Origin of the sequence: Massilia haematophila (assembly GCF_042647645.1) — a bacterium.
Classification (GTDB): Bacteria; Pseudomonadota; Gammaproteobacteria; order Burkholderiales; family Burkholderiaceae_D; genus Telluria; species Telluria haematophila.
In genome coordinates, this window is record NZ_JBHRVV010000001.1 from 1,578,591 (window position 1) to 1,635,315 (window position 56,725).

A 56,725-nucleotide genomic window follows, 5' to 3' on the forward strand; every position below is an offset into this window, starting at 1 on the left:
GCCCGGTGCGCTCGACCCCGATCGTGCTGCTGCCGCGGCGCCGGACCGCGCTCTGGCATGCGCTGCCCCAGGATGCCGGTGCGCCGGAAGTGTCGCCACGCGCGGCCGTGGTGCTGGATGTGCTGCGCCGCCACGGCGCCCTGTTCTTCGACGAACTGGTGCACGAGGTGCGCATGTTGCCGGTGGAACTGGAGAACGCGCTGGGCGAACTGGTGAGCCTGGGCCTGGTCAATGCCGACAGCTTCGCCGGCATGCGCGCGATGCTGCAGCCGGTGGCGAAACGCGCCAGCATGGACCGCAAGCGCCGCCGCGGCGCCGGCCCGAGCATGGAGGAAGCCGGGCGCTGGGCGCTGGTGCGGCGCGCAGGTGCGAACGATGCGGACGCCCCGCCGGCGCAGGACGCGAACCCGCCGCGCCGGCGCCGGCTGCCCGCGGAGACGCTCGAATACGTCGCCCTGACCCTGCTGCGCCGCTACGGCGTGATGTTCTGGCGCCTGCTCGAGCGCGAGGCGCCCTGGCTGCCGTCCTGGCGCGAGCTGCTGCCGGTCTACCACCGGCTCGAAGCGCGCGGCGAGATCCGCGGCGGGCGCTTCGTTGCCGGCTTCTCGGGTGAGCAGTTCGCGCTGCCGGAGGCGATTCCCCTGCTGCGCGAAGTGCGGCGCCGCCCGCACGACGGGGCGCTGGTCTGCCTGTCCGGGATCGATCCGCTGAACCTCTGCGGCACCCTGCTGCCTGGCGACAAGGTGCCGGCGCTGGGCGGCAACCGCATCCTGTTCCGCGACGGCCTGCCGGTCGCCCACATCGTCGCCGGCAAGATCGGCTACCCAGCACCGCCCGGCGCCGAGCGCGAGCTGTTCCACGCCCACCTGGTCGGGCGCGGCAGGTTCTGATTTGGACGTGCCACGGCGCGGATGGTATCGTTTGCGTCCCACTCCACAACGAAAGATCGGCATGCAAGCGACGAGCTATGACACGAACAACCCCTTCGCCCGCATCCTGCGCGGCGAACTGCCTTCGATCCGGGTCTACGAGGACGAAGCCACCATCGCGATCATGGACATCATGCCCCAGGCCGATGGCCACGTCCTGGTGATCCCGAAGGAAGCCGCCGCCGAGATCTTCGCGCTGTCCGAGGAAAGCGCCGCCTGCATCCGCACCACGAAACGGGTCGCCGCCGCGGTGAAGGCCGCAATGGAGGCGCCGGGCGTCATGATCGCCCAGTTCAACGGCAGCGCCGCGGGCCAGACCGTGCCCCACGTGCACTTCCACATCGTCCCGCGCCATGCGGACATTCCTCTCAAGCCGCACGCCGGCGTCCCCGCGGACACCGGCCGGCTGCGCGAACTCGCCGAGCGCATCGTCGCCGCCTTGCCGGCCGGCGACGCGTAAGAACGTAACGCAGGCGAGCGTTGCGGTCCTGCGACGCTCGCGCCATGCGGGTCTAGAAAATCCCGCGCCACGGCCCGCGCCCAAACGGACGCGAGGACAGCGCGTGGCATACTGGGCCGGCCGTCGAACAGGACGGCGCCGCCCGGAACCGCACGCATTCCGGCCCGGCAAGATGCGAACCCGGCGTGCCCGATGTGGTCGAACCTCCTTTGTCGAGCGTCGTTGCCATGGACCCACATGAAGCGGTACGCATCGCAGCACCTCCAGGCGAAGCCCGCCCGCGGCCGACGCTCGGCCTGCGCGCGGCGGTCGCCCTGATCGTCGGCGTCGTCATCGGCGCCGGCATCTTCAAGGCCCCCGCGATCGTCGCCTCCATGAGCGGCAACGCCACCGCGATGTTCGCGCTGTGGGCGCTCGGTGGCCTGGTCTCGCTGGTCGGCGCCCTCTGTTATGCCGAGCTCACCACCGCGTATCCGCATGCCGGCGGCGACTACCACTTCCTGCAGCGCGCCTACGGCCGCACCGTGGCCTTCCTGTTCGGCTGGGCGCGCTTTTCCGTCATCACCACCGGCTCGATCGCCCTGCTCGGCTTCGTGTTCGGCGACTACCTGCAGCAGGCCCTGCCGTTCCCGGGCCTGGCGCGCGGCACCGGCGCCACCCTGTATGCCTGCGCCGTCATCGCCGTGCTCACCCTGCTCAACCTGCGCGGCATCCGCACCGGCGCCGCGACCCAGGGCTGGCTCACGCTGCTCGAGGTCGGCGGCCTGCTGCTGATTGCGGGCGCCGCCGCCTTCCTGGCCGATCCGGCGCCCGCAGCGCCAGCGTCCGCGATAGCGACCCCGACCGGCACCGGCGGCGAGGCAGCCGCGCACAGCGCAAACTACGGCATGGCGATGGTCTTCGTCCTGCTCACCTACGGCGGCTGGAACGAGGCTGCCTACATCAGCGCCGAGGTGCGCGACGGGCGCCGCTGCATGGTCAAGGCCCTGACCCTGTCGATCCTCATCATCACCGGGCTCTACCTGCTCGTCACCTGGGCCTGCTGGCACGTGCTTGGGCTGGACGGCATGGCCGCGTCCGAGGCGCTCGCCGCGGACGTGATGCGCGCCACCGTCGGCCCGGCCGGCGAAACCGTGATCGCGCTGCTGGTCGCCGTCTCCGCCCTGACCTCGATCAACGCCACCATGATCGTCGGCGCCCGCACCGGCTACGCCATGGGCTGCGACTGGCCGCGCCTGTGTCGCCTCGGGCGCTGGGACGGCGAGCGCGATTCGCCGGCCGCCGCCATGCTGGTGCAGGGCATCGCAGCGCTGGTGCTGGTCGGCGTCGGCAGCGCCGTCGGCAGCGGCTTCAAGGCCATGGTCGAATTCACCGCGCCCGTGTTCTGGCTGTTCTTCCTGCTTGCCGGCGCCTCGCTGTTCGTACTGCGCCGGCGCGAGCCCAGCCTGCCGCGTCCGTTCAAGGTGCCCCTGTATCCCTTGCTGCCGCTGCTGTTTTGCGCCAGCTGCGCCTGGATGCTCTGGTCCAGCCTGTCCTACGTGTTCAGCCAGTCGCTCGGCGGACTGAACGCGGCCTGGATCGGCGTGGCCGTGCTCGGCTTCGGCCTGCTGCTGTTGCCGCTGCTGCGCGGCCGCCAGGAACCGGACGCCACCCCGTCACCCTGAACCCGTCTCGACCACGCCCTGACCACCTAAGGAGAATCCCGATGAATTCCCCCACCAGCCGGCGCCAGGTTCTGCTCCTGGGCGCCACCGCGACCGGACTTGGCCTCTTGCCCGCACCTTCCCTGCTGGCCCAGCCGGTTGCCGACAAGCCGACGCTCGACGTGCCCTATGTGCCGACGCCCCAGGCCGTCGTCGACCGGATGCTGGCGCTGGCCAAGGTCGGCAAGAACGACGTCCTGTTCGACCTGGGCTGCGGCGACGGCCGCATCGTCGTCACCGCCGCCAGCCAGTTCGGCGCCCGCGGCACCGGCATCGACATCGATCCCGAGCGCATCGCCGAGGCCAAGGAGAATGCACGCAAGGCCGGGGTCGAGAAGCAGGTGGAGTTCAGGCAGGCCAACCTGTTCGAGACCGACCTCTCGAAGGCCTCCGTGGTCTCGCTCTACCTGCTGCCGACCATCAACGTCAAGCTGCGCCCCCGACTGTGGCAGCAGTTGAAGGTGGGTTCGCGCGTGGTTTCGCACGCCTTTGACATGGGCAACGAGTGGCCTGCGGACAAGACCGCCACCGTCGACGGGCGCACGATCTATTTCTGGACCATTACCGAGGCCCAGAAACGGCAAGCCAAGGCTTAAGCCCGCTCCGGGCGGCCTTGCGCCGCCCTCTGCCGACTCGCCGGCCGCGAGACGGAAGGTGTTTGCACGCATGGCGATCCCGTGTACACTGTAATGAGAATCATTCGCATCGACGGCAATTCGTCCCTACCTGGGCGTGCCGCCGCTCGCTGCATCACGTACACCGGCAACCGTTCACGCAAAGGAAGCGTATGTGCGACAAACATTCTTCGCCCGGCCCGGCCGGGCTGGCCATCCCCGGTAGACAAGGCTCGCGCCGCCGCAGGCTGTGGGAACTGCCCCGCAACTGCCATTGCCCGCTAGTCGGAGTCGGCCTGCCGCTGGCCCTGCTGCGGCGCCTGGCCGAGAAAGCCGCAGGCGGCGCGCTGCTGCACGACGACTACGAGGTGCACGTCGGCGCGGTGAACGACTGCGGCCACCGCAACCGCCTGGCCGAGGCCATCCAGAAGGAGCTCGACCGCCGCTATGCCGCGGTCGTGTTCCGCTTCCGCAGCGCCAGGAGCACCGCCGAGGTGGCGGCGCTGTGGGATGCGGCGGTCGCGGCCGGCGACGTCGCCGGCGCCTTCTGGGCCGGATTGAGCCACCCGGCCTGCATGCCGGCGCTGGAAGAAAAGATGTGCCGCGACATCCACATGGTCCAGCACCAGGCCGGCGCCTGCGCCCGCGCCGACATCGGCAAGTACAAGGCCGCGCTGGCCGACAAGGCCCGCCTGGAAGCGGAACTGGCGCGCGCGCAGGCGCGCTGCAACGCCTTGATGCAGGAAAAGGAGCGCGAAGCGGACCGTCACGCGCGCGAACTGATGGGCGCGCGCGCCGCCGCCATCGGCAAGGACACCGAGATCGCCAGGCTGCACGGCGACCTCGCCCGGCTGCGCGCCGAGATTCCCGAACTGGACAGCCGCAAGCGCCTGGCGAACCGGCTGGCGCGGATGGAACTGCGCGAACAGGCGCTGCGGACCCGGATCGCCGCACTGAAGGCGGCACGCCAGGATGCAGCGCCGCAAGCCGCCGAGGTTCCCGCGCCGTCCACCGCTCCCCTGGCGATTCACGCCACCCAGGCCGCTCCACCTGCGGCGGCCGCGGCTGCCACGGCTGCGCCGGTAATCCCGATCCACCTGGTCAACCGCAGCGTGCTGTGCGTCGGCGGACGCAGCGGCAACCTGCCGTTCTACCGCCGCATGATCGAAGGCGTCGGCGCCCAGTTCGCCCACCATGACGGCGGGCTGGAAGACGGCAGCCGCCAGCTCGAGGCCAGCCTGGCCGCGGCCGACCTGGTGATCTGCCAGACCGGCTGCATCAGCCACGGCGCCTATTGGCGCGTGAAGGAATACTGCAAGCGCACCGGCAAGCGCTGCGTGTTCGTCGACAACCCGAGCATGTCGAGCCTGGCGCGCGGACTGCGCGGGATCGGCGCGGACGCTGGGCCCGACGCCGCGCCGGAAGAAAGCGCTGCCGGCAGCGCAGCCTGCAAGACCTGATATTGACAAGCGGACCGGCCTGCGGCGGGCACGGTTTGGCACGCCGCAAAGGAAGGCGCCGTTCATCCGGAACAGGGTTGGAAGCACGCCGCCGGTGGCGTAGAGTGCTGCCACCTTTACACGACGAGGACGCCATGCACGCAACGAACTGGGGAAGTTTTTCTGCACTTGGGGCAATGGCCCTGAAGAACATGGACCGCTCGCGCCAGGCGCGCGGCCAGATGTACGAGCGCGCCGGCTACGGCCCGCAAGAAACCGCCTCCACCATCCTGCACACCGAGCCCGGCATGCAGTTGCGCCGCTACGGCGCCGCCGGCGCAGGCCCGACCGTGCTGCTGGTGCCGGCGCCCATCAAGCGCTCCTACATCTGGGACCTGGCGCCCGAGATCAGCGTCGTGCAGCGCTGGCTCGAACGCGGCTACCGGGTCTACCTGGCCGAATGGGTGCCGCTGGACGACGCCGCGCTCGACTTCGGCCTGGCCGACTACGGCGACCGCCTGCTGCGCCAGGCGCGCCAGGCGATTGCGGCCGACTGCGGCGAAGACGGGGTCGTCATCGCCGGCCACTCGCTGGGCGGCATCCTGGCCGCCATCCACAGCTGCATGCACCCGGACGCCGTGCGTGCCACAGTGCTGCTCGAGGCCCCGCTGCATTTCGAGCCGAGCACCTGCTGCTTCTCGCCGCTGATCAAGTCCACGCCCGATGCGCGCAAGATCGCCGACACCTTCGGCCAGGTGCCGGGCGTGTTCCTGAACATGATGAGCGCGATGGCCGAGCCCCATGCCTTCCAGTGGGAGCGCATGCTCGACCGCTGCATGTCGATGGGCCAGCCGCAGGCGCTGGCCACCCACATGCGGGTCGAGCGCTGGACCCACGACGAGTTCCCGCTGCCGGACCGCCTGTTCGTGGACCTGGTCGAATCGCTCTACCGCAACGACGAATTCATGCAGGGTGAGCTGGTCATCGGCGACCGCAGCATCGGCCCGGCCGACCTGCGCAGCCCCTTGGTGAGCGTCGCCGACCCGCGCAGCAAGGTGATTCCGCCGCAGGCCGTGCTTCCCTTCCACGACGCGGCATCGAGCCCGGCCAAGCTGCTGCTCGAATACGGCGGCGACATCGGCGTCAACCTGCAGCACGTTGGGGTGCTGGTCGGCCGCAGCGCGCACGCGCGCATCTGGCCGGCGATCTTCGACTGGCTGGAGGCACGGCGCGCGGCGAACGGAGTGGCTCGCGCCGACTGAGCGGTGACGCGGGCGGCCGAGCCCGCAGGATCCGGTAAGGAAGACGTGCCGCGCATGGCGGCACGCTTCGCGCAAGCGGCGAGGCCGCGGCCGCTATTCGTCGCGCGGTCTCACATAAGCGAGCATCTTCGCTGCCGCGGGTTCTCCGAGCTCGTAGTAGACGTCGAATAGATCGGCGGAGAGGAACTGGTTGAATGTGGAGTCGTGAGGAAAGCTCGCCGATACGTCTTTGGCCCAGTTCGTCGCCAGGGTCGGAACCCGGCTGTGCCTGACATAATAGAGCTTACCCTTTAGTCCATCGCGATAAAGGATGTCGAACTCCGATACGCACGCCGCTTCCCGCGCCAATGCGATGTCGATGCCGAAATCCTGGCGCGCACGCGTGCGCAACACACGGAGCGATTCGCCGGTATCGTCAGGATCATAGGAGACGTCGAAGCTGTAGATGGTTGTTGCACGCGACTTGAGCAGGAAGTAGATACCCGTATTCTCGAAATGGCCGCCGTCGGATGCTTTCATGTATAGCGCATCCAGGTCCGACAGGCCGTCGTCGAACGCCAGCATCAGGTCGACCAGCCGCAACGGTCCCTTATTGCTCGACAAGCGACCATTCCGGTCCGATCGCAGCCAGATGCCAGTGTTCACCCCGAACGTCGTCAGGAGGTAGCGGCGGAGCCGTGAAGCGGTAATGCCGACGTCGATCGCAGCGCCCGACAGCGCCATCGCGCCGCGACAGGTCGTCAATTCCTCGCCGTCGACCTTGTCCCAGGTGTATAGCCGCGCATTGGGCAGTTCCACGCCCACAGGCGAGATCGACGCGTGGCGGTAAGTGCCTTTCGACAGGATGGAGATATTCGCGACGCAGATCGGAAACCACGGCGCGTGCGTGTGGGCGTCGGCGAACCGGCTGCTCGCGCTGCGCTTCCCTGGAATCAGCGCATCGAGGTAGCGCTGATACGGCTTGAGCATCGACCATGCATTGCTGCGTGTGAGTATCCAAAAAATCAGGACGGAAATCGCGGCGAAGATCCCGATTATGTACACGCCCGAGCCAGGCTCGACGTGCGGCGCGATGACCGCGCCGTGAAACTCGAGGAAAGCCATGGTCGAGATCAGCAGCACGCAGCTTGCGACCAGCACCGCTCGCCCGTTGCCGAGCAATGCCGCCAAGGCGCCGCGAACCGAATACAGCACCCAGCGCTTGCGCGGATTGTTCTGCTGCGCCAGCAAGGCCAAGACGATGGCGCCGACGGCGTACATGAAATACCAGTGTTGTACCTGGAAAAATCGCGCAGCCAGCATGACGTTCACGGCAAAGAGCGATTGCACAAGAACGTCGTTGTAATGGTAGAAGGCTGACTTTGCCCACTTCGTTTTCGCGACCGCACGGAACAGGAGTGACAGCCCGACCAGGCCGATCTCGACAATGAGCATGCCGACCAATGGCACATTCGAGAAATCCTTCGTCATTGCGCTGATCAGCGCACTGCCCAACATCACGATCGACATGAACACCAGCACGCCCCAGACAAGGCCGATTCCCGAGCGCACCAGCGCAGTACTTTTCAGGCTATTGAACCGCGCAAGATTGTGGGTGATCATGCGATACAGGTTATGCCCCTTCAGGGCGCGTTCCGGTTTGCGCCGCCCGCTGTTCGCCATCAGCGACAAGGGGACGTAACCGCCGCCCGATACCGTGGATACGATATCGACCTGCCGCAGTTTTTCTTCCTTCTGGAGGCCGGCAAGAACGCCCGCGCAAAACGACGCCGAACGCACGCCGCCGCCCGACAAGGCCAACCCGACCAGTCCGTGGCCCTGTGCCGCCCCGGCGTTCGCGGGGTCACGCAGCGCAGCGCGGCGCTTGTGTACCAGATCCAGCAAAGGCGGCTGTTTAGCGGTTTCCGCCACGGGCGCCGGTGCATCGGCATCGTTCAGGGGTAAGAGGTCGATGGTGGACATGCCGGTCTGTTCTCGTGGGTGATAACGCCTGATTCTAGTGATTCCATTCCTTTTTGGAAGAGGCCGGCACCATTTCATGATGCACGCATAAAACAACAGCCGGTTGTGCCGGTGGTGCTTGTACCAACGCGATTTCGCCGGCGTGCACGCCGTCGATTTAGAAACGAAAAATACGCAGCTGCAACGGCTCGCTGTAAAATCGCGTTTTTGCCCGGTGCCCGCGCATGACTACCCAACCCAAGCTGCCCGCCTCCGCCTCCGCCTCCGCCTCCACCTCGGCCTCCGCCACCCCTTCCTCCCAAGCGCCGACCGAACTCGTCCTCGGTCTCGAAGACCGCCCCGGCCCCCTGGTCGGGATGCTCGCCGCGCTCCAGCACCTGCTTGCGATCATCGTCCCGATCGTCACGCCCGGCCTCCTGATCTGCCAGGCCCTCGGCGTCTCGGCGCGCGACACCAACCTGATCGTCTCGATGTCGTTGGTGATCTCGGGCATCGCCACCTTCGTCCAGTGCCGCCGCTTCGGCCCGCTCGGCGCGGGCCTGCTGATCGTGCAGGGCACCAGCTTCAACTTCGTCGGCCCGCTGATCGCCGGCGGCTCGCTGATGGTCAAGCAGGGCACGCCGGTGGAAGCGGTGATGGCCGCGATCTTCGGCGTGGTGGTGGCCGGCTCCTTTGTCGAGATGGGCGTGTCGCGCATCCTGCCTTTCGTAAAGCGCATGATCACGCCCCTGGTCACCGGCATCGTGGTGCTGATGATCGGCCTCACCCTGATCAAGGTCGGCCTGATCAGCATGGGCGGCGGCTTCGGCGCCATGGCCAACGGCAGCTTCGCCAACGGCGAGAATTTGCTGCTGTCGGGCCTGGTCCTGGCCATCATCGTGATCCTGAACCGCACCCGCGTGGTCTGGCTGCGCAGCAGCGCCATCGTGATCGCGCTGGCGGTCGGCTATGCGCTGGCCGGCTGGCTGGGCCGCCTGGACTTCACCGGCATGCGCGAGGCCCCGGCCTTCCAGGTGCCGGTGCCGCTGCACTTCGGCCTCGATTTCTCGTGGTCGCTGTTCATCCCGATGATCGTGATCTACCTGGTCACCTCGCTGGAAGCGATCGGCGACGTCACCGCGACCAGCAAGATCTCGCGCGAGCCGGTCGAAGGCCCAGTCTGGATGAAGCGGATCAAGGGTGGCGTGCTGCTGAACGGCGCCAATTCGCTGCTGGCCGGTGTGTTCAACACCTTCCCCAGCTCGATCTTCGCCCAGAACAACGGCGTGATCCAGCTGACCGGCATCGCCAGCCGCCACATCGGCGTCTGGATCGCCCTGTTCCTGGTCGTGCTCGGCCTGTTCCCGAGCGTGGCCGGCGTGATCCAGGCCGTGCCCGAGCCGGTGCTGGGCGGCGCCGCCATGGTGATGTTCGGCGCGGTCGCCGCGGCCGGCATCAACATCCTCGCCAGCGTCCAACTCGACCGCCGCGCCCTGCTCATCATCGCCGTCTCGCTGGCCCTGGGCCTGGGCGTGTCGCAGGTGCCCGAATTCCTGGTGCACATGCCGGCGGCGGTGCGCAACGTGCTGGAATCGGGTGTCGCGACCGGCGGCATCTGCGCCGTGCTGCTGAACTGGTTCCTGCCCGACAGCACCGAGCCGGCCGCGCACTGAAGCCTCTTGCGCACCGCCAGTGGCCTGCATGCTTCCTGGCCAGTGGCGGTGCCGTCCCGTACCGTTCCCCCGAGACGTTTTAGCCGAACGCGACTGCACGCCGCCTGCGTGCAGGATCGGTGTTGCCGGAGCCGATGCCGATAACGGACCGGTCGCCCCCGTACCCCTGCAAGCGTTGCTGGAGGTTTGTTGGTGTTGCCGTAGTTCGCGGCTGTCGAGTTTTTGGTTTTGTCGAAATCCGGAGTTGGTTAGTTACGTTTTACGACAAGCTGGGTCGCTTGCGCTTAGCTTCGATCCACTGGCCTGGCCTTTCCGTGCCCGCTACACGCTGCATCCAACGCTAGCGCATCGGTCGCTCGACGCGACGAACCGGATCGTTGTACCGCCGGTTGCGCGGACCGATGACGTTGTCGCCGCTCTGCCAGGCATGGCGCCAAGCAAGCATGCGTACTATCCCTTATTTCAGTAACGAAAGGTTCATTGATAAAATATGCCTGGGCGGACCGATGGCGGACCGCCAGACCTTTAACCCCAACCACAAGGCAAACAACATGAAGAACATCCTGCTCCCTGCCCTGCTGCTCTCGCTGGTGGCCGGCTGCGCGTCGACCAACCCGGCAGGCGTCGATGACCCCGTACGCGACCGCGTCCTGGCCGAGCTCGAGCAAGCCAAGGCCGACGGCAGCTATCCGATCACCGAGGCGCACTACGCGAACCTGCCGGCGCCGCGCAACGTTCCCGCCGCAGCCCGTGTGGCCGGAGCCGGGCCCGCCGCGGGGAACGGCGCGAACGATGCGGCCGCGGCCCCTTGATACTGAGCGGCTACAATCCTTCTCTTTGTTTGCACGACAAGGAGCAACGATGAGCGACTTTGGACTGACCGACCAGCGGCTGCGCCGCGTCGAAGCACGCTTGCCGGGCTTTCCCGTGGATGCCATGCGGATCGTACGCATGACCAACCACTTGAATAAGACCTTCCGTGACCGGACCAATGCGCTGGTCAGGAAATACGACCTGACCGACTCGAGCTATACCGTGCTGGCGATCCTCTATGGCTGCGTCGACGAGAGCGCGAGCGCCTCGGAGCTGAGCGAAGCCTGCCAGGAAAAGCCAGCCAACCTGACGCGGGTCTGCGACGAACTGGTGGCGCGCGGCCTGGTTGAGCGCTCTCCGAAACCGGGCGACCGCCGTTCCGTGATGATCAAATTGAGCGAACGCGGCCGCGTCCTGGCCGAGCAGGCCATCCCCGAAGTCTCCGCCATGGTCATCGAGACCTGCAACGACTTCGATCCGGGCGAGCTGCGCCGGCTGTGCGAGCTGTACGCCCGCCTGCTGGACAACCTGGGCGGCCCCACCTGAGGCTCCCCCAATCCGCCCGCCACCGCCACTGTCGCGGCGCAGCCAGGCGGCGTCCTGCGTCCTCGGCATTACCGCACGCATCAGGCGGGCCTGCCCGCCCATGCCGGGGCTGCCGGAATCGCGCATCGTGCTGGCCGTGAGGTCGGACAGGCTCTTGGTCCTTTGGTCCAATTGAACGGAACACCCGTTCCCGATCATCATGGCGCTTTCAAACGCGGCTTCACCCGGAGGTACCACATGATGCCTGCTCATCGTTTTCATCGGCCATCGCGGATCCTGGCGGCATGTGCTGTGCTCGCCTTGTCCGGGTGTGCCAACGAAGTATTGAACAACCAGATGGCCAACAGCCAGGAAGCGATCGACCAGGCCCGGATCGCCGGCGCCGGCGACGTCGCCCCCGCCGACCTGTCCGCCGCGGTCGACAAGCTCGACCGCGCAAGGAGCTCGGCCGGCCACCGGCGCGGCAAGGACTCGATGCGCCTGGCCGAGGAGGCGCAGGTCGACGCCAACCTGGCGCGCGCCAAGACCGACTCGGCCCAGGCCAGGATCGCGGCTGCTGAAATTACCAAGAGCAACCAGGTCCTGTATGACGAACTGAACCGCATGCGGCAGAACCAGTCGAGGTGAAAGATGAAGCACATAATCCGATCCAGCAGCGGCGCGCTGCTTGTCGCCATGATCGCGGCGGGCTGCGCGAGCAGGCCGCCGGCATCCGAGGTCGCGGCCGCGGAGACCGCCATCGGGAATGCGACCCAGGTGGTCGAGCGGGCGGGAGCCGATCCCCACGTCACCCAGTACGCCGGCACGGAACTGGACCGCGCCAACGGCTCGCTGGACGAGGCCAGGACCGCCTGGAACAAGCATCATGACCTGAAGGCCACCACGCACCTGGCCTACGTCGCCCAACAGCGCGCGGCAACCGCGGAACACCTCGCGAATGCGCGCGCCGCCGAGGACAACGTCAAGCTGGCGGCGGTCGAGCGCGACAAGGCGGTGGCAATGGCGGCCGCCGAGCGGCGCGTCAGGCCGACCAGGGAGCTGATGCAACAGGCCCTCACATCCTTCCGCACCGGCTCCGCCAGGCTGCCGAGCAAGGCCAACGAGGCGATCAACGAACTGGCCGTCAACCTGCGCAACCATCCGGAGCAGATGGTCGTGATCGAGGGCCATACCGACAACGTCGGCAATCCCGTCTACAACCAGAAGCTGGCCATGCAAAGGGCCGAGGCGGTGCGCTCCGCCCTGATCCGGCGCGGCGTCGACAGCAGCCGCATCACCCTGCGCTCGCTCGGGGAAGACACTCCGATCGCCAGCAACGACACCCGCACCGGCCGCAGCGAAAACCGGCGCGCCCAGGTCATCGTCGGCGACATGGAGGGGACCGCGATGGGGTCGTCGCAGGGCGGCGCCACCGCTTCCGGTGCAGGACGGCCGGAACCGGGCAAGCATTGATGCGTGGATCGGTACCGGTACGCTCACCCCGCGCTGCGCGGGGTGAGCGTACCGCCCTGCCCCTGTCCCTGCCCCTGCCCCTGTCCCTGCTCCCTGCCCTGCTCCCTGCCCTGCTCCATGCCGCCTGCCGCCCGGGCATCCCGTGCGGTATGATCGAGGCGTCGCGCGCTCGTCCGCCCCACTCCTCCACGATCCATGCCACCAACCGAGCAAGCCCCCGTCCAGGTCACCGATCGCTTCGTCCATATTCCCCAGGGCCGCCTGTTCGTGCGCAGCTGGCAGCTTGCCGGTAGCGCCGCCGCCGCGCCCATCGTCCTGTTCCACGATTCCCTCGGTTGCGTGGAACTGTGGCGCGACTTCCCGGCCGCCCTCGCCGCCGCCACCGGCCGCCGCGTGATCGCCTACGACCGCCTCGGCTTCGGCCGTTCCGACCCGCGCCGCGGCAGCCTGACCCCAGGATTCGTCGCCGACGAAGCCGAGGCCGCGCTGCCGGCGCTGCAACGGGAACTGGACTTCGGCCGCTTCGCCGCTTTCGGCCACAGCGTCGGCGGCGGCATGGCCGTGCACTGCGCGGCGCGCCATCCGGAGCAGTGCCTCGCCCTGGTCACCGAGTCGGCCCAGGCCTTTGTCGAAGAGCGCACCCTGGCCGGGATCCGGGAAGCGAAGAGCGGCTTCGAGGATCCGGCCCGCTTCGAGCGCCTGGTGCGCTATCACGGAGACAAGGCGCGCTGGGTGCTCACAGCCTGGACCGAGACCTGGCTCTCCCCGGCGTTTCGCGACTGGTCGCTGGCGGACGTGCTGCCGCAAGTGGCTTGTCCGGTGCTCGCCCTGCATGGCGAGCACGACGAATTCGGCACGGCGCGCCATCCCGCCACCATCGCCCGCCTCGCCGGCGCCGGTGCCCGCGTCGAGATCATCGGCGGCGCCTTCCACGTTCCCCATCGCGAACAACCGGCGCGCATCCTGCGCCTGGCAAGCGAGTTCCTCGCCGCGCACCCGGCCTGAATGCCGCCGGCCGGCGCGTCCGGCGCGAACGCCGCGCACACCCGCTGTGCGCGGGTCGACACATCGTCGTGCGGTTTCGCACAGCAGAACGATTTTCCCGTCTTTTCCCCGCTTTTTAGCTGCTATTTACCTCGCATGTGGATGCAAGGAGACAAAACAACGCGGCGCCCTCCAGCCCTGCCAATTACCCATTAATAATTGTTGACAGTGTTGTCACATGAAAATAGAGTTTCACTATAGACGGCTGAGTTCCACCAAGAGAAACAGTGCCGCTATGCAGCTCTAGTGCGTTCGGCCTCGCCGGGGCCGAGCATCATAAAAATGAGGAGACAGCATCTGTGAAGAAGCACATCATCGCCATGGCCGCGCTCTGCGCCTGCATGTCCGCCGCGTCGGCGCAAACCAGCGTCACCATCTACGGCATCGTCGATGCCGGCATCACCCACGTGAACAATGACGGCCCGAACGGCGGCCGCACCACGGTCGAAGCCGGCCAGATGCAGGTGTCGCGCTGGGGCTTCAAGGGCGTGGAAGACCTGGGCGGCGGCCTGAAGGCCCGCTTCGGCCTGGAAGGCACCCTGCTCAACGACACCGGCGGCGCCGGCGTCCCCACCGGCAACCCCTCGACCACCAGCCTGTTCGACCGCGAAGCCACCGTCGGCCTGACCGGCAACTTCGGCTCGCTCGACTTCGGCCGCCAGAACATCCTGGGCGTGCTGTCGGTCGGCATGGCCGACCCGATGGGCCTGGCCTTCGCCGCCACCAGCCCGAACGTGCTGTTCGCCGCGATGAACCACGCCGGCGTCTACGGCGCCTACGGCGCCAACGGCAGCGGCACCGCGCTGCGCCAGAACAACTCGATCCGCTACGTCTCGCCGTCCTTCAGCGGTTTCGGTTTCGCGCTGATGCGCGCCTTCGGCGAGCAGGCGGGCGATTCGCAGCGCAACTCCTACGTGGGCGCCTCGGCCTTCTACAATGCCGGTCCGCTGAACCTGTACGGCGCCTATGCCCGCATGAAGAACAACCCGACGAACCTCGCGGTCAGTCCCGACCTCCTGCACTCGCATGCGATCGGCGTCAAGTACACCATGTCGCGCGCCGTGCTGAAGTCGACCTATTCGGAGAACAAGCTCGACAGCACCGGCCGCAAGATCAGCGTCTTCGGCGCCGGCGTCGACTTCCCGGTGGCACCGGCCATCACCCTGACCGGCGCCTTCTACAACACCCGCCGCTCGGGCGACGTGAAGGACGACTCGCAGCAGTACATCTTCATCACCCGCTACGCGCTGAGCAAGCGCAGCACCGCCTACTTCTCGTACGGCCACGCTGCGACCGACCGCATCGTGTCGGCCACCGACATCAACCTGGCGCAGGGCTTCGTCTCCGTCGGCAGCGATTCGGCGAACCGCCTGACCGTGGGCGTCATGCACATGTTCTGATCGCTCCTCATGGACGAGAAAAAGCCGGCTGGGTTTGCGCCCAGCCGGCTTTTTTCATTGTTACCGCATGATGCGCGGGGCGGGGTCATCCAGCCATCGCCTCCCGCTTCCCCTGCAGGTCGCGCCATTGCACCTTGCCCGTCGCGGACTTCGGCAAGGCCTCGCGAAACTCCACGATGCGCGGGCTCTTGTAGGCGGCCATGTTCTCGTGCGCCCAGGCGATGATGTCCTCTTCGCTGACGCTGCCGGCGAAGCCGTCCTTCAGCGCCACCACCGCCTTCACCGTCTCGCCGCGGCGCTCGTCCTGCGCCGCCACCACGCACACCTCGCGGATCGCCGGGTGCCGGTACATCAGCGACTCGACCTCGGCCGGCCAGACCTTGTAGCCGGAGGCGTTGATCATGCGCTTCAGGCGGTCGACCATGAAGAAGTAGCCGTCCTCGTCGACCCGTCCCAGGTCGCCGGTGCGCAAGAAGCGCTTGCCGTCGATCTCGACGAAGGTCTCGTTCGTCGCCTGCGGATTGTTCCAGTAGCCCTGCATCACCTGCGGCCCGTGCACGACGATCTCGCCGACCTCGCCCACCGCCAGTTCGCGCATGGTGTCGGGGTCGACCACGCGTGCGTCGACGTCGCAGATCGGAATACCGAGGCACTGCTTCTTGGGCCGCTCGCCGGGGTTGATGTGGGTCGGCGCCATGGTTTCGGACATGCCGTAGCCCTCGACGTACTTCACTCCCATCAGGTCCTGCATGCGCTGCGCGATCGCGTCCGGCATCGCGGCGCCGCCGCCGCTCATGCGCCGGATGCTCGACAAATCGTATTCTGCCACGCGCGGGCTAGACAGCATGTCGACCACCATGGTCGAGATCAGCTGGGTCGAATTCACCTGATAGCGCCGGATGCACTCGGCCGCCGTGTCGCGGTCCCAGCGCGACAGGATGACCACGGTGCCGCCGATGAAGATCGAGCCGTTCATGCCGCCCTGCATGCCGGTCACGTGGAAGAATGGCAGCACGCACAGGGCGATCGAATCCTGCTGGGCGCCGAACCACTGCACGCCGGCCACCGTGTTGTACATCACGCTGCGGTGGGTATGCATGCAACCCTTCGGATTGCCGGTGGTGCCCGAGGTGTAGGGCATGCAGCACAGGTCGTCCGGGCCGGCCGTCAGCGGACCCGGGCGGCAGCCGCGCGCCAGCATGTCGCTCCACAGCACCATGCCCTCGCCCTCGATCGCGCGGCGCGGGGCGGCGACGAAGTCCGGCACCTTGAGGTCGGTGTCGCGCTCGATGTAGTCGGAATAGGCGGCAACCACGACGTGGCGCAGGCCGCCTTCGCCCACCAGCGGCCGCACCTGCTCGACCAGGTCCTGGGGCGCGAAGATGGTGGAGGCGCCGGTATCGCTGACGTAATGGCGCAGTTCCTCGGTCAGGTTCATCGGGTTGACCGGCACCACCACCGCGTTGGCGCGCAGGATGGCGTAGTAGGCGAGGATGAACTGCGGGCTGTTCTGCATGTAGAGCAGCACCCGGTCGCCCTGCCCCACGCCGCACTCGGCCTGCAGGAAGCCGGCGATGGCGTCGACCTCGTCCTTGAACTCGCTGTAGCTGATCGGCGTGTCGTAGTAGATGGCGAAGGTCTTGTCCGGGTAGCGGGTCGTCGACACCTCGAGGTTGTAGTACAAATTCGTCTGCGGCACGCTCAGGTGCCGCGGCAGGCCCGTGGGCCAGAATGGGAAGTGGCGCTCCGACATCTTGTCTCCTGTGGTGTGGAGGCGGCTTCGCGCCGCTCTTCTGCTCTTGTGTTCAGCGCTAAGGTCAGCCTTGACTGCAGCGGTAACTTCAGCGGTAACTTCAGCGACTAGTTCAGCGATATTGCGCCAGCTCCAGCTTGGCGATGGCGTTGCGGTGCACTTCGTCCGGGCCGTCGGCCAGGCGCAGCGAACGGGCGCTGGCATAGGCCTGGGCCAGGCCGAAGTCCTGGCTGACGCCGGCGCCGCCGTGGGCCTGGATCGCCCAGTCGATCACCTTGCAGGCCATGTTCGGCGCGATCACCTTGATCATCGCGATCTCGCGCGCCGCCACCTTGTTGCCCACCGTGTCCATCATATGGGCGGCATTCAGGACCATCAGGCGCGCCTGGTCGATCAGGATGCGCGACTCGGCGATGCGCTCGCGCCAGACGCCCTGGTCGGCAACCTTGCGCCCGAAGGCGACGCGCTCGAGGGTGCGTCGGCACATCGCCTCCAGCGCCATCTCGGCGCGCCCGATCAGGCGCATGCAATGGTGGATGCGGCCCGGCCCCAGGCGGCCCTGGGCGATCTCGAAGCCGCGGCCTTCGCCGAGCAGGATGTGGTCGAGCGGAACGCGCACGTTCTCGAACAGGACCTCGGCGTGGCCGTGCGGCGCATCGTCGTAGCCGAAGACGTGCATGTCGCGCACGATGGTCACGCCCGGGGTATCGATCGGCACCACGATCATCGATTGCTGGCGGTGGCGCTCCGGGTTATCCGGGTCGGTCTTGCCCATGAAGATCATCACCTTGCAGCGCGGGTCGGCCGCACCCGAGGTGAACCACTTGCGCCCGTTGATCACGTACTCGTCGCCGTCGCGCACGATGCTGGCCGTGATGTTGGTCGCATCCGACGACGCCACGTCCGGCTCGGTCATGGCAAAGGCCGAGCGGATCTCGCCGGCCAGCAGCGGTTCCAGCCAGGTCGCCTGGATCGCCGGCGACGCGTAGCGCACCAGGGTTTCCATGTTGCCGGTATCGGGCGCCGAGCAGTTGAAGACTTCGGAGGCGATCGGCACCCGGCCCATCAGTTCGCACAGCGGGGCGTATTCGAGGTTGGACAGGCCGGCGCCGTGCCCGGACTCGGGCAGGAACAGGTTCCACAGGCCGGCTTCCTTGGCCTTGGCCTTCAGGCGCTCCATGGTCTGCGGCACGATAAAGGCATTGCCGGCCCGGCGGGCGGCGTCGACTTCTTCCTTGTAGGCGGCCTCCTGGGGGACGATCTCGGTGTCGATGAAATGCTTGACGCGCCGCTGCAGCTCGCGGGCGCGCTCGGAAAACTGGAAAGCCATATGTCTCCTGTTTTTATGGGATTGTACCGCACAGTAAAACCAAGTTTTACTCCGAGCGAGTGTAGCAGTCGAGAAAATGGAAGTAAACGCCCGGTCCGCTGGGCGAAACGGACGCAGTCGCGCGCTACCTCACAGGGTTGACACATGCAGCGCCGTGTTTTACTGTGCAAAATCAACATGCCGAGTTTAAAACGGCACACACAGGTTTAACCATGACATCACACGACAAGAACACGCACGTGCCGCCAGGCTTCGAACGCCTGAAACGCGGCGGCCCCTACATGGCCAACCTGGGGGATCTGTACTGCAAGCGCGAGAACGGCACCACCATCATCGCCATGCGCATCACCGAACAGCATACCAACATGCGCGGCATCGCCCACGGCGGCATGCTCACCAGCCTGGCCGATTCGGCGCTCGGCCTGGGCCTGACCATGCATTGCGAAGGGCGTCACTCCTTCGTGACGGTGAACCTCAGCACCGACTTCGTCGACGCCGCCCGCCCCGGCGACTGGGTCGAGGCCCACGTCGATATCCAGAAGCTGGGCGGACGCGTCGCCTTTGCCAACTGCTTCCTGCAGGTGGGAGCGAAACGCATCCTGCGCGCGAGCGGGGTGTTCGCGGTGATGAATGCCTTGACGCCGGAGCAGCTGGCGGCGGGGTACTGAGAACGCAGCGAGCGTTGGCGGCAAGGCAGCGGCCGGGACCGGCGACCCGTACCGTGGTTGCATGCGTGCCCGGAGGCCGGAGCAGGGTCTATCTGACTGAATTCAAGCCGTTTGGGCTCCGCCAGCAGAGTGGACGGGTGCCGTTCGCGCGTTCAGCTAGCGCATGACAATAGTAGGGTGGGCGCCCCGTGCCCACGCGTGGAGCTCCCCGTCGTTCAGCCAGATACACCCTGGCGCCCTGCCGTTCCGGCCTTATCGTCCTTATCGTCCTGCGTCAGGAATTTGTCGCAAGCGGCCGGCAGCTCGTCCCCCAGTTGCTCGAGCACCGTACGCGCGAAACCGCGGAAGGTCTCATACTGCCGAGCGGCCCTGGCCTGCTCGACCTGCTCATGCGACGCAGCAAGCAATGCGCGCTTCTTTTTCTCGAATTCCGCTGCCTGGTGCGGGCGGGTCCTGGCGCAAGCGATCTCCATCTCTTCGGCAAATGCAAGGTCCGAGGGCGACGAAATCGGCCTCGGACATGCCACCCCGCCTCCGCCAAGCGCAAGCACGACGGCCAGGATCGGGGCACGGTGACGGTTATTTGAACGAGAGGACATGGTTATATCCCGAAAGACGAAAAGGTGGATGAGCCGCCTGCTCACGACTCCAGGCGCGACGCAATCTCGATCAGCCGCGGCCTGACCTCGTTCAGCAAAAATTCGGTCGATACGCTCGACGACGGCCCGCCGCAGTTGATCGACATGAGCTGGCTGCCGCCGATCGGAAAGAAGCCGACCGCGATGCCGTTGACATCCTTTTGCCATTCGCCGAAGGAGGTGGTGCAGCCGTACTGCTGGTAGTCGCGCAGGCCGCGTTCCAGCCCGTCCTTCATGGAGGTGAAGGCCATTTCGTCGAGCTCGAGCGCGCGGCTGAGGATGTCCTTGCGTTCCTGTTCCGAGGCCTTGACCAGGTAGGCGCGGCCGATGGCCGAGATGGCGAGCGGCATGCGCGAGCCGACCTGCAGCGACAGCGACAACGCCGCCGTGCTGCGGCAGACCTCGACGTAGATCATCGACAGCCGGTCGCGCATCGCGATCGAGACCGTGGTGCCGGAAAAATCGGCCAACTCCTGCATCATCGGCCGCGCCAGCTGGCGGATGTCGAGGCGCGCCAGCATGGCGCTGCCCAGGCCCAGGGTGGCGGTGCCGAGCATGTGGCGCCCGCCCGTTTCCTGCACCAGGTAGCCGAGCCGCGTCAGCGTGTAGGTGATGCGCGTGACCGTGGACTTCGGCAGGCCGCAGCGTTCGGCGATCTGGTGGTTGGTCAGGCCCTTGTCGGCCGAGCGGAAGCAGGCCAACACCTCGAGCCCGCGTGCGAGGGCCGTGATGTAGTAGCGGTCCTCGTTGTTCTTCGACGCGTCCAGGCCCTCGCCTGTCTCGGACTCGTCGGCATTGCGGTTCATCTCAGCTGCTTGCATGGCTTACCCCAGTTGAAGTACCGCGACAAACGCGGCAGGAAAAAGAATACGAATGCGCGAATTCTTTTGCGATCGAGCCAAAGACTCTTTCCGAGATCGATTTCGCATGGCAAACTGGTTGAACCGTTCTGCATAGCGTTTCCAGGTCCAGGTCAGCGGCACCCTGGCGCGGCACGGAGATCATCGATGGAGGGCGCCGCGCCCTGCTGATGAACTAACCGTTGCTACCGATGCAAAAGTGTCGTATTCTTTTTTCGTTCCATTTTACACCGCTTTGTTTCACCTAGCAAAACGAATGATCTGAATACCCATGGGTTCCCCGGAACCCGCGCACAGGAGTCAGAAGCATGTTGAGAGCTCAGGTTTTGTCGAGCACGAACGGACCGCACGACGCATTGGATGACGCACTGCACGCCGTATTGCACGTCACATTGCATGTCACCTCATACGGCCGGGGTCACCCGTCCGCTTCCCCATCCACCACCCCATTCCCGCCCGCCGGGATGCCGCGCCGCGCCTGACTGGCACGCAATCAACCAAGGAGGATGGCTTCATGAACGAAACCAGGTACCAGCGCGCCAAGGCCGTGGTCTGCCGCACCACCGGGGAACCGGTGGTGGTCGAGGAGATCGAGGTCGAATTCCCGCGGCGCGGCGAGGTGATGATCAAGATGGCGGCCTGCGGCATCTGCCACAGCGACCTGTCCGCCACCAACGGCACGATCCCGATGCCCGCCCCGCTCGTGCTCGGGCACGAAGGCGCGGGCGTGATCGTCGCCGTCGGCGACGGCGTGAGCGAATACGCGGTCGGCGACCACGTGCTCAGTTCTTTTGTGAGCATGTGCGGCAAGTGCCGCTGGTGCCAGACCGGCCGCCCGCAACTGTGCGACCAGGCCGCCAAGGCCGCGATCTCCCTGCCCGACGGCACGGTGCGCACGCGCGGCCTCGACGGCCAGCCTATCAATATCTTCTCCGGCTGCGGCGTGATGGCCGAATACGCCACGCTGCACGTCGATAACGTGGTCAAGATCGCCCAGGACGTGCCGCTCGACCGCGCCTGCCTGGTCGGCTGCGGCGTCATGACGGGCGTCGGCGCGGCGACCAACACTGCGAAGGTGGAGCCGGGCTCGATCGCCGTGGTCTTCGGCTGCGGCGGCGTCGGCCTGAACGCGATCCAGGGCTGCCGCATCGCCGGCGCCGCGATGATCGTCGCGGTCGACATGTCCGACGCCAAGCTCGCGCTGGCGCAGGAGTTCGGCGCGACCCACACCATGAATGCCGCCACGCCCGACCTGGTCAAGGCCCTGCGCAAGCTCACCGGCGGCGGCGCCGACTACGCCTTCGAATGCGTCGGCAAGGGCGACATCGTGGCCCAGGCCTATGCCGTGCTGGCCAAGGGCGGCAAGGCGGTCGCGGTCGGCGTGGCGCACCCGAAGGACACGACCACGGTGCGCACCGGCAGCCTGACCTTCGAGGAAAAGACGCTCACCGGCAGCTACTTCGGCTCGGCCCGCCCGCGCCAGGACTTCCCGCGCCTCCTGGCCCTGTATCGCGCCAAGCGCCTGAAGCTCGACGAACTGATCACGCGCCGCTACCGCATCGAGGAAGCGCCGCAGGCCTTTGCCGACCTGGCCGAAGGACGCAATGCACGAGGGGTGATCATGTTCGACTAAGTTTCGTCCCTTCGCACGGCATCCAAAGCACTACACATATAAGATAACGGAGACAGATTTTGGAGCTTTTCCTGCAACAGGTCCTGAACGGACTCACCCTGGGCGGCGTCTACAGCCTCGTCGCGCTGGGGCTCACGCTGGTGTACGGCATCCTGCACGTGCCCAACTTCGCGCACGGCGCCTTCTACATGGCCGGCGCCTACTCGGCCTTCTTCATCATTGACAAGCTCGGCCTGAACTACTGGTGGGGCATGCTCGGCGCCGCCGTCACCGTGGCCCTGATCTCGGTGCTGTCCGAGCGCCTGGTCTTCCACCCGCTGCGCAAAGCGCCCTACCTGCACCACATGATCGCCTCGATCGGCATCCTGCTGTTCCTGGAAGCCGGCGCCCAGGCCATCTGGGGCGCCGACTTCCACCGCATGGCCACGCCCTACAACGAGATCCTCACCTTCGGCGGCCTGACCATGCCGGCCCAGCGCCTGCTGATCATCGCTGCCGCTTTCCTGCTCGTCGTGCTGCTGCAGCTGTTCCTGAAGAAGACCGTGACCGGCGCCACCATCGTCGCCATGGCCCAGAACCGCGAGGGCGCGGCCCTGGTCGGCATCGACGCCACCCGCGTCGCCATGCTCACCTTCGCCATCGCCGGCGCCCTGGCAGGGATGGCGGCCGTGCTGTACGCGCCGATCAACCTGGTCTATACCTCGATGGGACACCTGGTCATCACCAAGGCCTTCGTCATCATCGTGCTGGGCGGGATGGGCAGCGTGCCAGGGGCGATTGTCGGCGGCCTGATCATCGGCTTCGCCGAAGCCTTCGGCGCCTTCTACATCTCGACCGACTACAAGGACATCATCGCCTTCGCCCTGCTGGTGCTGATCCTGTCGCTGCGTCCGCAGGGCCTGTTCGCGAAAGGGGCACACTGATGAAACTGTTCAACGCAAAGCTCGGTTGGGGCCTGCTGCTGGTGCTGGCCCTGGCCTTCCCCTTCCTGGCCGGTAACGACTACCACCTGACCGTGATGTCGACCGCCTACATCTACGCGATCGCCACCATCGGCCTGAACCTGATCACCGGCTACACCGGCCAGTACAACCTGGCCCACAGCGGCTTCATGGCGGTCGGCGCCTACACGGTCGGCATCCTGACGGTCGACTACGGCGTCTCGTTCTGGGTCGCCTTTGCCCTGTCGGGCGTGGTATCGGCCGCCCTCGGCTTCTTCGTCGGGATCGTGTCGCTGCGCCTGAAGACCCACTTCTTCTCGATCTTCACCCTGTGCGTGGGCTACATCATGTACCTGGTCATCGAGAAGTGGGAAAGCTTCACCCACGGCACGGTCGGCATCATGGGCATCCCGGCGCCGGAGAGCATCGGCTCGCTCGACTTCTCCGAACCGCGCACCCAGTACTACCTGGTGCTGTTCTTCCTGGTCGCCAGCCTGTGGATCATGCACCGCATCGTCCACTCGCTGCTGGGCCGTACCTTCATGGCGATCCGCAACGGCGACGAACTGGCCCAGGCGCTGGGCATCAACCTGATGCGCAACAAGCTGCTCGCCTTTATGCTGTCGGTGTTCTTCTCGGGCATGGCGGGCGGCCTGTACGCCGGCTACGTGCGCTTCCTCGGCCCGGGCGTGGCCAGCGTCGAACACACCTTCGACATGACCATGTACATGCTGGTCGGCGGCATCGGCACCCTGCTCGGCCCGCTGCTCGGTGCGATTTCCGTGCCGTGGCTGACCCAGTACCTGCAGTTCCTGCAGGAGTACCGCTTCGTCGTGTTCGGCCCGGTGCTGGTCCTGCTCGTCATCTTCCTGCCGCACGGCGTCGTCGGCACCTACATGAACCGCCAGCGCAGGAAAGCGGCGATGCGCGCGCCGGCTGCGCCACCTGCATCGACCCCGGCGGCCCCCGCATCCGCAGCCGTGGCCGCACCGAAGGGAGGAGCCAAGCATGCTTAAGATCGAACACCTGACCAAGCGCTTCGGCGGCCTGGCCGCCGTCAACGACGTCAGCGCGCAATGCGAGCGCGGCACCATCAACGCCATCATCGGACCGAACGGTGCCGGCAAGACCACTTTCTTCAACCTGATCAGCGGCGCGATCGCGCCGACCTCGGGCAAGGTGCTCTTCGACGGCAAGGACGTCACCGGCCTGCGCGCCGACCAGGTCGCGCGCCTCGGCATGGCGCGCACCTTCCAGACCACGACCCTGTTCGACACCGCCACCGTGCTCGACAACCTGATCGTCGGCCACCGCCTGCGCACCGGCTCGACCCTGGTCGACGCCGTGCTCGGCACCCGCCGTTTAAAGGAGGAAGAACGCCGCTGCCGCGAAAAGGCGCGCGCCGCGCTCGACTTCGTCGGCCTGTCGCACATCGAGTCGCGCATCGCCGGCGACATCTCGCAGGAAGAAAGGAAGCGCGTCGCCTTTGCCCTGGCGCTGTCGACCGACCCGATCCTGCTGCTGCTGGACGAGCCGGCCGGCGGCGTCAATCCCGAGGAGACCGAAGGGCTGGCGCGCCTGATCCGGAAGATGGCCGACAGCGGCCTGACGGTCTGCCTGATCGAACACAAGATGGACATGATCATGAACCTGGCCGACCGCATCCTGGTGCTGAACTACGGCGAGCGCATCGCCGAGGGCACGCCCGCCGAGATCCGCGCCAACCCGGTCGTGATCGAAGCCTACCTGGGGAGCGAACATGCTTAAACTCGACAAGGTCAACCTTTCCTACGGCAGCTTCCGTGCGCTGCACGACGTCAGCCTGCACGCCGACGAGGGCGAACTGGTGGTGCTGCTCGGCTCGAACGGCGCCGGCAAAAGCTCGATCTTCCTCACCATGAGCGGCTTGAACAAGGCTTCCTCGGGCACGATCCGCTTCGGCTCGCAGAACCTGGTCGGCCGCAAGCCTTCGCAGATCGTGGCGGACGGCCTGATCCACTGCCCGGAAGGCCGCAAGCTCTTCCCCGGCATGTCGGTGCTGAAGAACCTGACCCTGGGCGCCTACGTCCACCGCGGCGACAGCAAAGGCACCCAGCGCACGCTGGACGAGGTGTTCGAGCTGTTCCCGATCCTGCACGAGAAGAAGGACAGCCCGGCGGGGTCGCTGAGCGGCGGCCAGCAGCAGATGGTGGCGATCGGCCGCGCCCTGATGGGCCGCCCGAAGGCGCTGCTGCTCGACGAGCCGTCGCTGGGACTGGCGCCGCTGGTGGTCAAGCAGATGTTCGAGATCATCGCCCGCATCAACAAGGCCGGCACCACGGTGCTGCTGGCCGAGCAGAACGCCTATGCGGCGCTGAACATCGCCAGCCGCGCCTACGTCATCGAACAAGGCCGCATCGTGATGGAGGGCGGGCGCGAGGAACTGCTGAACAATGCGCAGGTGCGCAAGGCCTACATAGGTGCATGACACGTTTTTGCAGCAACCGAGGTTTCAACCAGTAGTACCTACAACAAGCAAAACCAAGGAGACACCACCATGAAGATGCAAGCGAAACTGACCCGCCGCACCCTGCTGGCCGCCGCCGCGGCCACCCTCGCCCTGGCCGGCGGCGCCGCCCACGCCCAGGAAGTCATCAAGATCGGCTTCTCGGGCCCGCTGAGCGGCGGCGCCGCGCTCTACGGCAAGAACGTCCTGTCCGGCATGGAGATGGCCGCCGCCGAGATCAACGCCAAGCCGCTGGAAATCGGCGGCAAGCGCTACAAGGTCGAGATCGTGGCCCTGGACGACAAGTACAACCCGTCCGAGACCGCGATCAACGTGCAGCGCCTGGTCCAGCAGCACAAGACGCCGGCCGTGCTGGTGCCGCACTCGGGCGGCGTGTTCGCAGTCCAGGCCTTTAACGAGAAGTCGAAGGTGCTGCTGCTGGCCTACACCAGCCTGCCCCAGGTGACCGAACGCGGCAACAAGCTGACGATCCGCATTCCGCCTGACTTCACCGGCTACATCGCGCCGTTCACGAAAGCCATGATGGCCAAGCACGGCAAGAACGTCGCCATGGTCCAGGCCGACCACGACTACGCGAAAGCCTGGGCGGCCGCCTTCAAGCCGGCCTGGGAAGCCAGCGGCGGCAAGGTCGTCGCCGAGAACCCGATGTCCTACAACAAGGCGACCGACTTCTACAGCGGCGTGAGCCGCGCGATGCAGGCCAAGCCGGACGTCATGTTCATCGGAGGCGCTTCCGAGCCGACCGCGCTGGTCGCCAAGCAGGCGCGCGAACTGGGCTTCAAGGGCGGCTTCATCATCCTCGACCAGGCCAAGATCGACGAGATGGCCAAGGTGGTCGGCGGCATCGCCCCGCTGGAAGGCTCGATCGGCGTGATGCCGCTGGCGAACGACGACCGTCCGGAAGCGGCCGCCTTCACCCAGCGCTTCCGCAAGCTCAACCCGGGCAAGGACCCGAGCACCGAGGTTAGCCTGAACTACTCGACCGTGCACGCCACCGTCGCCGCCATGAAGCTGGCCGGCACCACCACCGACGCCGAGAAGATCCGCGCCCAGATGGAAAAGGCCTACACCACGCTGCCGCCTGAGTACAACCCGAACGACATCGATGGCCTGGACGCCAAGGGCGGCACGATCGCCAACGTCATCCTCGGCACCGTCGAGGGCGGCAAGGTCAAGGGGCAGTTCCTGCGTGCGATCAATGCCGGGAAGTGATTGATTGAGGGCGGCTTGCACGGCCGCCCGGTGGATAAAAAGCCCGCTACCGTTTCCGGTAGCGGGCTTTTGTGTAGGGTGGGTTCTTGAACCCACGCGGTCTTTCTTGCGCTTGCGTACCCGCGCCTACGTTTCGATCCGCACGCGCCGTACCGCGTGGGTTCGAGAACCCACCCTACGAGCCTACGCGCCCAATGATTTGTATGCGTCCACGCCCGGCGCGGTAGCATGTCTTATCGCCATCTCCATTCGAGCGCGCCGGTATGGAGGGTTGTGCAGCATGCCGAAGCACGACAGCGTGGACACAGCTGCCCCCCTACAAAGCTGAAGTGATCGATTGAGGGCGGCTTGCACGGCCGCCCAGTGAATGAAAAGCCCGCTACCGTTTCCGGTAGCGGGCTTTTTTGTAGGGTGGGTTCTTGAACCCACGCGGTCTTTCATGCGCTTGCGTACCCGCGCCTACGTTTCGACCCGCACGTGCCGTACCGCGTGGGTTCGAGAACCCACCCTACGAGCTATCCGCTCTTGACCTCGTAGGGTGGACACCTGTGTCCACGCTGTCCGGCGGGGGCGCTCTCTATCGCCATTCCCATTCGAGCGCGCCGGCATAGAGAGAAACTGCAGTATTCCGAAGCACGACCGCGTGGACACAGGTGTCCACCCTACCGAACCTAATACCCGCTCAAGCGCGCCCAGCGATCCGCGTGAAAGCGCGCATCGCCGAGCAGCTCCTCGACGACCCGCGCCCGCTTCATGAAGAAGCCGATCTCGAACTCGTCCGTCATGCCGATCCCGCCATGCATCTGCACGCCCTCCTGCACCGCGGTGGTCGCGGTCGGTCCGGCGCGCGACTTGGCCGCGGATACCAGCGCCGCCGCATTCGAACTGCCTTCGTCCAGCGCCTGCTGGGCGCCCAGCACGATGGCCCGGGTCAGTTCGATGTCGCAGTAGAGGGCCGACGAGCGGTGCTGCAGCGCCTGGAACTCGCCGATGATCTGGCCGAACTGGCGCCGCTCCTTCAGGTAGGACTGGGTACGCTCGAACACCTCGTCGGCGATGCCGAGCAGCTCGGCCGCCAGCGCGGCGCGGCCGATGTCCAGCACGTCCCCGAGGACCTTTGCCCCCTCCCCAAGCACGGTATCCGGCCCGACGCGCACGCCGTCGAACACCAGGCGCGCCGCATTGTGGGCGTCGGCCATGATGCTCCGCTCGCGTCGCAATCCGGCCGCCGCACCCTCGACCAGGAATAGCGCAATGCTCCCCTCGTCGGTGCGGGCGGCCACGACCAGCAGGTCGGCCACATGGCCGTCGACCACGAACAGTTTCTCGCCATCGAGCAGGTAACCGTCGCCGTCACGCCGGGCGCGCAGGCCGATGCGATCCGGCCGGTGCTTCGCCGCCTCGTCGATTGCCAGCGCCACGATCGCTTCCCCGCGCGCGATCAAGGGCAGCCAGCGCCCCTGCTGGTCCGCGCTGCCGTGCCGCGCCAGCAGGCTGGCGCCCAGCACTGCCGTCGAGAAGAACGGCACGGCCGTCAGGTTGCGGCCGATGGCTTCCATGATGGCGCCCGCTTCCATCATGCCCAGCCCCAGGCCGCCATGTGCCTCGGGCACCAGCACGCCGGTAAAGCCCATCTCGGCGAAGCTCGCCCACAGATCGCGCGAAAAACCGTCGTCGTTGCGTGCATCGCGCAGCGCGCGCAACTGGGCCACCGGCGCGCGCTCCTTCATGAACTGCAGCGCGCTCTCGCGCAGCATGTCCTGTTCCTGGTTCAGTACAAGTGCCATCGTATTCTCCAAATGCGCTCCAAATGCACTCCGAATGTGAAGGCCTACGCGCCCGGCAGGCCGAGGATGCGTTTCGCGATGACGTTCAGCTGCACCTCCGCCGTGCCGCCCTCGATGGAATTAGCCTTGCTGCGCAGCCAGAGCCGCGCCAGTTCGCCTTCGCGGCTGCGCTCGCCCTCCCACTCCAGGGCCTCGGCGCCGCCCGCGGCCATCAAGAGCTCGTAACGGCGCTTGTTCAGTTCCGCGCCATAGTGCTTCAGCACCGACGAAAAGGCCGGATGCACCTTGCCCTGGCGCGCCAGGTCGCCGCTGCGCTCGAGCAGCAGGCGGAAGGCGGCCTCGTCGACTTCGAAGCGGGCGACGTCGGCACGCAGCACCGGGTCATCCAGCCGGCCCTGTTCGTCCAGGCCGACCGAGCGGGCCGCGAACTGGCCCAGCGCCGGCGGACGGGCGCGCTCGCCCATCGCGCCGATCATGTCGCGCTCGTGGGTCAGCAGGTACTTGGCAATGGTCCAGCCGCCGTTCAGTTCGCCCACCAGGTTGCGCTTCTCGACGCGCACATTGTCGAAGAAGGTTTCGCAGAACGGCGACTTGCCCGAGATCAGGGTGATCGGACGGGTCGAGACGCCGGGGCTGTCCATGTCGAACAGCACGAAACTGATGCCCTGGTGCTTGCTGGCCGTGAAATCGGTGCGCACCAGGCAGAAGATCCAGTCGGCCTTGTCGGCATACGAGGTCCAGACCTTCTGGCCGTTGACGATGAAGTGATCGCCATGGTCGTCGGCGCGGGTCCGGAGCGAGGCCAGGTCGGAGCCCGCATTCGGCTCGGAATAGCCCTGGCACCAGCGGATCTCGCCGCGGGCGATGGGCGGCAGGTGTTCGCGCTTCTGCTCCTCGGTGCCGTACTTGAGGAGCGCCGGGCCCAGCATCCAGATGCCGAAGCTGTGCAGCGGCACGCGGCAGCCGAGGGCTTCCATTTCCTGGCGCAGCACCTTGGCCTGCTCGCGCGTGAGGCCGCCGCCGCCATATTCGACGGGCCACTCGGGCACGGTCCAGCCCTTGGCGGCCATGCGCTCGAGCCAGAGGTGCTGGGCGTCCGACCTGAACTGCATCTTGCGGCCACCCCAGGTGATATCGAGGTCGCCGCCCATCGGCACGCGCATCTCGGGCGGACAGTATTCTTCGAGCCAGGCGCGCACCTCCTGGCGGAACGCGAGGAGTTCATCCATGCCGGTCTCCTTCAGATGGTGACGCCGCCGTCGACCACGATGTTCTGGCCGGTGACGAAGCTGCCCGCGTGCGAGGCCAGGTAGATGGCGGTGCCGGCGATCTCGTCCGGGTCGCCGATGCGGCGCAGCGGAACGCGCTCGTTGACTTCCTTCAGGCGCTCCGGGTCTTCCCACAGGGCGCGCGCGAAGTCGGTCTTGATCAGGCCCGGCGCGATGCAGTTGACGCGCACGTTGTGCGGTCCGAATTCCACCGCCAGGTTGCGCGCCAATTGCATGTCGGCCGCCTTCGAGACGTTGTAGGCCCCGATCACGTGCGAGCCGCGCAGGCCGCCGATCGAGGAGACGATGATGATGGCGCCGTCGCGGCGGGCTATCATCTGCGGCGCGACCATCCCGATCAGCCAGTGGTTGGCCAACACGTTGTTGTCGAGGATCTTGCGGAACTGCTCGTCGCTGATGCCCGCCATCGGGCCGTAGTAGGGGTTGGAGGCCGCGTTGCAGACCAGGATGTCGATCTTGCCGAAGGCAGCATTGGTGGCGTCGACCAGGCGCTGCAGGTCTTCTTTCGACGAGATGTTGGCGGGAACCGCGATCGCCCTGCCCTCGCCGTGCGCGGCATTGATCTCGGCGACCACCTCGGCGCAGGCCTCGGCCTTGCGCGACGAGATGACGACTTTGGCGCCCTGCTCCGCCATCCGCACCGCGATCGCCCGGCCGATGCCGCGCGAGGAACCGGTGACGATGGCGACTTTACCGCTCAGATCGAACAATGACATGTGTCTCCTCCTTGGTGAATGGCACGGCTTGGCGTGCCGTTTGTAGGGTGGGCACTCCGTGCCCACCCTACGGTATCGCGCAATCGCGGCCTGTGCAATACCCCTTTTACGAAAAAATGAACGGAGACCTGGCAGCGGCTCGCACAGCGAAATACCGAAACCCCTAAAACGCGCCAACCGAGGAATCTACCTCTCCACCAGCAGCCCCTCGAACAAGGGCCGCACGAAGAGTTCGATCGCATTCTCCCCGTTCACGTCCGGCACCCAGCGGTCGAGCAGTACGGCGGCGTTGATCATGCCGCTCACCAGGTCGCCGGCGATGGCCTGGTCGAGCGGCCGGATCGAACCGTCCTGCATGCCGTCGACCAGCAGGCTGGCGAAACGGCGGTCGAGCCGCGAGGTCTCGTCCAGCTTGGCCGCGCGCATCTCCTCGGGCAGCTCGCTCCAGGCCGAGGTGCGCAGCAGCGGACCCTGTTCGGAAAAGTGGTGGCGCACCAGGGCGCGCGACACGGCGCACAGCTTGTCCCAGCCGGAGCCCTTGCCGGCCATGGCGATGCGCTGGATCTCGCGGATCACCGTGAACTTGCGCTCGAAGCAGGCCGCGATCAGCTCTTCCTTGCTGGGGTGATGGTGGTAGAAGGCGCCCTTGGTCAGGTTCAGGCGGGCCGAGATGCGCTCGACCGAAGCGCCGCGGTAGCCCGCCTCGTTGATGAGGGCCGTGGCCGCGCGCAGGAAGGCGTCCTGGGCACTGTCGCTCGCGCCCGACGGCGCAGTCAGGGCGGCGTCGAGCGCGGTCATGCGCCAGGCGGCCGTCTTCGACCCGATGCCCTCGACCAGGATGTCGGCCATGCGCCCGGCGGCCAGCTCGTAGTCCTCGGGGTCGTAGCGCGCGCTCCAGGACATGGTCCACAGGGTGAGCGTCAGCAGCAGGTGGGTGCGCGCGTTGAGTTCGGTCCGCTTGCCCGGCCTGATCGGGCCGGTCGCCAGCAGCCGCCGGCAATGGCGGAACATCTCGACATAGGCGCCGAACACGACTTCGGAATGCGGGCTGCCGAGCAGGTGCACGTCGCGGAAGGTCATCATTTCGCTGCCGTCGGCGACATCGCCGGCGGCGGTGCGCGCCAGGCGCGCGAAGAACAGGCGGATGAAGGCTCGGACGCGCTGCTCGGGACCGGTCTCCCTGGCCGCGCTGGCGATGATGCCGCTCACGGTCTCGATCGAGCGCAGCAGGCAGGCGACGACCAGGTCTTCCTTCTTCTTGTAGTAATAGGTGATGCTGTTGGTAGACAGGCCGACGGCGCCGGCCACGTCCGACAGGGTGGCGCCCTTCATGCCGCTGCGGTTGAACAGGCGCGCGGCCTCGTGCAGGATGGCCTCGCGCTTCTTCGCATAGCGCTGGGTCATGCGGCTGGCGTTGACGGGTTCTTCCATGGCGACACCGGGCAGTTGAGCAGCAAGCATTATAGCGGCAGCCACCGGGCAGACCATCTTTTCCAAAAATGCGACGCAGTACTGCTTATGCCCTGCACTGCTGTGCTATGATTTTCGCATCAACATACCGTAACCACTAAAAAAGGTCGAATCCATGATCAGCTTCGCTGGAAAAACAGCCATCGTCACCGGCGCCGGCGGCGGCCTCGGGCGCTGCTACGCGCTGGAACTGGCGCGCCGCGGCGCGCGCCTCGTCGTCAACGACCTGGGCGGCGCCGCCGACGGGCGCGGCGCCGGCACTGCCGCCGACGCCGTGGTCGCCGAGATCGCCGCCATGGGCGGCGAAGCCATCGCCAACCGCGCCAGCGTCACCGACCGCGCGGCCGTGGCCGCCATGGTCGAGCAGGCCATGAACGCCTTCGGGCGCATCGACATTTTGGTCAACAACGCCGGCATCCTGCGCGACAAGAGCTTCATGAAGATGGAACTGGACGACGCCCAGGCCGTGCTCGACGTGCACCTGATGGGCGCCTTTAACTGCACCAGGGCCGTGTGGCCGGTGATGATGGAGCAGGAATACGGGCGCATCGTGATGACCACCTCGCCGTCCGGCCTGTACGGCAACTTCGGCCAGGCCAACTACGGCGCCGCCAAGATGGGCCTGGTCGGCCTGATGAACACCTTGAAGATCGAGGGCGCCAAGCGCCACGTCCACGTCAACGCCATCTCGCCGGTTGCGGCCACGCGCATGACGGCCGGGCTGATGCCGCAGGAGCAGCTCGACAAGCTCGGCCCCGAGCACATCGTGCCGGGCGTGGTCTACCTGTGCAGCGAAGGCGCGCCAAGTGGCGCCATCCTGCAGGCGGCCGGCGGCAGCTTCAGCCTGGCCGCCATCATGGAAAGCCCCTGGGTCGAGCTCGGACCGCAGGCCAGCGCCGACGACGTCGCGGCGCAGTGGGAGCGCATCGCCGACCTCACGAACGCGCGCACGCGCGGCTGAAGGCGCGTCATGAACAGTACGGCGAGGCCGGCATGAGCGCGATGCCGCCGGCGCTCGACGCGGCCACGCGCAAGCAGGCCGCCTACGATACGCAAGTCGCGCGCGACCTGCCGCGCAACTACGCCGCCAACCTGGTCCACGGCTTTCTCGGCGTGACCGGCTTCCGGCTGGTGACCGCGCCGACCTTCGTGCCGGCTTATATTTTCCTGCTGTCGCAATCGAACCTGACGGTGGGCCTGGCGCTGGCCGGCCAGTCGCTCGGCATGGCGCTGTCCTCGATCTGGAGCGCCACCCTGATCGAGCACCGGCGCCGCGTGATGCCGGTGGTGTTCGGCGTCGGCTGGCTGATGCGCGCCCAGGTGCTCGGCCTGGCCCTGTCCGGCTTCTTCCTCGAGGGCGACGCGGCCCTGGTGGCGGTCTGCGTATTTTTGTCCCTGTTCGGCTTCTTCTGGGGCATGCAGGCGGTCAGCTTCAATTTCGTGATGGCGAAGGTCATTCCCGCCAACCGGCGCGGCCAGCTGGCCGGCATGCGCAACTTCCTCGGCGGGCTGTCGGCCTCGGCGGTCGCCTGGCTCGGGGGCAAATACCTGGTCGAGGCGAATGCCTTCGGCAACGGCTATGCGTCGACCTTCATGGTCGCCTTCATCCTGACCAGCATCGGCATCTCGGCCTTGAGCTTCCTGCGCGAGCCGGAGTCGGTGGCGGTGCGCGCCGCCTCCAGCCTGGCGCGACGCCTGCGCGACGTGCCGGCCATGCTGGGCGCCGACCGCCAGTTCGCGCGCTTCTTTACTGCCCGCGCCCTGGCCGCCTTCGGCATGGCGGCCGCGCCCTTCTACGCCATCCATGCCGGCCAGTTCATCGACCTGTCGGGTGCGACGCTGGGCTACCTGTCGCTGTCCTTCCTGCTGACCCAGACCGCCAGCAACCTGGTGTGGGGACGGATCGCGGACGCGCGCGGCTACCGGCTGGTGTTCCTGCTCAGCGTGGGATTGTGGCTGCTGTCCACCCTGGCCCTGATGTTCTCGACCAGCCTGCCGCTGTTCGTGCTGGCCTTCTGCGGCCTGGGCGCCGGCCTGGGCGGCTACCAGATCGCCTCGCAGAACTTCGTGCTGGAGTTCGGCGCCCACCACGAGCTGCCGATGCTGATCGCGGTATCGGACACGGCCTCGCACCTGATGATGGCGCTCGGGCCCCTGCTGGGCGGCGTGCTGGCCCAGCACTTCGGCTTCGGGGTGGTGTTCTGGACCGCGATCGCGGCCAAGGCGCTGGCCGTGGGGGCCATGCTGAGGATGCGCGACCCGCGCGCCGGCGCCGCCAGGGCCGCCGCCCTGTCGAACGACCCGGTGTAGGGTGGGCACTCCGTGCCCACGCGTGAAGGGCGAATAGTGTTAGCTCTGTATTGCTATCGAGCCAACAATGCTCGACGTTTACGCGTGGGCACGGGGCGCCCACCCTACGATAACCGGCCGCAGCAAATCGCCGGCGTCACCGTACGGCATGCCCGTGAGACATACATGCTAGCGGCGCACCTGGTAGCCGCCGATGTAGTAACGCGGATCCGGTTCGACGTAGACCAGCACCTCGTGGTCGAGCATGCCGGGCGGCGCCACCTGGTTCAGCGCGAACACGGCGACGATCGGGCTGACGTCGAAGGACCAGCCGAACGCCCGGTCGCCACGCTCGAAGCGGACGACGTCGCCGCCGACCACGTTGACGTAGCGCGTTTCCGGGGTGATGACGACGGTGCGGGTGGCGGCGGTCTGCGGAACCGGCGTCCCGACCAGGTCCTGGCGCGGCGTGACCGGTCCGGCGCAGGCCGCCAGCAGGGACGCGGCAAGGCCAGCACTGGCCATGCCTTTCGCCAGGCGTTTCGCTGTACATTTCATTTGGCACTCCTCCAAGGCCAACAGGCGGCGCAAGGATGCGCCGCCTGTTTCATTGGAGTGCGATTGCGAAGAAGGGGTTCCTGCTGTCGCGCAGGCGAACCGCAACGGCAACCTCAGACCACGCCGCGTTCCTTCAGCCCGGCCAGCTTGTCCTCCGACAGCCCGAGCAGCTCGGACAGCACCGCATCCGTGCCCTCGCCCAGCTTCGGCGGTGCGCGCCGAACCGGCAGGCGCTCGCCGTTGAAGCGATACGGCGAGGCCAGCACCTGGACGCTGCCGACTTCCTCGTGCGGCATGGTCTTGACCAGGCCGCCGTCGACGGCGCGCTGCGAAGTCAGGGCCTCGTGCAGGCCGGCCACTTCGCCGCAGGGAATGCCGACCTGGCTCATGGCGTCCAGCAGGTCGCGCCGCTTGCGGGCGGCGATCTCGCGGCGCAGCTCGGGCATGAGCTCGTCGCGGTGCTGGGTGCGCGTCAGGTTGGTCTTGAAGCGCTCGTCGGCCGCAATGTCCGGGCGGTTGATCACGTCGGTGCAGAAACGCAGGAACTGGCCGTTGTTGCCGACCGCGATCACCAGCGGACCGTCCTCGGCCTCGTACACGCCATACGGCATGATCGAGGGGTGGCCGTTGCCGAAGCGCGGAGGATCGTTCCCGCGCAGCAGCGCTTCCAGGCCATAGTAGGCGGTGATCATCAGGCCGCAGTCGAACAGGGCCATGCCGACGTGGCGGCCGGTGCCGGTCTTTTCGCGGTCGTAGAGCGCGGCGAGCACGCCCTGGGCCGCGTACATGCCGGTCATCATGTCGACCGCGGCGACGCCGAACTTCAGCGGCGGCTGGGTCGGCTCGCCGTTCAGCGCCATCAGGCCCGATTCGCCCTGGATCACCAGGTCGTAGCCGGGACGGGTGGCTTCCGGTCCGGTGCGGTCGTAGCCGGTGATCGAGCAGTAGATCAGGCCCGGCTGGTCCTTGCTCAACTCGTCGTACCCCAGGCCCATGCGTTCGACGTCGCCGAACTTGAAGTTCTGGATCACGACGTCGCTCTTTCGCACCAGTTCGCGCGCGATCTCCTGGCCTTCCGGGGTCTTCAGGTCGAGGCAAACCGAACGCTTGTTGCGGTTGACGCTGTTGAAGTAGGCGGTCTCGGTCGAGCCGATGCGCATGCCCCAGTCGCGCGTGTCGTCGCCGCGTTCCGGGTGCTCGACCTTGATCACCTCGGCGCCGAGGTCGCCCAGCACCATGGCGCACCAGGGGCCGGCGAGCACGCGCGACAGGTCGAGCACGCGCACGCCCGCGAGCGGCAGATTCGATTTGCTAGTCAAAATGGTCTCCACTATTCTCCGCATGCCGGCGCGCTCCTTGCGCCGCCGGGCACGCTATTCTTGATGCTTGCGCAGCAGCTTGAAATCCGGCGCGCGCTTGGCGAAGAAGGCGGCGATGCCCTCCTTCGCCTCGTCGTCGCCCTGCGACTCGACCATCAGCTGCGCCTCGAGGTCGAGCTGCTCGCCCAGGCTGTTCGAACCCGCCTGCGCGCACAGGGTCTTGATGCGCGCGTTCGCGTTCGCCGGGCCGTCGGCCACGCGCGCCGCCAGCGCCAGCGCTTCGGCCAGCGCGCCGCCGCGCTCGGTGAGGCGGTTCACCGCGCCCAGCGCGTGCAGGCGCTCGGCCGTGAGCCGCTCGCCCAGCAGGCACAGTTCCGTCATCAGCTGGCGCGACAGGAACTGCGACAGGAAGGCGGTGGCGCCACCGTCGGGGCTGAGTCCCACCTTCACGTAGGCCATCGCGAAAAAGGCGTCGCGCGCCGAGACCAGCATGTCGCAGGCCAGCGCCAGCGACAGGCCGGCGCCGGCCGCGCCACCCTCGACCGCCGCGATGACGGGTTTCGGGCAGGCGCGGATCGCGCGGATGGTCTCGTGCAGGCGCTCGATCTTCAGGCGGCGTTCGGATGGTACCAGTTCGCGTCGCGTGGCCAGCGCGCGCAAATCGCCGCCGGCGCAGAAGAAGTCGCCGTCGCCGACCAGCACGATGGCGCCGATCGCCGGGTCGGCCGCCGCCTCGAGCAGGGCCGTCTGCAGCGCGTCGTACAGCTCCGGCCGGATCGCATTGCGCGCGGCCGGGTTGCTGTTGACGAGGACGCGCACGGCGCCCTCGGTGCGCACCAGGAGCGCGTCGCTCATGCGGCGGCCGCTTCGGTGCTCGAATCGCTGCCCAATGCGCGACCCAAAGCGATATAGCGCTCCAGGTGGTGGTCTTCGTCGCCGAGCTGGTGGTCGATCATCACCAGGCGCTTGGCGAAGTGGGCCATCGGCAGTTCCCAGGTCATGCCGATGCCGCCGTGCAGCTGGATGCATTCTTCCGCCACCAGGGTGCCGATGCGGCCGATGCTCATCTTCGCTGCCGACAGTGCGCGTTCGCGCGTGATGCGATCAAGCTCCAGCGCGGCGGCGGCGTTGATGACGGTCGAACGGGCCTGTTCGATTTCGAGCAGCAGGTCGGCCATGCGGTGCTGCAGGGCCTGGAAGGAACCGATCGGGACGCCGAACTGCTTGCGCGTGCGCAGGTAGTCGAGGGTCGCGGCCTTGGCCGCTTCCATCGCACCCACGGCTTCCGCGCACAGCGCCAGGATGCCGCGGCCGACCGCGCGCTCCAGCGTCGCGTAGCCTTGGCCCTCTTCGCCCAGCAGGGCGGCGCCGGTCAGCTGCACGTTCTTGAAGCTGACGTTGGCCACGCGGCCGCCATCCATGGTCGGGGTGCCACGGACAAGGACGCCCGGCGCATCCTTCGGCACCAGGAACAGCGAGATGCCTTCTTCCGCGTCGATTGCGCCCGCCGTACGGGCCGAGACGACGAAGACGTTCGCCGATTCGCCCGCCTGCACCACGGCCTTGACGCCGTCCAGCACCCAGGCTTCGCCCTCGGGGCGGGCGGTGGTCTGCACGCGCGCCAGTTCGTAGTGGGTCTTCGGCTCGTCGTGGGCGAAGGCAACGATGGTGGCGCCTGCCGCGATCTCTTCCAGCACGGCCTTCTGTTCGGCGTTGCCGGCAAAGGAAATCGCTTCGGCCGCCAGCACGGCGCTGCCCAGCAGGGGTTCGAGCACCAGGCCACGGCCCAGGGCTTCGAAGACCACGGCGACATCGAAGCCGCCGCCGCCGAAGCCGCCGTCTTCCTCGCGCAGCAGCGCGCCGATGACGCCCAGCTCCGCGAATTTTTCCAGTTGTTCGGACGAGAAGCCCTGTTCGGAGGCGGCGATGCGGTTGCGCGTCTCGAAGTCGTACTGTTCGGCGATGTAGCGGTTCAGGCTGTCCGCCAGCATGCGCCGTTCTTCAGTGTGTTCGAAGTTCATGTGTCTCCCCTTACAGTCCGAGGATCATCTTGGAGATGATGTTTTTCTGGATTTCGTTCGAGCCGCCGAAGATCGACAGCTTGCGGTTGTTGAAGTACTGGGCCGTCGCGGCGCCTGCAAAGTCCGGACCGAACTGCTCGCCCGCGTAGTCGGCGTCGAGCATGTCCTGGGTGAAGGGACGCGCATACACGCCCATCGCGCGGCGCGTCAGCGACAGGATCTCCTGGCGGATCTCGGTGCCGCGGATCTTCAGCATCGAGCTTTCGGCGCCGGGCACGCCGCCCCCTAGCACCGCCGCGATCACGCGCAAATTGGTCGTCTTCATGTTTTCCAGGTCGATCTCGACCCTGGCCAGGCGCGACGCGAACGACGGATCGTCCAGCAGCGGCTTGCCGTTGCGGGTCTGGGTCGCGGCGATGCGCTTCAGGCGCGCCAGCGAGGCCACCGAGAAACCGACACCGGCGATGTTGGTGCGTTCGTAGGTCAGCAGGTACTTGGCGCAGGTCCAGCCGCGGTTCTCCTCGCCGACCAGGTTCTCCGCCGGCACGCGCACGTCGGTGAAGAACACCTCGTTGACCTCGTGCTCGCCGTCGAGCGTGATGATCGGACGCACTTCGACGCCCGGGCTGTTCATGTCGACCAGCAGGAAGCTGATGCCCTCCTGCTTCTTGGCTTCGCGGTTGGTGCGCACCAGGCAGAAGATCATGTTGGCGTGCTGGCCGAGCGTGGTCCAGGTCTTCTGGCCGTTGACGATGTAGTGCTCGCCCTGCGCATCAAGGCCGCGCACGGCGGTCGTCTTCACCGCCGCCAGGTCGGAGCCGGCGCCCGGCTCCGAGTAACCCTGGCACCACCAGTCCGAGCCGTCCAGGATGCGCGGCAGCCAGTAGCGCTTCTGCGCCTCGTTGCCGTACTTGATCAGGACCGGGCCCAGCATGTTGACGCCGAAAGGCACGATGCGCGGCGCGTTCGCCAGCGCGCACTCGTTCTCGAAGATGAACTTCTCGACCGCGTTCCAGCCCGGGCCGCCATATTCTTCCGGCCAGTGGTTGGCCAGCCAGCCGCGCGCGTTCAGGATCGCGTGCCACTCTTCCATGTCGGCCTTGGTCAGGTGCTTGCCGTTGGCGACCTTGTCGCTCAGGCGCTGCGGCAGCTTCTCGGCCAGGAAGGCGCGCACTTCTTCGCGGAATGCTTCTTCTTGTGGGGTGAAATTCAGGTCCATGACTATCCTCAGAAAATCTCGAACAGGCCCGCCGCGCCCATGCCGCCGGCGATGCACATCGTGACCACGGCGTACTTGGCGCCGCGGCGCTTGCCTTCCAACAGGACGTGGCCGGCCAGGCGCGCGCCGGTCATGCCGAACGGGTGGCCGATCGAGATCGCGCCGCCGTTCACGTTCAGGCGCTCGTCCGGAATGCCGAGGCGCTGCTGGCAGTAGATGGCCTGCGAGGCAAACGCTTCGTTCAGCTCCCACAGGTCGATGTCGGCGACCGTCAGGCCGAAGCGCTTGAGCAGCTTCGGCACCGCGAACACCGGGCCGATGCCCATCTCGTCCGGCTCGCAGCCGGCCACGGCCAGGCCGCGGAAGGCGCCCAGCGGGGCCAGGCCCAGGCGCTCGGCTTCCTTTGCCTCCATCATGACGCAGGCCGAGGCGCCGTCCGACAGCTGGGAGGCGTTGCCGGCGGTGATGAACTTGTCCGGGCCCATCACCGGCGCCAGCTTGGCCAGCGCTTCGTAGGTGGTGCCGCGGCGGTTGCAGGTGTCGGCGTCGACCGTCACTTCGCGCTGCGAGACGGCGCCGGTTTCCTTGTCGGTGACCTGCATGGTGGTGGTGCAGGCGACGATTTCGTCCTTGTAGCGCCCGGCCAGCTGGGCTTCCTCGGTCTTGCGCTGCGATTCGGCCGAGAAGCGGTCCTGGGCTTCGCGGCTGATGTTGTAGCGGGCGGCGACGATGTCGGCGGTCTCGATCATCGGCATGTAGAGCTCGGGTTTGTTCTCGAGCATCCACGGGTCGATGCCCGAATCGCCCTTCTCGCGAGTGCGGATCTGCGAGATGCTCTCGACGCCGCCGGCGATCACGGCCGGGGCGCCGTCGACCACGATGCGGCCGGCGCCGATGGCGATCGCCTGCAGGCCGGAGGCGCAGAAGCGGTTCACGGTGGTGCCGGCGATCGAGATCGGCAGGCCGGCGCGGATCACGGTCTGGCGCGCGACGTTGCGGCCGGTGGTGCCTTCCGGGTAGCCGCAGCCGAGGATGGCGTCCTCGATCAGGGCCGGGTCGATGCCGGCGCGCTCGACGGCGGCGCGCACGGCGTAGGCGGCCAGCTGCGGGCCGGAAGTGATGTTGAATTCGCCGCGGTGCGCCTTGGTCAGCGGCGTACGGGCGGTTGAAACGATGACGGCTTCGCGCATGGCGAGTCTCCTGGTCTATTAGATTTACTTATCTGACTTGCTGATTCATATGCCTGGCTTATACATCCAGGCATATGTATTCGGGTTTTATTTTGCCGACTGGTTCAGGCTGCCGAAATCCTGGCCCTTCTCGACCAGCTCCACCAGCAGCGGCGAGGGCTGCCAGAACAGCGGGTCTTCCTTGGCGAATTCCTGGATGTCGGCCAGGATCTTCGGCAGGCCGACGGTATCGGCATACTTCATCGGGCCGCCGCGGTAGCGCGGGAAGCCGTAGCCGTGGACAAAGGTTACGTCGACGTCCAGCGGGCGCAGGGCGATTTTCTGGTGCACGACGTTGGCGCCCTCGTTGATCATCGCAGCCAGGTAGCGGCGCACGATTTCCTCGTCGCTGAAGCTGCGCGGGGTGACACCGGCGCGCTGGCGCTCGGCGTCGATGATGGCTTCGACTTCCGGGTCCGGCGTGCCGGCGCGGGCGCCTTCCGGATACAGGTAGTAGCCGCGGCCGGTCTTCTGGCCGAACCAGCCACGCTCGCACAGGCGGTCGGCGATCTGGACGTAGCGCGCCTTCGGATCGCGGGTGGCGGCGCGGCGCTTGCGGGTGGCCCAGCCGATGTCGCCGCCGGCCAGGTCCGAGACCTGGAACGGTCCCATCGGATAACCGAAGTCGCGCAGGGCCTTGTCGATCTGGTAGGGCGAAGCGCCGTCTTCCATCATGTGGTGGGCGGCCTGGCCGTAGACGGCGAGGATGCGGTTGCCGATGAAGCCGTCGCAGACGCCGGCGCGCACCGGGGTCTTCTTCAGCTTCTTGGCCAGTTCGAAGGCGGTGGCGACGACGTCGCTCGACACCTTGGCCGGCACGACGATCTCGAGCAGCTTCATGATGTTCGCCGGCGAGAAGAAGTGCAGGCCGATCACGTCCTGCGGACGCGAGATGCTGGCGGCGATCTCGTCGATGTCGAGGTAGGAGGTATTCGTGGCCAGCACGGCGCCGGGCTTGCAGACGCGATCGAGTTCCGCGAACACCGCCTTCTTCACGCCCATCTCTTCGAACACGGCCTCGATCACCAGGTCGACCCCGGCCAGCGCATCGTACCCGGTCGAGCCGTTCCAGCGCGCCATCACGGCGGCCTTGGCCTCTTCCGTCATGCGGCCCTTCTTGACCTGGCCGTCATAGACTTTCTCGACGTTCTTGCGGCCGCGCGCCAGGGCTTCCTCGTCGCGCTCGATCATGGTCACCGGCAGGCCGGCGTCCAGGGCCGCGACGGCAATGCCGGCGCCCATGGTGCCGCCGCCGACGATGCCGACGCTGGCGATCGCACGCGGTTTCGCATCGCGCGTTTCCGGCGACTTGGCGGTTTCGCGCTCGGCGAAGAAGGCGTGCACCAGGCCGGCGCGCTGCGGGCTGTCCAGGCATTCCAGGAACAGCTTGCGCTCGAGCGCCAGGCCTTCGTCGAAGCCGAGGTCGAGGGCGCCCTGCACCGCATCGACGATCTTCAACGGCGAGAACAGGCCGCGCGACTTCTTCGCGGTCTCGATGCGGGCGGCCTCGATGGCGGCGCGCTGTTCCTCGCGGTCGGCCAGGGCATCGGCATCGCGGGTGCGGCGCACAGGAGCGCCGGATGCCAGCAGTTCTTTCGCGTAGGCGATGCCGGCGGCAGCGGCGTCCTCGCCCTGCTCGACGCGGTCGACCAGGCCCAGCTTCGCCGCCTCGGCAGCGCTGGCGTGGCGGCCCGAGAGCATCAGGTCCAGCGCCGGCTGCGCGCCGATCAGGCGCGGCGTGCGCTGGGTGCCGCCGGCGCCCGGCAGCAGGCCGAGCGCCACTTCCGGCAGGCCCAGCTTGGCGCCCGGGAGCGCGACGCGGTAGTGGGCCGACAGCGCGATCTCGAGACCGCCGCCGAGGGCCGCGCCGTGGATGGCGGCGACCACCAGCTTGTTCGATGCTTCGATGCGGTTGCAGACGTCGGGCAGCGCCGGCGGCATCGGCGGCTTGCCGAACTCGCGGATGTCGGCGCCGCCCAGGAAGTTGCGGCCGGCGCCAGCCAGCACGATCGCCTTGACGCTGGCGTCGCCGTCGGCGGCGTCGATCGCCTCCATCAGGCCGCGGCGCACGTCGACGCCGAGGGCGTTGACGGGCGGGTTATCGATGGTTACCAGAAGGATGTCGCCATGCTGTTCACGCACGACCTGGGAAGCTGCGCCGGAATTCATGAATCCTGTCTCCTTGTCTTGTAGTTGACTCGCACCGCGTCGCCCCACATGCGGCATCGCTCTGTCCGTGGTTCGCTGTGCGAAATTGTGTTTTGCATTTTGCAGCGAAGTCAACGATAACCCATTTTTAACGCCGATGTAAACGATTTGACGCAGCCCGTTTTACGCTTGAAAAAATCATTTTCGCCGGGTTTTACCCATGCTTCATAGGAGCGTCAATATTCGGCATTTCGCAGTGCGAACGACCATTTCACAAAACAGTTGACACCCCTCTTTTTCGTATGTGATCATCAATTCCAGACTCAGCCACAGATGCTGGGCATTGGAGACAATCGAGATGGACGCAATCCAGTCATTCACTGAGGAAGACAACGCCAAGGACCGTCAATTCGTGACCGCCCTGGCGCGCGGGCTCGAAATCCTGCGCTGCTTCCGCCCCGGCGAGGCTTCGCTCACGAATAGCGAAATGGCCAAGCGCACCGGCATGCCCAAGCCGACGATTTCGCGCCTGACCTATACGCTGACCCGCCTCGGCTACCTCACTTATTCCCCCGACCAGGGCCGCTACCAGCTCGGCGCCCCGGTGCTGGCCCTCGGCTACACCCTGCTCGCCAACATCGACGTACGCAAGCTCGCGCGTCCCGCGATGCAGGAACTGGCCGAATACGCCCAGTGCAGCGTCGCCATCGGCATCCGCGACCGCCTGGACATGGTGTATGTCGAGGCCTGCCGCGGCAGCGCCGCCGTGACCCTGCGCCGCGACGCCGGCTCGCGCATCCCGCTGGCGACCACCGCCATGGGCAAGGCCTATTTGTGCGGCCTGCCCCAGGCCGACCGCGATTTCCTGATGGACCACATCCGCCTGCATGCGGAAACCCAATGGCCGAAGCTCAAGGCCGATCTCGAACAAGGCTTCAAGGATTACCAGGACCGCGGCTTCGTGCTGTCCTCGGGCCTGTGGGACGCCAACATCAGCGCCGTCGGCGTGCCCCTGATCGACCCCGAGAACGCCAAGACGATGGCCTTCAACTGCGGCGGACCGGCCTTCCTGCTGCCGAAGGAAAAGCTGGTCGAGGACCTGGGCCCGCGCCTGGTGCAACTGGTGCGCAACGTGGGAACGAGCATGGGGCGCCACATCAATTAAGCGGGGCGAGCCCCGCGACCCGGCAAACAGGGAACACCCGCCGCACAGTCCCGCTATCGCGGCACGGTGCGACGCCCCCGGCTTGCCAGCGATTTTGTAGAACGGATGACCGACGGCCCAGGGCCGACGGCACGGAAAGGCGGCTCCGCTCGCGGGGCCAGTATCGACAACAATCTGAAAAGGTGGAGACAATGAGCAAGATTAAGACAATCGCTTTCGCAGTGTGTGCAGCCCTCGGCGCCGGCTCGGCATATGCGGAGGAATTCCTGGTCGGCGTGCAGATCCCGCTGACCGGCCCGCTGGCGCGCGTCGGCATGGGCACCCAGGAAGGCATCCGCGTCGCCGCCGAGGTCTTCAACAAGACCAACGGCAAGCACACCATCAAGCTGGTCACCGTCGACGACGAATCCGCCCCGGCCAAGGCCGTGGCCGCCGTGGAAAAGCTGGCCAGCCAGGGCGTGGTTGCCGTCACCGGCGGCTACGGCTCGAACAACATCTCGCCGGCCTCGGACGCCGCCAACAAGCTGGGCCTGGCCTACATCACCTCGGGCGGCGTCGACGACGGCCTGGTCAAGGCCGGCCGCAAGAACTTCTTCCGTATTAATAATACCGAGGGCTACCAGAAAGCCCTGGTCGGCCTGATCGGCGACCTCGGCGTGAAGTCGGTCTCGATCATCTACTCGACCAAGGACGCCACCCACGGCCTGGCCGCCGACGTCGAGAAGACCCTGGGCGCCAAGGGCATCAAGGTGTCCATGCACGCCTTCGACCCGGCGATCACCGACTTCAAGCCGATCCTGAACAAGGTCAAGCTGCGCGACCGCTCGGAATTCATCGCCATGGTCGGCTACGAGAACGAGTACGTCGGCATCCTGCGCGCCGCGCGCGTGCTCAAGCCGACCACGGTCAAGGCCATCGCCGGCGTCTGGTCGCTGGCCACGCCGAAGATGGCGGCCGACTTCCCGGACCTGATGCCGAACGTGTACGGCACCGCGGTCCTGCCCTTCCCGGTGAACTTCACCACCGCCGACGGCAAGGCCTTCGGCGAGGCCTACACCAGGCTGCACAAGAAGGAACCGGACTACCTCGGCCAGTTCGGCTACGTGCAGTCGATGCTGCTGTTCGAAGCGATCGCACGCGCCGCCGACGCCGGCACCATCAAGAAGGGCGGCGTCATCGAAGAGATGCGCAAGACCGATCGCCAGACCCTGATCGGCCGCGTGCAGTTCGACGCCACCGGCGACAACAAGAACTTCACCCAGCGCATGGGCCAGCACCAGGGCAAGAAAGTCGAACTGGTCTGGCCGAAGGAAGCGGCAACCGCCAAGCCGGTCTTCCCGGGCGTGCCGTGGTAAGACCGTAGTGCAGTGACGGGCAGGATCCCCTGCCCGCGTGAATTTCGATGGGAATGCAGAAATGACGGACTTGATCTTACAAGCCGTGTATTCAGGACTCTTGCAGGGCGGTTCCTACGCCCTCATCGCACTTGGCCTGGCGCTGGTCTTCGGCGCCATGAAAGTGATCAACCTGGCACACGGCGAACTGGTACTGCTGGCGGCGTATATCGCCTACACGGTGGAATCGAAACTTGGCTGGAACCCGCTGACCGCCATCCCGGTGGCCGTGATCGTCGTGACGATCACTTCGGCATTGCTGTACTTCGTGGTCGGCAAGATCCGCACCAACCGCGAAATCAATTCGCTCACCCTGACCTATGGCGTCGGCGTGATCCTGACCAACCTGGTCCTGATGATCTGGAGCGCCGACGTGCGCGCCACCAGCTCGAGCTGGATGCAGGAAGCCTTCGTGGTCGGCGAGCTCTATTCCATGCGCTCCGAAGTGCTGTTCTTCGGCGTCAGCATCGTCCTGATCGTCGCCCTCTGGTGGTGGCTGTCGCGCTCCTGGTATGGCCGCGCCGTGCGCGCCGTCTCGAGCAACCGCGACGCCGCCAAGCTGATGGGCATCAATCCCGGCAAGACCGAACTGGTCTCCTTCGTCGTGGCCGGCATCCTGGCCGCCTTTGCCGGCGTCGCCCTGTTCAGCTATGGCGTGATCACCCCGGCCTACGGCAGCGTCCTGACCGTGAAGGCCTTCATCATCACCGTCCTGGCCGGCATCGGCTCGATCCCGGGCGTGCTGATCGGCGCCGTCCTGCTGGGCGTGGCCGAATCGCTCACCGTCACCCTGGCCAGCTCGGCCCTGCAAGAACTCGCCGGCATGGGCCTGTTCCTGCTGGTCCTGTTCGTCATGCCTAACGGCCTGTTCGGTGCTGCACGGAGGCGCGGATGAAAACGATGAATCGACCCAATATGCTCCTGATCGCCGTTCTCGCCGCGGCCTACATCCTGGTGCCGGTGCTGCTCGGCGGCGACGCCTACGTGATGAGCCTGGTGATCGCCTCGCTCGTGATCGGCGGCATCGCGCTGTCCTGGGCCCTGCTCGGCAACCTGGGCGGCATGGTCAGCTTCGGCCACGCGGCCTTCTTCGGCGTCGGCGCCTATACCTCGGCGGTGCTGAGCATGCAGCACGGCGTGCCGATTTTCCTCGGCCTGCTGCTGGGCGGCGTCGGCGCCGTGCTGTCTGCCGTGCTGATGCTGCCGGTGCTCCGCCTGCGCGGCCCCTACTTCGCGCTCGCCATCCTGGCCTATGCCCACATCTTCCGCATCCTCGCCACCGAGTGGGAATCGGTCACGGGCGGTTCGGCCGGCATCGCCAGCATCCCGCAGCTGCCGACCGTGTTCGGTTTCGACTTCTCGAGCAAGATCGGCAACTACCTGCTGATCCTGACCATCGTGCTGGTGTTCGCCTGGATCTACGACCGCATCCGCCGCAGCCCGCACGGCCTGGCCCTGCGCGCGATGCACGACAGCGAGGACGCGACGCGCGTGGTGGGCGTCAACAACACCCTGCTGAAAGCCCTGATGCTGCTGGTCTCGGCCTTCATGTGCGGCGTGGTCGGCGCCTTCAACGCCCACTACATCAACTTCCTCGAGCCGGACTACGCCTTCAGCGCGCTGTGGGTGACGATCCCGATCGTGGCGGCCATCTTCGGCGGCTACCGCACCATTACCGGCCCGCTGGTCGGCGCGGTCGTGGTCTACCTGGTCGACCAGCTGTTCGTGAAGAACATCATGCCGACCGGCCACCAGCTGGTGCTCGGCCTGGTCCTGGTGGTGATGATCATCGCCAGCCCGGACGGCCTGCTTGGCCTGTTCCGCAAGTTCATGAGGAAAAAAGATGCTGCAGCTTGAAAACGTCACGGTCCGCTTCGGCGGCCTCACGGCGGTCAACGATGTCACGCTGTCGGTCGGCACCGGCGACGTGGTCGGCCTGGTCGGCGCCAACGGCGCCGGCAAGACCACCCTGTTCAATGCCATTTCCGGCCTGGTGCGCCCGACCACCGGCCGCATCGTGTTCAACGGCACCGACGTGCTGCGCGCGCCGATGTACCAGCGCGCCCGCATGGGCATCGGCCGCACCTTCCAGATCCCGCAGCCGATGCACGAGCTGACGGTGCGCCAGAACCTGGAAGTGGCGCAGCGCTTCGGCACCGGTTCGATCGATCGCAAGCGCATCGACGAGATCCTGGCGTTCACCAACCTGACCGCCAAGGCCGACCGCGACGCCTCGACCAGCCTGGCGCTGACCGAGCTGAAGGCGCTCGAGGTGGCGAAGGCGCTCTCGACCAACCCGAAGCTCCTGCTGCTGGACGAAGTGCTGGCCGGCCTGGAGACCAACGGCAAGCGCGCCTTCATGAACATGCTGAAGGACCTGCACCAGCAGTTCGCGGTCGGGATCGTGATCATCGAGCACGACATCGAGACCATCAGCAACCTGTGCCAGCGCGTCGCCGTGCTGAACTTCGGCGGCCTGATCGCCGAGGGCACGCCGGCCGAGGTGTTCAACGACCCGGCCGTGATCAAGAGCTATACCGGAGGCTGAGATGCTGGAGATTCAAAACGTACGCGCCGGCTACGGCGCCATCAACGTGCTGTGGGACCTGTCGCTGTCGATCGCGCCGGGCAAGCTCACCACCATTATCGGCCAGAACGGCGCCGGCAAGACCACCCTGCTGCGCGCCATCATGGGCCTGATCCCGGTGTCGCAGGGCGCCATTCTGCTGGACGGCAAGCCCCTGAACGGCACCCCGACCTGGGACATGATGGCCGTCTCGATGGCGATGATCCCCGAGGGCCGCATGGTCTTCCGCGACATGACGGTCGAGGAAAACCTGATGATGGGCGCCTTCGCGCCCCAGCACCGCGCCGGGGCGGCCGCCAACCTGGAACGCTCCTACGAGATGTTCCCGCGCCTGCGCGAGCGGCGCAGGCAGCTGGCCGGTTCGCTGTCCGGCGGCGAAGCCCAGATGCTGGCGATGGCGCGCGGCCTGATGAGCGACCCCAAGGTCCTGATCATCGACGAGCCCTCGCTCGGCCTGGCGCCGGTGATGGTGAACGAGCTGTTCGAGATCCTGGGACGCCTGAAGCAGGACGGACGCACCATGATCCTGGTCGAGCAGAACACCCACCGCGCGGTGGGCGTGGCCGACCACGTCTACCTGATGCAGAGCGGGAAAGTGGTGCTGTCCCAAGCCGCTTCGGAGGTCAGCCTGGACCACCTGCACGACCTGTATTTCGCGCGCTGAGCCGGGAGTAGCCGATATGAGCTTGATCGAAGAATACGGCCCGCGCGAATCGATGGAGTACGACGTCGTGGTCGTCGGCGGCGGTCCTGCCGGATTGTCCGCCGCGATCCGCCTGAAGCAGCTGGCCCGGGACAAGGGCCAGGACGTCTCGGTCTGCGTGCTGGAGAAAGGCGGCGAGATCGGCGCCCACATCCTCTCGGGCGCCGTCATGGACCCGATCGCCCTGAACGAACTGTTCCCGAACTGGAAGGAACTCGGCGCGCCGCTGAACACCCCGGTGACCGAGGACCAGGTCCTGTTCCTGACCGAATCGAAGGCTTACCGCACGCCCGGCTTCATGGTGCCGAAGATGCTGACCAATCACGGCAACTACGTGATCTCGCTGGCGAACGTCACGCGCTGGCTCGGCCAGCAGGCCGAAGCGCTGGGCGTGGAAATCTTCCCCGGCTTCCCCGCCGCCGAGATCCTCTACAACGAGGACGGCTCGGTGAAAGGTGTCGCCACCGGCAACATGGGCGTCAAGCGCGACGGCGAGCCGGGTCCGGACTTCCAGCTCGGCATGGAGCTGCACGCGAAGTACACCTTGTTCGCCGAAGGCTCGCGCGGCCACCTCGGCAAGCAGCTGATGGCCAAGTACGACCTGAACCGGGATGCCGATCCCCAGACCTACGGCATCGGCATCAAGGAACTCTGGGAGATCGACCCGGCGAAGCACAAGCCGGGCCTGGTGATCCATACCGCCGGCTGGCCGCTCGACAACAGCACCTATGGCGGCTCCTTCCTCTACCACCTGGAAAACAACCAGGTCGCGGTGGGCTTCGTGGTCGGCCTGGCTTACCAGAACCCGTATCTGTCGCCGTACGAGGAATTCCAGCGCTATAAAACGCATCCGGCGATCCGCCACTTCTTCGAGGGCGGCAAACGCATCTCCTACGGCGCGCGCGCCATCACGGCCGGCGGCCTGCAATCCCTGCCGAAGACCGTGTTCCCGGGCGGCGCCCTGATCGGCTGCGACGCCGGCTTCCTGAACACCAGCCGCATCAAGGGCAGCCATGGCGCGATCAAGACCGGCATGCTGGCCGCCGAGGCGGCGTTCGCGGCGCTGGGCGCGGGCCGCCAGCACGACGAATTGAGCAGCTACCCGGCCGCGTTCAAGCAATCGTGGCTGCACGAGGAACTGCACGTGGCGCGCAACTTCAAGCCGTGGATGAGCAAGGGGCTGTATCTGGGCACCTTCATGACCGGCATCGACCAGATCCTGTTCAAGGGCAAGGCGCCCTGGACCCTGCGCCACAAGCACGCGGACCACGAATGCCTGCGCCCCGCTTCGGATTTCCAGCCCATCGCCTATCCGAAGCCGGACGGCAAGCTGACCTTCGACAAGCTGTCCTCGGTGTTCATCTCGAACACCAACCACGCCGAAGACCAGCCGGTGCACCTGACGCTGAAGAACCCGGCTATTCCCGTGGACGTCAACCTGGCCAAGTTCGCCGGGCCCGAGCAGCGCTACTGCCCTGCCGGCGTCTACGAGTTCGTGAAGCTTGAGACAGGCCAGGACCGCCTGCAGATCAATGCCCAGAACTGCGTGCACTGCAAGACCTGCGACATCAAGGACCCGACCCAGAACATCGTCTGGGTCACGCCGGAAGGCGGCGGCGGGCCGAACTACCCGAACATGTAAACAATCTACCGATCAAAGAGACCATCATGACCAAACGAACCGCATTCCACTGGGACGATCCGCTGCTGCTGGACCAGCAACTGACCGACGAAGAGCGCATGGTGCGCGACGCCGCCGCCTCCTACTGCCAGGACAAGCTGCAACCGCGCATCCTCGAGGCCTTCCGCCACGAGACCATGGACACCTCGATCTTCCGCGAGATGGGCGAGCTGGGCCTGCTCGGCCCGACGATTCCCGAGCAGTACGGCGGCCCGGGCCTGAACTACGTCGCCTACGGCCTGATCGCGCGCGAAGTCGAGCGCGTCGACTCGGGCTACCGCTCGATGATGAGCGTGCAATCGTCCCTCGTCATGGTCCCGATCTACGAGTTCGGCAACGAAGCGACCAAGCAGAAATACCTGCCGAAGCTGGCCACCGGCGAATGGATCGGCTGCTTCGGCCTGACCGAACCGAACCACGGCTCCGACCCAGGCTCGATGGTGACCCGCGCCCGTAAAGTGGACGGCGGCTACAGCTTGAGCGGCTCGAAGATGTGGATCACGAATTCCCCGGTCGCCGACGTCTTTGTCGTCTGGGCCAAGGACGACGAAGGCGCGATCCGCGGCTTCGTGCTGGAAAAAGGCTGGGAAGGCTTGTCGGCGCCGGCGATCCACGGCAAGTTCGGCCTGCGCGCCTCGGTCACCGGCGAGATCGTGATGGACAACGTGTTCTGCCCGGAAGAAAACGCCTTCCCGGAAGTGCGCGGCCTGAAGGGTCCGTTCACCTGCCTGAACTCGGCCCGCTACGGCATCGCCTGGGGCGCGCTGGGCGCGGCCGAAGCCTGCTGGCACACCGCGCGCCAGTACACGATGGACCGCAACCAGTTCGGCAAGCCGCTGGCGGCGAACCAGCTGGTGCAGAAGAAGCTGGCCGACATGCAGACCGAGATCACGCTCGGCCTGCAGGGCTGCCTGCGCCTGGGCCGCATGAAGGACGAAGGCACCGCCGCGGTCGAGATCACCTCGATCATGAAGCGCAATTCCTGCGGCAAGTCCCTGGATATCGCCCGCACCGCGCGCGACATGCTGGGCGGTAACGGCATCTCGGACGAATTCGGCATCATCCGCCACATGGTCAACCTCGAGGTGGTCAACACCTACGAAGGCACGCACGACATCCACGCCCTGATCCTGGGACGTGCGCAGACGGGTATCGCGGCGTTCTGATCGCCCTGGTTTGAAGACGCCGGCCGCGACCAGTTCGCCGCCGGCGTTTTTTCATTTTCGTAGGGTGGGCACGCCGTGCCCACGCGTTACGTGTTCGTCCGGCGTCCGCTGCGGCAAGGCGTCGCTCCGCGGCTGAACCGCAGCCGGTACACGAAACCAAGCAATCTACAGGTCCATTTTTGCGTTCGCAGGACGCTTTCGACACGCCGCGTGGATACGCAGTGTTCGACGAATCAAACGCCAACCTTGTTCATGGTTCCGCGTGGGCACGGCGTGCCCACCCTACAGCCCATCCGTTAGGCTATCATGACGCCCTTGTCCATACAGGCCGCAGGCATTCGCCCCGCCGCGCCCTCCCCGCATTCCAAGGCAACATACGTGTTTAATGTTCTTTCCCTTGACGTCGACGCGGCGATCAAGACCCTCGTGCTCACGCTCGACCTGGTCGGCACCTTCGTCTTCGCCCTGTCCGGCGCCACCGCCGGCGCGCGGCGCCGCCTCGACATCTTCGGCGTGCTGGTGCTCTCCTTCGTCGCCGCCAACTCGGGCGGCATCGTGCGCGATCTGCTGATCGGGGCGACGCCGCCGGCGGCCATCAGCGACTGGCGCTATCTCGGCGTCTCGCTCATGGCCGGCGTCGTGATCTTCTTCTGGTACCCGGTCATCAACCGCCTGCAAAGCCCGGTACTGTTCTTCGACGCCGTGGGTCTCGCCCTGTTCTGCGTGGCCGGCGCCCAGAAGGCCCTCGTGTTCGGGCTGACGCCGTTGATGGCCGCCCTGCTCGGCATGCTGACCGGGATCGGCGGCGGCATCGCGCGCGACGTGCTGCTGTCGAACGTGCCGGGCGTGTTCAGGTCGGACATCTATGCGGTCGCGGCCCTGGCCGGCGCCACCGTGGTGGCGGTCGGCCACGTGCTGGGATGGCCGACCACCTTCACCGCCGTCGGCGGCGCGGCGCTCTGTCTGGGGCTGCGGCTGGCGGCGATCCACCGCGGCTGGCATTTGCCGACGGCGCGCTGGCCGGAGCAGACCGAGTCCCATCGCGACGAGGAGCGCTGACGCCTTTGGCGCTTATAGCGTCATCAGACGCCAGCAGCGAACAATTGGTGAGATTTCAAGCATGAGCAAGCGGATATACTTCAGTTGCGATATGGCACGCCTAGATGCCAACCTGAAAGACACCCATAGCTCCGGCAATCGGCACCATCATGCGCTTGCCGGACGTGCTCACCCATCCTGAGAATGATGAATAGATTCGCTATTGGCCTGCTCGTCGGGCCTCTGCTGGCGGGTTGCGCCCCAGACTCCACCTTGTCGGAAACCAAAGTCAAGCTGGCAGAAGCAAACCAGAAAATCGCTGCGCTCGAAAAAGAGCTCGCTGAAGCGAAGTCCTCGGCCCCCAGTGCGAAGGCTACTCCAGAGCTGCCGAAAGAGAGCGCCCCCGCTTCGCCACCGCCAGTAGAAGACGAAACCAGCAAGACTGGCCCGCAGTGGGACTACGACGTCAACGAAGACCTGATGTCCGGAAGTAAGCGCTACACGGCGTCGCTGAAAAGCGCGAATACGGTGTCTTTCGGATTTCCATATGGTGGCGAACAACACGGCACCTTGACGCTCCGCACCGTGCAAGGAAAAGGCAAGGACGTCTTATTCTATATCCAGCGAGGGCAAATCCTTTGCCCGTCTTACCAAGGCTGCAACGTGCTGGTGAGATTCGACGACGAGAAGCCGATGCGCTTTGCAGCAAACGGGCCGGCAGACCATAGTTCCGAACTCATCTTTCTCGAAAATTATAGTAAGTTCATAACGAAGCTCAAGAAAGCCAAACGCGTTCGCCTTTCCGTCGACATATACCAGAATGGCGCGCCGGCATTCGAATTCGACGTGAGTGGCTTCGATCCGGATAAATACCAGCCAAAATAAACGATCGGTGGCCGCAGGGCCGCATCGACATTCGATGCCGTGTTCGGCGGCTTGATACATCAAAGAACGGAAACGAATTCCTCCGGCCACGGCCCTTCGCGCGGCGGCCGCGGCGCCATCGCGCCCGACGTGCTGCTGTCACGCAAGCCTGGCGTATTCAGGCCGAACATCTCTGCCGCGGCAACCGGACCGATCCGAGAAGACTTGCCGGTCGAAACATCGAGAAGCCGAAGCACAACACAACGATACCGCGTGGCGACAAAGCCAAGTCGAATGAATCTTCTTCACGGGAAGTCCTTCGGTTCTGTCTGCTCTTTGCAACAGTGTAGATTTTGTCCATAAGCGAGCGTAACCTTGGTGTGACCAAGTCATTTATGCACAGCAGTATGGAGTCTTTCTCGCGCTGTTTGGTGCACGCCGACGCAGCAAAATTGCATCCTGCGTCTGGACGGTTTTCACAATCCTGGTCTTATCAGTCCAGGGATGTTCCACCATCGATACGGGAGAACGTTGTGAACATCGCTGACATTGCCATGAAAAATGGCAACTACCTCTTGTCACTCGTCCTTGCCGCCGTGCTCCTGTCCGGATGTGCATCCGTCGACTATACAAAACACGAAAAAGGCGCTTTCTGGTGCAACGAACCCTTGAAATTGTCGGACGGGGTCCACTTCGACGAACGCCACCTGAACGCAGCAAGACGCGGTTACTTGTACGCCCTGGCCGCTGCCTGGGTATTACAGACAACCAATCCTGAAGGCGCGGATCACTGGTTCAATCTGCCGGCGAGAATAAAACCAAGCGAGGGACTTCCGCGTCACCACTCTGGCTTCGAAGTCAGGACGTTTGAAGTCAAGGAAGATCCCAGCGATCCTGTGCTTTCCGAGGTTGTCGTTGCATTTACTGGATCCAACGATCGTGATGACTGGCTCTTTACCAATTTCCTGTTCAGCCAAAGGCAATATGAACTTGCAAGGGAATATGTAAAGCAGGTGGCGCAAAAGTATCCAGGGATCAGGCTGGTGGTTACCGGGGTATCTCTGGGCGGAGCGTTGGCGGGCCACGTCACCAAACGCGAAGAAACACGCGATTACATTGCGGAGGCTTGGCTTCTCAATCCCAGCCCCAAACTCTACGCGAACGATCAAGTCGACCAGCGAATATGGGTACTCGCAATGCGCGGAGAAATCCTGCATGCTGTCCGGACGCCATTCATGGAAACGATCTGGCCAGGCATCAATCGTATTGGTGCGCCATGGTACCAGACCGCAGACGACTTCTATCAAGTCAAGTCCAGTGTCGTTTATGCGCACTTTAGATGGCTTATAGCAAGGAACGTCCTTTTCGTCGCTGACTACGCTCACCTCCAGCACAAGCTGGGACCAGTTGATCCCCGCAGGGTAAATGAGCCTAGAGAAATTCTTGAAGCGTCATGCTTCCGAGCTTGCGCGAAGGAAAAAGAGTGGCAGCAAATTGTTGAGGGACGAAACGCGGGGATTCCGTACGAAGAAATCAAGATCGTGCCCTGGGCTTGTATGAAACCATCCCAATAGCGCTAGCAATTCGCGGCGCATATCACCTGACCAAAGCATCTTGTTTTGCATTCGATCCTCATACGAGTATCCAGGACTGCATGACGCATGATCACGGTCTTGTTCAAACGTCTCACCGATCAGAGGACGGAAACAAATTCCTCAGTCCGCGGTCTTTCGCGCGGCGGCCTTGGCGCCATCGACGTGCCGAACGCCACGAAGCAGATCGCCTGCTCGTGCGGCGCCAGGCGCAGCAGATCGCGCATGCCCGCGCTGTCCATCGCCGCGCCGCTGGCCAGGCCGCTCGCAAAACCCAGCGCCTGGGCCGCGGTCAGCATGTTCTGCACCGCGCAGCCCAGCGACACCAGCTTTTCGGCGGTCGGGATCCTGCCTTTCGGCGCGTCGTCCAGCACCGCTACCAGCAGGCAGGGCGCATGGAAGGCCTTGTCGCGCGCCCGGGTGCGCGCTTCCTCGTCGGCAGCCGGGTCGCGTTCGGCCAGCGCGCGCTCGAACACCGCGCCCAGGTCGGCGCGCCGCTCGAGCGGAACGATGATGAAGCGCCAGGGCCGCAGCTGGCCATGGTCCGGCGCCTGGGCCGCCGCCTCGAAGATGCGCGCTAAAGCCGCCGCATCCGGCCCCGGCGCCAGCAGGCGCCGCTGCGGGTGGTTGCGGCGCGCCGCCAGCCAGGTCCACAACTGCTCGCTCATGCGCCCTGCCCGTCTCCGTCCAGCCCGAGCTGCTGCGGGTGGGTGTAGCAGACGAAGTCGCGTCCGCGCGCAAAGGCCAGCAGGGTCATGCCGGCCGCTTCCGCCAGTTCGACCGCCGCCAGCGTCGGCGCCGACATGCCGACCAGGGCCGATACCCCGGCCTGGATCGCCTTTTGCGCCATCTCGAAACTGACCCGGCTGGTGATCAGGAAGAAGCCCTCCCCGGGCCGGGCCGGGCCGCGCGCCATGGCGCCGATCACCTTGTCGAGGGCGTTGTGGCGGCCGACGTCCTCGCGCACCAGTTGCAGGCTGCCGTCCATCGCGCACCAGGCGGCGGCGTGGGCGGCGCCGGTGCGGCGCGTCAAATGCTGCTCGGCGCCGATCGCCGCCAGGGCGCGGCGCACGCCGTCCACATGGAAGCCGCGCGCCGGCGCCAGCACGCGTTGCGGACGGCAGACCTGGTCCAGGCTGTCGACCCCGCACAGGCCGCAGCCGGTGCGGCCGGCCAGGGTGCGGCGGCGCTCCTTCAGTTCCATGAAGGCGCGGCTGGCAACCTCGAGCTGGACGGTCAGGCCCGCGGGCGTGTACTCGACCTCGATGCCGTAGCACTCGGCGGGACTGGCGATGATGCCTTCGCTGAGCGAAAAGCCGAGCGCGAAGTCTTCCAGGTCGGACGGGCTGGCCATCATCACCGCATGCGAAATGCCGTTGTAGACCAGGGCCACCGCGGCTTCCTCGACCACCGAGTCCTCGACCTCGGTCAGCACATCTTGACGCATGCGCAACACACGGCGCGGCCCGGCCGTCGGCGGAAGACCCTCGCTATCGGTATTTGATTGTCGATTAACTATTTTCATCACATGGCGGTGAGGCAAGATTTAACAATTGAGGCAAGAAGCTGACGGATTCGAGCATGAATTCTAGCTTTTGGAAAATTTTAGCACTGACCTGAGTCTTCTATAAGTGTTAAACTTCGAAAACCGTCGTTTCCTTTAAGAAGGATTG

Annotated in this window: 51 protein-coding genes (1 of these 51 running past the window's edge); 33 read left to right on the forward strand and 18 right to left on the reverse strand. The window is 66.2% G+C overall.

Annotated elements, in window-relative coordinates:
• The 6 genes from ACFOPH_RS07105 to ACFOPH_RS07130 all read left to right on the forward strand — a co-directional run.
• Positions 1-890: the 3' portion of an Lhr family helicase gene (locus ACFOPH_RS07105; protein WP_379734404.1), read on the forward strand. 3,475 nt of this gene lie to the left of the window's left edge; only the last 890 of its 4,365 coding nucleotides appear in the window; its start codon lies off the left edge, out of view; the stop codon is at positions 888-890.
• A gap of 61 nt (positions 891-951) precedes the next feature.
• The gene (locus tag ACFOPH_RS07110) at positions 952-1,389 is read left to right on the forward strand and encodes an HIT family protein (RefSeq protein WP_379734406.1); all 438 of its coding nucleotides are present in this window, start codon (positions 952-954) and stop codon (positions 1,387-1,389) included.
• A 227-nt stretch (positions 1,390-1,616) separates the two neighbouring features.
• Positions 1,617-3,053: an APC family permease gene (locus ACFOPH_RS07115; protein ID WP_379734408.1), complete on the forward strand. Its 1,437-nt coding sequence runs from the start codon at positions 1,617-1,619 to the stop codon at positions 3,051-3,053.
• A 41-nt stretch (positions 3,054-3,094) separates the two neighbouring features.
• Entirely contained in the window at positions 3,095-3,688 is a 594-nt protein-coding gene (locus ACFOPH_RS07120; protein WP_379734410.1) for an SAM-dependent methyltransferase, read from the forward strand.
• Between the two features lie 191 nt (positions 3,689-3,879).
• Positions 3,880-5,166: a DUF2325 domain-containing protein gene (locus tag ACFOPH_RS07125; protein WP_379734412.1), complete on the forward strand. Its 1,287-nt coding sequence runs from the start codon at positions 3,880-3,882 to the stop codon at positions 5,164-5,166.
• A gap of 134 nt (positions 5,167-5,300) precedes the next feature.
• A complete protein-coding gene (locus ACFOPH_RS07130; protein ID WP_379734414.1) occupies positions 5,301-6,407 on the forward strand; it encodes an alpha/beta hydrolase in 1,107 nt (368 codons plus the stop codon).
• A 93-nt stretch (positions 6,408-6,500) separates the two neighbouring features.
• Here the strand turns inward: ACFOPH_RS07130 and ACFOPH_RS07135 are convergent, their stop codons facing one another.
• Positions 6,501-8,369 (reverse strand): hypothetical protein, encoded by a 1,869-nt coding sequence (locus tag ACFOPH_RS07135; protein ID WP_379734416.1) that lies wholly within the window; start codon positions 8,367-8,369, stop codon positions 6,501-6,503.
• A gap of 224 nt (positions 8,370-8,593) precedes the next feature.
• Between ACFOPH_RS07135 and ACFOPH_RS07140 the strand changes: the two genes are divergently transcribed.
• The 7 genes from ACFOPH_RS07140 to ACFOPH_RS07170 all read left to right on the forward strand — a co-directional run bounded on the left by ACFOPH_RS07140 (position 8,594) and on the right by ACFOPH_RS07170 (position 15,276).
• Positions 8,594-10,021 carry a nucleobase:cation symporter-2 family protein gene (locus ACFOPH_RS07140; RefSeq protein ID WP_379734418.1) on the forward strand — a complete coding sequence of 476 codons (1,428 nt, stop codon included), beginning with the start codon at positions 8,594-8,596 and terminating at the stop codon, positions 10,019-10,021.
• Between the two features lie 551 nt (positions 10,022-10,572).
• The gene (locus tag ACFOPH_RS07145) at positions 10,573-10,833 is read left to right on the forward strand and encodes a hypothetical protein (protein ID WP_379734420.1); all 261 of its coding nucleotides are present in this window, start codon (positions 10,573-10,575) and stop codon (positions 10,831-10,833) included.
• A 49-nt stretch (positions 10,834-10,882) separates the two neighbouring features.
• Entirely contained in the window at positions 10,883-11,380 is a 498-nt protein-coding gene (locus ACFOPH_RS07150; protein WP_379734422.1) for a MarR family winged helix-turn-helix transcriptional regulator, read from the forward strand.
• 324 nt (positions 11,381-11,704) lie between these two features.
• On the forward strand, positions 11,705-12,007 hold the full coding sequence (locus ACFOPH_RS07155; protein WP_379734424.1) for a DUF4398 domain-containing protein: 303 nt from the start codon (positions 11,705-11,707) through the stop codon (positions 12,005-12,007).
• Between the two features lie 3 nt (positions 12,008-12,010).
• Positions 12,011-12,832 carry an OmpA family protein gene (locus ACFOPH_RS07160; RefSeq protein ID WP_379734426.1) on the forward strand — a complete coding sequence of 274 codons (822 nt, stop codon included), beginning with the start codon at positions 12,011-12,013 and terminating at the stop codon, positions 12,830-12,832.
• Between the two features lie 195 nt (positions 12,833-13,027).
• Positions 13,028-13,837, forward strand: a complete 810-nt coding sequence (locus ACFOPH_RS07165) for an alpha/beta fold hydrolase (protein ID WP_312549392.1) — start codon at positions 13,028-13,030, stop codon at positions 13,835-13,837.
• 338 nt (positions 13,838-14,175) lie between these two features.
• Positions 14,176-15,276, forward strand: a complete 1,101-nt coding sequence (locus ACFOPH_RS07170; protein ID WP_312549391.1) for a porin — start codon at positions 14,176-14,178, stop codon at positions 15,274-15,276.
• Between the two features lie 85 nt (positions 15,277-15,361).
• Here ACFOPH_RS07170 and ACFOPH_RS07175 read toward each other — a convergent pair whose 3' ends face one another.
• The gene (locus ACFOPH_RS07175) at positions 15,362-17,029 is read right to left on the reverse strand and encodes a long-chain fatty acid--CoA ligase (RefSeq protein ID WP_312549390.1); all 1,668 of its coding nucleotides are present in this window, start codon (positions 17,027-17,029) and stop codon (positions 15,362-15,364) included.
• A gap of 112 nt (positions 17,030-17,141) precedes the next feature.
• Positions 17,142-18,359: an acyl-CoA dehydrogenase family protein gene (locus ACFOPH_RS07180; RefSeq protein ID WP_379734429.1), complete on the reverse strand. Its 1,218-nt coding sequence runs from the start codon at positions 18,357-18,359 to the stop codon at positions 17,142-17,144.
• 212 nt (positions 18,360-18,571) lie between these two features.
• Between ACFOPH_RS07180 and ACFOPH_RS07185 the strand changes: the two genes are divergently transcribed.
• Positions 18,572-19,027: a PaaI family thioesterase gene (locus tag ACFOPH_RS07185; RefSeq protein ID WP_312549388.1), complete on the forward strand. Its 456-nt coding sequence runs from the start codon at positions 18,572-18,574 to the stop codon at positions 19,025-19,027.
• 215 nt (positions 19,028-19,242) lie between these two features.
• Here ACFOPH_RS07185 and ACFOPH_RS07190 read toward each other — a convergent pair whose 3' ends face one another.
• Positions 19,243-19,626, reverse strand: coding sequence for a hypothetical protein (locus ACFOPH_RS07190; RefSeq protein ID WP_379734431.1), 384 nt, complete (start codon positions 19,624-19,626; stop codon positions 19,243-19,245).
• Between the two features lie 41 nt (positions 19,627-19,667).
• Entirely contained in the window at positions 19,668-20,471 is an 804-nt protein-coding gene (locus ACFOPH_RS07195) for an IclR family transcriptional regulator (RefSeq protein WP_312549411.1), read from the reverse strand.
• 568 nt (positions 20,472-21,039) lie between these two features.
• On the opposite strand from ACFOPH_RS07195, the gene ACFOPH_RS07200 reads away from it, so the two are divergent.
• The 6 genes from ACFOPH_RS07200 to ACFOPH_RS07225 all read left to right on the forward strand — a co-directional run bounded on the left by ACFOPH_RS07200 (position 21,040) and on the right by ACFOPH_RS07225 (position 26,817).
• On the forward strand, positions 21,040-22,158 hold the full coding sequence (locus ACFOPH_RS07200) for a Zn-dependent alcohol dehydrogenase (protein WP_312549385.1): 1,119 nt from the start codon (positions 21,040-21,042) through the stop codon (positions 22,156-22,158).
• 59 nt (positions 22,159-22,217) lie between these two features.
• Positions 22,218-23,081, forward strand: coding sequence for a branched-chain amino acid ABC transporter permease (locus ACFOPH_RS07205; RefSeq protein ID WP_312549383.1), 864 nt, complete (start codon positions 22,218-22,220; stop codon positions 23,079-23,081).
• Positions 23,081-24,115, forward strand: a complete 1,035-nt coding sequence (locus tag ACFOPH_RS07210; RefSeq protein WP_312549382.1) for a branched-chain amino acid ABC transporter permease — start codon at positions 23,081-23,083, stop codon at positions 24,113-24,115. The genes ACFOPH_RS07205 and ACFOPH_RS07210 overlap by 1 nt, the downstream gene beginning before the upstream one ends.
• The gene (locus ACFOPH_RS07215; RefSeq protein WP_312549381.1) at positions 24,108-24,866 is read left to right on the forward strand and encodes an ABC transporter ATP-binding protein; all 759 of its coding nucleotides are present in this window, start codon (positions 24,108-24,110) and stop codon (positions 24,864-24,866) included. The genes ACFOPH_RS07210 and ACFOPH_RS07215 overlap by 8 nt, the downstream gene beginning before the upstream one ends.
• Positions 24,859-25,566: an ABC transporter ATP-binding protein gene (locus ACFOPH_RS07220; RefSeq protein ID WP_379734435.1), complete on the forward strand. Its 708-nt coding sequence runs from the start codon at positions 24,859-24,861 to the stop codon at positions 25,564-25,566. Before ACFOPH_RS07215 ends, ACFOPH_RS07220 begins: the two co-directional genes overlap by 8 nt.
• Positions 25,567-25,641: 75 nt before the next feature.
• Positions 25,642-26,817 (forward strand): ABC transporter substrate-binding protein, encoded by a 1,176-nt coding sequence (locus tag ACFOPH_RS07225; RefSeq protein ID WP_312549409.1) that lies wholly within the window; start codon positions 25,642-25,644, stop codon positions 26,815-26,817.
• A 671-nt stretch (positions 26,818-27,488) separates the two neighbouring features.
• Here the strand turns inward: ACFOPH_RS07225 and ACFOPH_RS07230 are convergent.
• The 4 genes from ACFOPH_RS07230 to ACFOPH_RS07245 all read right to left on the reverse strand — a co-directional run bounded on the left by ACFOPH_RS07230 (position 27,489) and on the right by ACFOPH_RS07245 (position 32,040).
• Positions 27,489-28,604, reverse strand: a complete 1,116-nt coding sequence (locus ACFOPH_RS07230; protein ID WP_312549378.1) for an acyl-CoA dehydrogenase family protein — start codon at positions 28,602-28,604, stop codon at positions 27,489-27,491.
• Between the two features lie 44 nt (positions 28,605-28,648).
• Positions 28,649-29,833, reverse strand: coding sequence for an acyl-CoA dehydrogenase family protein (locus ACFOPH_RS07235; protein WP_379734438.1), 1,185 nt, complete (start codon positions 29,831-29,833; stop codon positions 28,649-28,651).
• A gap of 11 nt (positions 29,834-29,844) precedes the next feature.
• Positions 29,845-30,609: an SDR family NAD(P)-dependent oxidoreductase gene (locus tag ACFOPH_RS07240; protein ID WP_379734440.1), complete on the reverse strand. Its 765-nt coding sequence runs from the start codon at positions 30,607-30,609 to the stop codon at positions 29,845-29,847.
• A 186-nt stretch (positions 30,610-30,795) separates the two neighbouring features.
• Entirely contained in the window at positions 30,796-32,040 is a 1,245-nt protein-coding gene (locus tag ACFOPH_RS07245) for a TetR/AcrR family transcriptional regulator (RefSeq protein ID WP_379734442.1), read from the reverse strand.
• A gap of 154 nt (positions 32,041-32,194) precedes the next feature.
• On the opposite strand from ACFOPH_RS07245, the gene ACFOPH_RS07250 reads away from it, so the two are divergent.
• Positions 32,195-33,040, forward strand: a complete 846-nt coding sequence (locus ACFOPH_RS07250; RefSeq protein ID WP_379734444.1) for an SDR family NAD(P)-dependent oxidoreductase — start codon at positions 32,195-32,197, stop codon at positions 33,038-33,040.
• A gap of 32 nt (positions 33,041-33,072) precedes the next feature.
• Positions 33,073-34,389, forward strand: coding sequence for an MFS transporter (locus ACFOPH_RS07255; RefSeq protein ID WP_379734446.1), 1,317 nt, complete (start codon positions 33,073-33,075; stop codon positions 34,387-34,389).
• 168 nt (positions 34,390-34,557) lie between these two features.
• Here the strand turns inward: ACFOPH_RS07255 and ACFOPH_RS07260 are convergent, their stop codons facing one another.
• From ACFOPH_RS07260 to ACFOPH_RS07290, 7 genes are all read right to left on the reverse strand, one after another.
• Entirely contained in the window at positions 34,558-34,926 is a 369-nt protein-coding gene (locus ACFOPH_RS07260) for a CzcE family metal-binding protein (protein ID WP_312552213.1), read from the reverse strand.
• Between the two features lie 113 nt (positions 34,927-35,039).
• Positions 35,040-36,245, reverse strand: a complete 1,206-nt coding sequence (locus ACFOPH_RS07265) for a CaiB/BaiF CoA transferase family protein (protein WP_379734448.1) — start codon at positions 36,243-36,245, stop codon at positions 35,040-35,042.
• A 54-nt stretch (positions 36,246-36,299) separates the two neighbouring features.
• Complete coding sequence (locus tag ACFOPH_RS07270; protein ID WP_379734450.1) at positions 36,300-37,100, reverse strand: oxepin-CoA hydrolase, alternative type; 801 nt, start codon at positions 37,098-37,100, stop codon at positions 36,300-36,302.
• Positions 37,097-38,266 carry an acyl-CoA dehydrogenase family protein gene (locus ACFOPH_RS07275; protein ID WP_379734452.1) on the reverse strand — a complete coding sequence of 390 codons (1,170 nt, stop codon included), beginning with the start codon at positions 38,264-38,266 and terminating at the stop codon, positions 37,097-37,099. The genes ACFOPH_RS07270 and ACFOPH_RS07275 overlap by 4 nt, the downstream gene beginning before the upstream one ends.
• 10 nt (positions 38,267-38,276) lie before the next feature.
• Entirely contained in the window at positions 38,277-39,485 is a 1,209-nt protein-coding gene (locus ACFOPH_RS07280) for an acyl-CoA dehydrogenase family protein (RefSeq protein ID WP_312552217.1), read from the reverse strand.
• An 8-nt stretch (positions 39,486-39,493) separates the two neighbouring features.
• Positions 39,494-40,675 (reverse strand): acetyl-CoA C-acyltransferase, encoded by a 1,182-nt coding sequence (locus ACFOPH_RS07285; protein ID WP_379734454.1) that lies wholly within the window; start codon positions 40,673-40,675, stop codon positions 39,494-39,496.
• Positions 40,676-40,762: 87 nt separating this feature from the next.
• Positions 40,763-42,883 carry a 3-hydroxyacyl-CoA dehydrogenase NAD-binding domain-containing protein gene (locus ACFOPH_RS07290; RefSeq protein WP_379734456.1) on the reverse strand — a complete coding sequence of 707 codons (2,121 nt, stop codon included), beginning with the start codon at positions 42,881-42,883 and terminating at the stop codon, positions 40,763-40,765.
• Between the two features lie 337 nt (positions 42,884-43,220).
• Between ACFOPH_RS07290 and ACFOPH_RS07295 the strand changes: the two genes are divergently transcribed.
• The 11 genes from ACFOPH_RS07295 to ACFOPH_RS07345 all read left to right on the forward strand — a co-directional run bounded on the left by ACFOPH_RS07295 (position 43,221) and on the right by ACFOPH_RS07345 (position 55,034).
• A complete protein-coding gene (locus ACFOPH_RS07295) occupies positions 43,221-44,027 on the forward strand; it encodes an IclR family transcriptional regulator (RefSeq protein WP_312552635.1) in 807 nt (268 codons plus the stop codon).
• 191 nt (positions 44,028-44,218) lie between these two features.
• Positions 44,219-45,382 (forward strand): ABC transporter substrate-binding protein, encoded by a 1,164-nt coding sequence (locus ACFOPH_RS07300; RefSeq protein WP_312552634.1) that lies wholly within the window; start codon positions 44,219-44,221, stop codon positions 45,380-45,382.
• A 61-nt stretch (positions 45,383-45,443) separates the two neighbouring features.
• Positions 45,444-46,316 carry a branched-chain amino acid ABC transporter permease gene (locus tag ACFOPH_RS07305; RefSeq protein ID WP_312552632.1) on the forward strand — a complete coding sequence of 291 codons (873 nt, stop codon included), beginning with the start codon at positions 45,444-45,446 and terminating at the stop codon, positions 46,314-46,316.
• 5 nt (positions 46,317-46,321) lie between these two features.
• A complete protein-coding gene (locus ACFOPH_RS07310) occupies positions 46,322-47,278 on the forward strand; it encodes a branched-chain amino acid ABC transporter permease (protein WP_312552630.1) in 957 nt (318 codons plus the stop codon).
• Positions 47,265-47,969, forward strand: a complete 705-nt coding sequence (locus tag ACFOPH_RS07315) for an ABC transporter ATP-binding protein (RefSeq protein ID WP_312552628.1) — start codon at positions 47,265-47,267, stop codon at positions 47,967-47,969. The genes ACFOPH_RS07310 and ACFOPH_RS07315 overlap by 14 nt, the downstream gene beginning before the upstream one ends.
• Before the next feature lies 1 nt (position 47,970).
• Positions 47,971-48,672, forward strand: coding sequence for an ABC transporter ATP-binding protein (locus tag ACFOPH_RS07320; RefSeq protein ID WP_312552627.1), 702 nt, complete (start codon positions 47,971-47,973; stop codon positions 48,670-48,672).
• Between the two features lie 52 nt (positions 48,673-48,724).
• Positions 48,725-50,353 (forward strand): electron transfer flavoprotein-ubiquinone oxidoreductase, encoded by a 1,629-nt coding sequence (locus ACFOPH_RS07325; protein ID WP_379737879.1) that lies wholly within the window; start codon positions 48,725-48,727, stop codon positions 50,351-50,353.
• A gap of 26 nt (positions 50,354-50,379) precedes the next feature.
• Positions 50,380-51,558, forward strand: coding sequence for an acyl-CoA dehydrogenase (locus ACFOPH_RS07330; protein WP_379734460.1), 1,179 nt, complete (start codon positions 50,380-50,382; stop codon positions 51,556-51,558).
• Between the two features lie 378 nt (positions 51,559-51,936).
• Positions 51,937-52,617 (forward strand): trimeric intracellular cation channel family protein, encoded by a 681-nt coding sequence (locus tag ACFOPH_RS07335; protein WP_312553824.1) that lies wholly within the window; start codon positions 51,937-51,939, stop codon positions 52,615-52,617.
• A gap of 183 nt (positions 52,618-52,800) precedes the next feature.
• Positions 52,801-53,481 carry a hypothetical protein gene (locus ACFOPH_RS07340; protein ID WP_312553827.1) on the forward strand — a complete coding sequence of 227 codons (681 nt, stop codon included), beginning with the start codon at positions 52,801-52,803 and terminating at the stop codon, positions 53,479-53,481.
• Between the two features lie 512 nt (positions 53,482-53,993).
• Entirely contained in the window at positions 53,994-55,034 is a 1,041-nt protein-coding gene (locus tag ACFOPH_RS07345; RefSeq protein WP_312553829.1) for a hypothetical protein, read from the forward strand.
• A gap of 119 nt (positions 55,035-55,153) precedes the next feature.
• Here the strand turns inward: ACFOPH_RS07345 and ACFOPH_RS07350 are convergent, their stop codons facing one another.
• On the reverse strand, positions 55,154-55,720 hold the full coding sequence (locus ACFOPH_RS07350) for a nitroreductase family protein (RefSeq protein ID WP_379734463.1): 567 nt from the start codon (positions 55,718-55,720) through the stop codon (positions 55,154-55,156).
• The gene (gene fdhD / locus ACFOPH_RS07355; protein ID WP_379734465.1) at positions 55,717-56,499 is read right to left on the reverse strand and encodes a formate dehydrogenase accessory sulfurtransferase FdhD; all 783 of its coding nucleotides are present in this window, start codon (positions 56,497-56,499) and stop codon (positions 55,717-55,719) included. The genes ACFOPH_RS07350 and fdhD overlap by 4 nt, the downstream gene beginning before the upstream one ends.
• Positions 56,500-56,725: the final 226 nt, after the last annotated feature.

What these genes read in the sequence shown, in the direction of transcription:
- ACFOPH_RS07310 (WP_312552630.1), top strand. Translation starts at nt 46,322, where the DNA reads ATGAATCGACCCAATATGCTCCTGATCGCCGTTCTCGCCGCGGCCTAC.
- ACFOPH_RS07150 (WP_379734422.1), top strand. Translation starts at nt 10,883, where the DNA reads ATGAGCGACTTTGGACTGACCGACCAGCGGCTGCGCCGCGTCGAAGCA.
- ACFOPH_RS07260 (WP_312552213.1), bottom strand. Translation starts at nt 34,926, where the DNA reads ATGAAATGTACAGCGAAACGCCTGGCGAAAGGCATGGCCAGTGCTGGC.
- ACFOPH_RS07130 (WP_379734414.1), top strand. Translation starts at nt 5,301, where the DNA reads ATGCACGCAACGAACTGGGGAAGTTTTTCTGCACTTGGGGCAATGGCC.
- ACFOPH_RS07340 (WP_312553827.1), top strand. Translation starts at nt 52,801, where the DNA reads ATGATGAATAGATTCGCTATTGGCCTGCTCGTCGGGCCTCTGCTGGCG.
- ACFOPH_RS07120 (WP_379734410.1), top strand. Translation starts at nt 3,095, where the DNA reads ATGAATTCCCCCACCAGCCGGCGCCAGGTTCTGCTCCTGGGCGCCACC.
- ACFOPH_RS07175 (WP_312549390.1), bottom strand. Translation starts at nt 17,029, where the DNA reads ATGTCGGAGCGCCACTTCCCATTCTGGCCCACGGGCCTGCCGCGGCAC.
- ACFOPH_RS07320 (WP_312552627.1), top strand. Translation starts at nt 47,971, where the DNA reads ATGCTGGAGATTCAAAACGTACGCGCCGGCTACGGCGCCATCAACGTG.
- ACFOPH_RS07330 (WP_379734460.1), top strand. Translation starts at nt 50,380, where the DNA reads ATGACCAAACGAACCGCATTCCACTGGGACGATCCGCTGCTGCTGGAC.
- ACFOPH_RS07280 (WP_312552217.1), bottom strand. Translation starts at nt 39,485, where the DNA reads ATGGACCTGAATTTCACCCCACAAGAAGAAGCATTCCGCGAAGAAGTG.
- ACFOPH_RS07145 (WP_379734420.1), top strand. Translation starts at nt 10,573, where the DNA reads ATGAAGAACATCCTGCTCCCTGCCCTGCTGCTCTCGCTGGTGGCCGGC.
- ACFOPH_RS07185 (WP_312549388.1), top strand. Translation starts at nt 18,572, where the DNA reads ATGACATCACACGACAAGAACACGCACGTGCCGCCAGGCTTCGAACGC.
- ACFOPH_RS07255 (WP_379734446.1), top strand. Translation starts at nt 33,073, where the DNA reads ATGAGCGCGATGCCGCCGGCGCTCGACGCGGCCACGCGCAAGCAGGCC.
- ACFOPH_RS07200 (WP_312549385.1), top strand. Translation starts at nt 21,040, where the DNA reads ATGAACGAAACCAGGTACCAGCGCGCCAAGGCCGTGGTCTGCCGCACC.
- ACFOPH_RS07225 (WP_312549409.1), top strand. Translation starts at nt 25,642, where the DNA reads ATGCAAGCGAAACTGACCCGCCGCACCCTGCTGGCCGCCGCCGCGGCC.
- ACFOPH_RS07300 (WP_312552634.1), top strand. Translation starts at nt 44,219, where the DNA reads ATGAGCAAGATTAAGACAATCGCTTTCGCAGTGTGTGCAGCCCTCGGC.
- ACFOPH_RS07215 (WP_312549381.1), top strand. Translation starts at nt 24,108, where the DNA reads ATGCTTAAGATCGAACACCTGACCAAGCGCTTCGGCGGCCTGGCCGCC.
- ACFOPH_RS07110 (WP_379734406.1), top strand. Translation starts at nt 952, where the DNA reads ATGCAAGCGACGAGCTATGACACGAACAACCCCTTCGCCCGCATCCTG.
- ACFOPH_RS07325 (WP_379737879.1), top strand. Translation starts at nt 48,725, where the DNA reads ATGGAGTACGACGTCGTGGTCGTCGGCGGCGGTCCTGCCGGATTGTCC.
- ACFOPH_RS07250 (WP_379734444.1), top strand. Translation starts at nt 32,195, where the DNA reads ATGATCAGCTTCGCTGGAAAAACAGCCATCGTCACCGGCGCCGGCGGC.
- ACFOPH_RS07220 (WP_379734435.1), top strand. Translation starts at nt 24,859, where the DNA reads ATGCTTAAACTCGACAAGGTCAACCTTTCCTACGGCAGCTTCCGTGCG.
- ACFOPH_RS07290 (WP_379734456.1), bottom strand. Translation starts at nt 42,883, where the DNA reads ATGAATTCCGGCGCAGCTTCCCAGGTCGTGCGTGAACAGCATGGCGAC.
- ACFOPH_RS07245 (WP_379734442.1), bottom strand. Translation starts at nt 32,040, where the DNA reads ATGGAAGAACCCGTCAACGCCAGCCGCATGACCCAGCGCTATGCGAAG.
- ACFOPH_RS07115 (WP_379734408.1), top strand. Translation starts at nt 1,617, where the DNA reads ATGGACCCACATGAAGCGGTACGCATCGCAGCACCTCCAGGCGAAGCC.
- ACFOPH_RS07160 (WP_379734426.1), top strand. Translation starts at nt 12,011, where the DNA reads ATGAAGCACATAATCCGATCCAGCAGCGGCGCGCTGCTTGTCGCCATG.
- ACFOPH_RS07295 (WP_312552635.1), top strand. Translation starts at nt 43,221, where the DNA reads ATGGACGCAATCCAGTCATTCACTGAGGAAGACAACGCCAAGGACCGT.
- ACFOPH_RS07350 (WP_379734463.1), bottom strand. Translation starts at nt 55,720, where the DNA reads ATGAGCGAGCAGTTGTGGACCTGGCTGGCGGCGCGCCGCAACCACCCG.
- ACFOPH_RS07190 (WP_379734431.1), bottom strand. Translation starts at nt 19,626, where the DNA reads ATGTCCTCTCGTTCAAATAACCGTCACCGTGCCCCGATCCTGGCCGTC.
- ACFOPH_RS07270 (WP_379734450.1), bottom strand. Translation starts at nt 37,100, where the DNA reads ATGAGCGACGCGCTCCTGGTGCGCACCGAGGGCGCCGTGCGCGTCCTC.
- ACFOPH_RS07135 (WP_379734416.1), bottom strand. Translation starts at nt 8,369, where the DNA reads ATGTCCACCATCGACCTCTTACCCCTGAACGATGCCGATGCACCGGCG.
- ACFOPH_RS07140 (WP_379734418.1), top strand. Translation starts at nt 8,594, where the DNA reads ATGACTACCCAACCCAAGCTGCCCGCCTCCGCCTCCGCCTCCGCCTCC.
- ACFOPH_RS07285 (WP_379734454.1), bottom strand. Translation starts at nt 40,675, where the DNA reads ATGCGCGAAGCCGTCATCGTTTCAACCGCCCGTACGCCGCTGACCAAG.
- ACFOPH_RS07235 (WP_379734438.1), bottom strand. Translation starts at nt 29,833, where the DNA reads ATGGATGAACTCCTCGCGTTCCGCCAGGAGGTGCGCGCCTGGCTCGAA.
- ACFOPH_RS07275 (WP_379734452.1), bottom strand. Translation starts at nt 38,266, where the DNA reads ATGAACTTCGAACACACTGAAGAACGGCGCATGCTGGCGGACAGCCTG.
- ACFOPH_RS07165 (WP_312549392.1), top strand. Translation starts at nt 13,028, where the DNA reads ATGCCACCAACCGAGCAAGCCCCCGTCCAGGTCACCGATCGCTTCGTC.
- ACFOPH_RS07240 (WP_379734440.1), bottom strand. Translation starts at nt 30,609, where the DNA reads ATGTCATTGTTCGATCTGAGCGGTAAAGTCGCCATCGTCACCGGTTCC.
- fdhD (WP_379734465.1), bottom strand. Translation starts at nt 56,499, where the DNA reads ATGCGTCAAGATGTGCTGACCGAGGTCGAGGACTCGGTGGTCGAGGAA.
- ACFOPH_RS07305 (WP_312552632.1), top strand. Translation starts at nt 45,444, where the DNA reads ATGACGGACTTGATCTTACAAGCCGTGTATTCAGGACTCTTGCAGGGC.
- ACFOPH_RS07315 (WP_312552628.1), top strand. Translation starts at nt 47,265, where the DNA reads ATGCTGCAGCTTGAAAACGTCACGGTCCGCTTCGGCGGCCTCACGGCG.
- ACFOPH_RS07180 (WP_379734429.1), bottom strand. Translation starts at nt 18,359, where the DNA reads ATGGCTTTCCAGTTTTCCGAGCGCGCCCGCGAGCTGCAGCGGCGCGTC.
- ACFOPH_RS07230 (WP_312549378.1), bottom strand. Translation starts at nt 28,604, where the DNA reads ATGGCACTTGTACTGAACCAGGAACAGGACATGCTGCGCGAGAGCGCG.
- ACFOPH_RS07125 (WP_379734412.1), top strand. Translation starts at nt 3,880, where the DNA reads ATGTGCGACAAACATTCTTCGCCCGGCCCGGCCGGGCTGGCCATCCCC.
- ACFOPH_RS07195 (WP_312549411.1), bottom strand. Translation starts at nt 20,471, where the DNA reads ATGAACCGCAATGCCGACGAGTCCGAGACAGGCGAGGGCCTGGACGCG.
- ACFOPH_RS07210 (WP_312549382.1), top strand. Translation starts at nt 23,081, where the DNA reads ATGAAACTGTTCAACGCAAAGCTCGGTTGGGGCCTGCTGCTGGTGCTG.